The following is a 57671-nucleotide window of genomic DNA, read 5'->3' on the forward strand; positions in this document are numbered from 1 at the left end:
CCGGCGACGAGGTCACATTGGACCTGGCGTTGCCCGGCGGTGGCGGCCTGTTCGGCCTGGCCGCCGACTCGGTCACCGTCCCCGCCGGCGGGAAGGCGACCGTCGAGGTGCGCGTCACTCCCGCCGCGACCGACGCGACCGGGTTCCTCTCCACGCGCCTCGTCGCCACCGCCGAGGGCGTCACGATCACCACTCCCGTCCACCTCACCAAGGAGGTCGAGAGTTACGACCTCACCGTGCGGTTCCGGGACGGCCACGGTGAACCGGCCGAAGCCGACGTGATGCTGCTTCCGCTGGACGGCGACGCGCGGTCCGTGGGCGACTACGTGTCCGGTGAGTGGAGCCTGCGGTTGACCGCCGGCGACTACCACCTCACCGGGGTCGTGCTCACGCCGCGGTCGGACGGTGCGGACCCGGCCCTGTCGATGCACTCCGATCCGCGGTTGGAACTGACCGAGGACACCACGATCGTGATGGACGCGGCGCGCGCGGCACCGGTGTCGATGACGGCGCCGCGGAACGGTCTCACCCCGCAACTGACGAGCGTCATGACCGGGCGGCCCGGAGCGCGGTTCAGCACCCACGGCATGTGGGGTTCGGTCTTCGACGGGATGGCCACCGAGAATCTCGGCGACGGTACCGACCCCGGCGTGCTGACGACGGTCGCGGCGGGTTGGACCGGAGCCGCCGCCACCGACGCGACCTGGCAGGCGGTCGTCCCGGTGACCGGGCTCCCGACGGGGTACCGGCGCGATCTCCTCGACGCGGACTTCGCGAAGATCCGCAGCACGTACCGGGCGCAGGGCGTCGACGCCGAGGGGTACAAGTCCTGGATCGCGCAGACGGACCTGGGGTCGGACATCGTGTTCCACGTGCCGGTCGGCATGCCGTCGACCCGCAACGAGTTCGTGTTCGTCGCCGAGGAGGTGGAGTGGGGTGTCGAGTTCGGCCAGTTCTCCACCGGCACCGAGGAGGAGATCGAGTACAACGAGTTCGACTGGCACGCCGGTGACTACCGGCCCGGCGAGACGTACCGGGAGTCGTGGAACACCGCGATGTTCGGGCCGTCCACGCATCCCGACGCCACCCACACCGAGCGCGTCGGCGACGAGCTGATCGTCTTCACGTCGATGCTCAGTGGACACACCGCCCGGGACGGCAGCGACGCGATGCACACGAGCGGTTGGACGAGGCTGTTCCGGGACGACGCCCTGGTGTTCGAGGGCGACTACGCCGGTCACGTGCGTCTCGCCGGACTGCCCGCCGAGACGGCCGACTACCGCATGGTGACGAAGCTGTCCCGCGACGGCGGCGTGTCGCCCTTCTCCACGTCGATCCTGGCGGAGTGGGCCTTCACGTCGGCGGCGGACGCGGTCTCACCGCTGTTGTCGGTCCGGTTCGCGCCCAGGGGACTGGACATGTACAACCACGTGCCCGCGAACGACCGGGTGCGGGTGCCGCTGTCGGTGGTGGACTCCACCGGCGCGATCCGGGACGACGCCGTCGTCTCGGTGGAGGTCTCGTTCGACGGCGGCGCCACCTGGGAGACCGGGACGGTGCGTGACGGCCGTCTGATCCTGGACACGCCGGAGGGAACCGGGACGGTGTCGCTGCGCGCCACCGCCTCGACCGGCGACGGCTCGGTCACCCAGACGGTCATCGACGCCTTCGGTTACCGCTGAGACCCCGGCTTGGTTGGTCATACGACGGTGAGACGGCCGGTTTCCGGGCCGTCATCCCACGATGTGGGGTCGTATGGCCAACCAAGCCGTTGTGAGGGTCAGGTCAGGTGGGGTTGGAGTTCGCCGGCCTGTAGTCGCCGGCCGAGGTCGTCGCGTAGCCACCGCGCGTGCGCGGCGGACTCGGCGGGGAAGAACCACTCCCGGTGCCGTTGCCGGTAGTCGGAGTCGAGGTTGTAGACGACGACCCGCCGGTTCCGCCATCCCAGCAGTTCGAACAGTCCCGTCAACGGCATGGTGAGCAACGCCAGCAGCCAGCAGATCGCCAGCCAGACGGCGATCGGCAGTGCCAGGCCCACCGCGATGAGCCCCAGTTCGGGAGCGTCGCCCAGGTGCAGCAGCACCTTCAACAGGGTCGGGGTCCGGGGCCGCCACAGCGTGCGACGGCGACCGACCCGCCACCTGTCGCGGTTGCGCGCGGTCACCTTCACGGCCGGCCGGCCGTGGGGTTGTCGAGGGAGGGGTTCACCTGCATGTCGACCATGATGCCTCGCCGTCGCACGACCCCGCCGGGTCAGGGTTCGCGCAGGTAACCGGGCGGGACGGCGGCGGTGAGCCACACGCCGTTGTCGGTGTGGTGGAACACCGCGCCGGTGGCGGCGAGCCGCGCGGCCAGGACGGTGAGCACCACCGGCCGCCCCCGCCGGCCGCCGACCGTGCGGGCGGTCGCCCGGTCCGGTGACAGGTGGACGTGATGCCGGTTCCCCGGCAGGAGGCCCTGTTCCCGGATCGAGGGCAGGAACCGCCCGACGGTGCCGTGGAACAGCAGTTCGGGTGGTGACGCCGGTGCCAGGCCGAGGTCCACGGGCACGCTGTGTCCCTGCCGGGCGCGGATTCGGTCGCCGTCGAGGGCGAATCGCCGCTTGTCGTTGTCGCGGACCAGCCGTTCCAGTTCCGCCCGGCCGATCGGGCGGCCCTCGGCGGCGAGTCCGGCCAGGACGGCGTCCACGTCGGCCCAACCCGCCTCGTCGAGCTTCACGCCGGCGGACGCCGGATCGTGCCGCAGGATGTGGGCGAGTCGTCGGCTGACGGATTCGGAGCTTCGCATCGTGGGGTCCAGTATGGGCGGCGCGGTGGTGACGCGCCACCGGTTATCCTGCGGGCGGCCCGTTCCGGCTCTCGGCCGAGATGCCGCCCCGGACCGTGACGGTGGCCTCGATGGTGGCGGTCAGGAACTCGGTGATGACCGCGCGTTGTTCCGGGCTGAACCGGCTCCACACCCGGGCGTACTCCGCGGCGAGCGGCGCGAAGAAGTGCCTGCCGAGTTCCCGTGCCCGGTCGGGCATCGCCAGTTCGATCCGGCGCCGGTCGGTGGTGCTGCGGCCCCGGTTGACGTGCCCGATGGCCTCCAGGCGGTCGAGGAGCGCGGTGGTCGCCGAGGCGCTCAGGTGCAGGGAGCGGGCGAGCTGGGACGGGGAGATCGGCTGCCCCCTGCGTTCGGCGTCCATGATGACCACGAGCGCGTTGAGGTCGGTGCGGTGCATGTCGTGGGCCTCACCGAGCATCTCGGCGAAGCGGTCGGATTCCACGGTCAGTTGACGCACCAGGCGGATCAGTCGGCCGTCCGGTGACTCCGTCGGGGTCGGCTCGTCCACGCCAACCCTCCTTTCGATGTGAGTCCTCACGACCGACCCGCTACCCGGATTCGGCTCGTTGTCGCATGCGGCATTGAAGCAATATCAGCCATACGCCGCCCGATACCACCCCGGCGGTCGTATATTTCGAGCATCGAACTATATTGGCGCGGCGAAACGGATTCCGGGGGCGCCGGACCGGGCAACACCTTCCCGGGTGACCACGGCCTCGGGGGACAGGAGGAGCGGCATGACCGACACACCGACCCGTCGCCGACTGCGGTGGCTGCTGCCGGCGCTGGTGGTGCTGGCGTGGCTCGCCCTGGGAGCCTTCAGCGGGCCGTTCGCCGGGAAACTGAGTTCCGTCGTCATCACCGACGACGCCGCCTTCCTACCGGCCTCGGCCGAGGCGACCCGGGTCACCGAACTGCAACGCACCTTCTCGACCGAGGACGTGACCCCCGCGATCGTGATCGCCGCCCGCGACGGCGGACTGGAGACCGACGACCTCGCCTACCTGGAGGACGTCGCCGCCCAGGTCCGGGACCTCCCGCAACTCTCCGGTGACCCCTCACCGCCCATCCCCTCCGAGGACGGGGAGGCCGCCCAACTGATCGTCCCGCTCGACGCCGACGACGAACCCGACACCGGCGTGGAGAAGCTGCGCGAACTACTGGCCGAAGACGTCCCCGACGGCCTCACCGTCCTGGTGACCGGGCAGGCCGCGCAGGCCGCCGACCTTTCCGAGGCGTTCGCCGGAATCGACGGGATCCTGCTCCTGGTGGCGGCCGGAGTCGTGGCACTGATCCTCGTGCTGGTGTACCGGTCACCGATCCTCCCGGTCGCGGTGCTGCTGTCGGGCGTCTTCGCACTGGGGGTCGCCAGCCTCGCCGTGTACCTGCTGGCAGACGCCGGAACCCTCGACCTCAACGGCCAGAGCCAGGGGATCCTGTTCATCCTCGTCTTCGGCGCCGCCACCGACTACGCGCTGCTACTGGTGGCCCGGTTCCGGGAGGAACTACGCCGCACCGAGGACCGCTACCGCGCACTGGCCGCGGCGTGGCGCGGCACCGTCGAACCGATCCTGGCGTCGGCCGGGACCGTCGTCCTGGGCGTGCTGTGCCTGCTGTTCAGCGACCTCAACTCCAACCGGTCACTCGGGCCGGTCGCCGCGATCGGGATCGCGGCCTCCGTGCTGGCCTCCATCACCTTCCTGCCCGCCGTGCTCGCGCTGCTGGGCCGTGCGGCGTTCTGGCCGCGCCGCCCCAAGACCACCGAGGACTCGACCGCGCCGGGGCTGTGGGGGCGGGTCGCCCGCCTGGTCGGCAGGCGGCCACGCGCGGTGTGGGTGCTCACCACGCTGGCGCTCGCGGTCGGCGCGGCGTTCATGCCCCAGTTGAAGGCCGACGGGGTCGCGCCCTCCGACTTCTTTCTCACCCGGGTCGACTCCGTCGACGGAGCGGACCTGTTGGCGGAACACTTCCCGGCCGGCGCGGGAGCGCCCACCGTCGTCATCGCCGACGCGGACCACGCCGAGGAGGTCGTGGCCGCCGCCCGGGTCGACGGTGTCGAGGACGCCGGGGTCGCGCTGAACCGGCAGACCGGTGAACCCGTGATCGCCGACGGCCTCGCCAGGATCGACGTGGTGTTGACGGACCCGGTGGACTCCGAGGCCGCGTTGGAGACGGTGCAGCGGATCCGGGACGCCGTCCACGCCGTCCCCGGCGCGGACGCCCTGGTGGGCGGCCCCAGCGCCATCCAACTCGACACTCAGCTCACCTCGGAACGCGACCGCGACGTCATCATCCCGATCGTGCTGCTCGTGGTGTTCCTCGTGCTGGCGGTGCTGCTGCGGGCGATAGTCGCCCCACTGCTGTTGATCGCCACCGTGGTGCTGTCGTTCGCGGCGACGCTCGGCGTGTCGGCGCTGTTGTTCAACCACGTGTTCGGCTTCGTGGGAGCCGACCCGGTGGTCCCGCTGTTCGGGTTCGTCTTCCTGGTGGCGCTCGGCATCGACTACAACATCTTCCTCATGACCCGGGTCAGGGAGGAGGCCGCCACACTCGGCACCCGGGAGGGGACGCTCCGGGGCCTGACGGTGACCGGCGGAGTGATCACCTCGGCCGGGGTGGTGCTGGCGGCGACGTTCTCGGCCCTGGCGGTCATCCCGCTGCTGTTCCTGGCGCAGTTGGCGTTCATCGTGGCGTTCGGCGTGCTGCTGGACACGCTCGTCGTCCGGTCGCTGCTGGTGCCCGCGTTGACCCTCGACGTGGGCCGTAAGGTCTGGTGGCCCTCGCGCCTGGCGCGCCGTGCCGACTTAGCTCACGGCCGGCGACGGGGACTCCGAGAAGCAACCCGTCGCCAGCCGGGACCGCCAGCTCGGCCAGTCCTCGGGGCCGTACCGGGACGCCACCCGCAACGGGACCGCGTCGCGCGACACCATGCGCGCCCTGGTCACCCGGTATCCCAGACGTTCCGCGTCGGTACGGGGACGGGCGTCGGCCGTGGACTCGAACCGCATGTCCACACTCCACCTGACCCGGCCGGAACGGTTCTCGGTCCCGGTGTGCACCAACAGGTTCGTGAAGACCAACAGGTCACCGCGCCGCATCGGCAGCAACACCGCGGGGGAGAACCGCGCCCGGTCCGCCGCCGCCCGGTACACCCGCTCCGGATCGTCGTCGGGTCCCACCGGTCTCCCCGAGGCGTCGGAGTCGACCAGCCCCCAGCGGTGGGAGCCCGGCACCACCGCCATACAGCCGCCGTCCACGGGAGCGTCGGTCAACGGCAGCCACACCTGGACGAGGTTCCACAGCATCCCCTCGACACCGGGGCCGTAGAACTGGGCGTCCTGGTGCCACGGGAGCCGGTCGAGGTGCCGGGAGACGTACGGGCGCAGGTGCGAGTTCCCCTGGTATGTGATCTCGTCTCCCAGTAGCCGCCGCAACGGGGAGAGCAGCTCGGGAGAGGTGACGATCCGGTGGTACGCCTCGCAGCGCAGCCGGCGCCGCCACTCCCGTACCGGCGGCGCCTCGTCGCCGTACACCTCCGCGATCCGCCTGTCGAACGGCAGGTCTGCGAAGGTGCCCGGGATCCGGCCCGCGGCGTGTCGTTCGGCCGCCACCTCCGCCACCCGCCGCCCCAGTACGGCGATGAGCGGGTCGGTGACGTGGTCGGGGACGACGTCCCGCAACACCAGGTAGCCGTTCTCCCGGAATCCGTCGACGTCCATCGGGGCTCCTCGCGGTGTGTGTGCCTGCGTGACGTCCCACCGTGCCAGGCCGCGGCCTCTCCGTCCGTCGGTTATCCGACGGGAAGGCGGTCTGTCATGCTGGAGTGGCACGAATGTCCGTTCGAGACCCGGGGGTGGGGCGTGACGACGACAGCCGACGCGGTGGTGATCGGGGCCGGGCACAACGGTCTGGTCGCGGCGAACATGCTGGCGGACGCCGGATGGGACGTGGTGGTGCTGGAGGCCACGCCGTACGCCGGCGGCGCCGTCCGCACCGCCGAGGTGGCGGCCGAGGGCGTCCCCTCGGACCTGTGCAGTTCCTTCTACCCGTTCGGGGCCGCCTCGACCGTCCTCCAGTCGTTGGGACTGACCGACTACGGCCTCCGCTGGGTGTCCTCGCCCGCCGCCCTCGCGCACGTCATGCCCGATCGGCGGGTCGCGCTGTTGAGCCGTTCGCCGGAGGGCACCGCCGAATCGGTGGCCGAGTACGCCGATGCCGACGGTCAGGCGTGGCTCGACCTGTACGACCAGTGGCGGCGCGTGTCGCTGCCGTTGCGGAAGGCGTTGTTCCAGCCGTTCCCGCCGGTCCGCCCCGCCCTGAGCCTGCTCGCGCGGCTCGGCACGCCGGAGGCGCTGCGGCTGGTGCGGAGGTTGCTGCTTCCGGTCCGGGAACTGGGCGAGGAACTGTTCCGGGGCGAGGGCGCCCGGGTCCTGCTCACCGGGAACGCGCTCCACAGTGACGTGTCGCCCGAGGGGGCGGGTTCCGGCGTGTTCGGTTGGCTGTTGGCGATGATCGGGCAGGAGTTCGGTTTCCCGGCGGCGGCCGGTGGCGCGCAGTCGATCACCGACGCCCTGCTGCGCCGGCTGGCCGCCGGCGGTGGCCGGGTGGTGTTGGAGGCCCCGGTGGAGCGCGTAATCGTGGGCGGCGGCAAGGCCCTGGGGGTGAGGACGGCGGACGGCCGCGCGTGGCGTGCCCGCCGTGCGGTCCTGGCCGACGTGCCCGCCCTGACGCTGTACCGGGAACTGGTGGGCACGTCGCACCTGCCCGCCCGCATGGTGTCGGACCTGGCGGGATTCCGTTACGACCGTCCCATCCTGAAACTCGACTGGGCGTTGAACTCGCCGGTGCCGTGGAAGGACCACCGGCTCGGCCTCGCCAGCACCGTCCACATCGGTGGTGACACCGCCGGGTTGACCCGGTCGGCCGCCGCGCTCGCGGCCGGGGACGATCCCGCCGAACCGTTCGTGCTGTTCGGGCAGCCCGACGTGGCCGATCCCGGCCGGTCACGACCCGGGACGGAGGCGGCCTGGGCCTACACGCACCTGCCGCAGCGGTACGCCGAACTGTCGGCCGGGGACGAGCGGATAGCCGCCTATGTGGAACGGATCGAGGCGCGGCTGGCCGATCTGGCTCCCGGTTTCCGTTCCACGGTCATCGGCCGATACGTGCAGGGCCCCAAGGAGTTGTACGAGAAGAACCCCAGCATGGTGTGCGGTGCGCTGGGTGCGGGCACCTCGTCGCTGGGGCAGCAGTTGATCTTCCGTCCGGTGCCGGGGCTGGGCCGGGCGGACACCCCGGTCGAACGCCTGTACCTGGCGAGTGCCGCCGCGCACCCGGGCGGCGGTGTCCACGGCGTGCCGGGTGCCAACGCCGCGCGGTCAGCGTTGCACGCGGCCGGGCCGGTCACAGGGGCGTTGTACCGTGCGGCGATCCGGGGAGCGCACCGGTTGGTCTACTGAGGTCACGCCGGGTCGCGATGTCGGCGAGCCGGCGCAGTGACTCGTTGTGGCGGCGGTGCAGCAGCAGGTCGTTGACCACTGCCCTGGTGCCGCGCAACGGTTGGCGCTCGGGATGTTCGGTGAGTACGACCCGGGTGCCGCGGCCTTCTCGCGCCAGCAGCCGGAACTCGGTGTGGAGCCGTCCGAGTGGCCAGTGGGCCCGGATCGCCAGCAGGTGCCGTGCCTGGCAGCGCACCACCTCCAGCCACCGCGTCTTCAGCAACGGCCACTGGCCGGTGAGGACCCGCATGCGCGATCCCGGGTGCGGCCAGTGGCGGTCGACGTGACAGACGTGGGCGACGCCGACCATCCAGTCGCCGTAGGTCCAGCCGTCGGCCAGCACCGCGAAGACCCGGTCGGTGCCGGTGCCGATCACCGTGGTGTTCCGCGACATGTCGACTCCCTTCGGCCGGCACGACGATATCCGATGACCCCACGTGTCGGTCCGCGCCGTGCGGCGGCGGCGTCCGGGAACGCGGACGGGTGAAAGTTAGCTTCGATGGCTTTACATGTATTGAAGCTTTCTGTCAGGATGGCGGCACAGCCACGTGACCCGCCGGTAACCACCGGCCGCCCGGACCCACGGGCGAGGTGGCCCGGCGGACGGCGTGGCCGACAACGTCCCTGCGACGCCACCGAACAGGAGTACCGATGACGTCCCCAACCGGCATGTCCCGGCGAGCCGTCCTCGGCGGGCTCACCGGACTGGCGGCCGTGGCCACGATCCCGGCACTGGCCACCGCCGCCCACGCCGAACGCCCCCGAGCGGTCCCCCGGCCGACCTTCTACAGTTGCGCCGACTGGGGGGCGAGGCCCCCGAACGGCACACCCCAGTACATCGCCACCCCGCCGAACAAGATCGTCGTGCACCACACCGCCTTCCCCAACGTCGAGGACTACTCCCTGGAGTACGCGTTCCAGAACTCGCGCGACATCCAGGACCTCCACATGGACCAGAACGGCTGGATGGACTCCGGCCAGCACTTCACGAACAGTCGTGGCGGGTACCTCACCGAGGGCCGGCACGGTAGTCTCGACGCGCTGTCGGCCGGTGACGGCATGGTCCAGGGCGCGCACTGCGTCGGCCAGAACACCCAGGCGATCGGCATCGAGAACGACGGCAGCTACCACCTGGGTGACCCGGTGCCGCAGGCGCAGTGGGACAGCCTCATCGCCTTCTGCGCGTTCGTGTGCTCCCAGTACGGGATTCCGGCCCAGGAGATATACGGCCACCAGGACTTCAACTCCACGTTGTGCCCCGGTGGCATCCAGGACCGGTTGCCGGAGCTGCGCGACGCCGTACAGGCGGTGCTGAACGGATAGTCCACAACAGATCGACCGGGGCGTCCGTGCCTCGCGGGCGCGACGTCCCCTTTGGATTCGTCAGTGCGGATCCGAAGGGGCGTCGTGCCATTCGCGCTGTTCAGTGCCGTGTGGCGCGAACCTAAATTGTCGATTAAGTCCGGTGGCGGTCTTGCCCGGTCCACAATGGTTGCGCCATGATATCCCGTATCCGGCGCGTTCCAGGCGCCGGTGATCCGCGAACGGCCGGCCCGGGCCGAGCGGACGGACACCGGCACGCCGAACGGAGTGGGCACCGTGAGGCGGGTCCGGACGCCGTGACGCCCCGGCCGGCCCACCCCGCACCGATTGGAGTCCCCTCCATGAACCGTTCCCCGGAAACGCCCGGACGCCCCCGAGCCCCCCGGCTGCTCGTGGCCGTCGTCTCCGCCGTCGTGATGGCGGTCGGACTGCTGACCGCGACCTCCGCCCCCGCCCAGGCGGAACCGGCCACCAACGCCAACCCCGCCGGCATCGACGTCTCGCACTGGCAGGGAGCCATCAACTGGACGGCCGTGCGAAACGCCGGCATCGAGTTCGCCTGGATCAAGGCGACCGAGGGCACCAGCTACCGCGACCCGCAGTTCAACAACAACTACCCGAACTCCTACTACGCCGGTGTCATCCGCGGCGCCTACCACTTCGCGCGGCCCGGCGCGTCCAGCGGCGCGGTACAGGCCAACTTCTTCGCCTCCAACGGCGGCGCCTGGTCCGCCGACAACCGCACCCTCCCGGGAGCGCTCGATCTGGAGGCCGGATGCCACGGCCTCTCGCAGACGGCGATGCGCAACTGGATCCTCGACTTCTACAACACCTACAAGGCCCGCACCGGACGCGACGTCGTCATCTACACCACCGCGAGCTGGTGGTCGAGCTGCACCGGCAACTGGACCGGGATGGGATCGCGTTCACCGCTGTGGGTGGCGCACTGGGGAGTGTCCAGCCCGCGCATCCCCGCCGGGTTCCCGACCTGGACCGCCTGGCAGTACACCGACAACGGCAGGGTCAGCGGCATCTCCGGTGCCGTGGACCGCAACAACTTCAACGGTTCCCGGGCACGGCTGCTGGCCTTGGCCAACAACACGCCCTAGCCACCCGGTACTCCGGGCGACCATCCCGGCCCGGGGCGCGTGTGCCGACCCGTACACGCGCCCCGGCTCACATCCCGTGGGGTCGGCGACCGTCCGGCCTCACGGCACATACCCTGGCCACACGCGGGAACGGGTCCCCACGGGAACCCACCGACCAGGCCGACAGCTAGGGAGCGCGACATGACACCGCACGATCCGAACCGCCGCAGGCCGCGGCTGCGCCGGGCACTCGCCCTGGACGCGATCCTGCTGGCATTCGTCCTGTCCGCCACCGCGTGCGCCGCCGAACCCGCCGACCCGGTCGCCGACGAACCCTCACCCACCGACCCGTCGCGGGTGTGGGCGGAGCGGAAACTGGCGACCCTCACTCTCGCGCAGAAGGTCGGGCAACTCTTCATCACCCAGCCCTACGGCGCCGACGCCGACGCCGCCGACGACGGCAACCGCACCACCCACGGCGTGGACACGCCCGCCGAACTCGTGCGCCGCTACCACCTCGGCGGAGTCATCTACTTCGGCTGGTCGGGCAACATCACCGACCCCGCCCGCATCGCCGCCCTCTCCAACGGGCTACAGCAGGCCGCCCTCGACGACACCGGCATCCCGCTGCTGGTGTCCACCGACCAGGAACACGGCGCCGTGGTGAGGATCGGGCCACCGGTCACCCAGTTCCCCGGCAACCTGGCACTGGGCGCCACCGGCGACCCCGACCAGGCCCGGCGCAGCGCCGAGGTCATCGGCGCCGAACTGCGCGCCATGGGCCTCAACCAGAACTGGGCGCCGGTCGCCGACGTCAACGTCAACCCCGCCAACCCGGTCATCGGCAACCGCTCCTTCGGCGGCGACCCGGCACGGGTCGCCGAGTTCACCGCCGCCGCCGTCGCCGGATACCAGGACGGCCCGGCCGGAATCGCCGCCTCCGCCAAACACTTCCCGGGACACGGCGACACCGACGTCGACAGCCACACCGACCTGCCGGTCATCACCCACGACCTCGACGAATGGCGCCGGCTCGACGCGCCGCCGTTCAAGGCCGCCGTGGACGCCGGAATCGACGTCATCATGTCGGCCCACATCCGGTTCCCCGAGCTGGACGACTCCGGGACCCCGGCCACCCTGTCCAAACCCATCCTGACCGGGCTGCTCCGCGACGAACTGGGCTTCGACGGCGTCGTCGTCACCGACTCGCTGGCCATGGAGGGCGTCCGCATCGGCCACACCGACGCGGAGGTGCCGGTCAAGGCCCTCCAGGCGGGCGCCGACCTGCTGCTCATGCCGCCCGACATCGCGACGGCCGTCGACGGTGTCATGGCCGCCGTCGAATCGGGCGACCTCACCGAGGCACGCATCGACGAGTCGGTCCTCCGCATCCTGGAACTGAAACACCGGCGAGGGATCGTCGACGCCCCCATGACCGACCCGGACGCCGTGACCACCATCGGCGACACCGCCCACCGGCAGGTCGCCGCCGACGTGGCGGCCGCGTCGATCACGCTGCTGCGCGACGACTCCGGCGCCCTCCCGATCGGGAGGCGCGACACCGTCCTGGTCACCGGTTCCGGAGACCGGACCGTGGCGGGACTCGCCGAGGCGATCACCGCCAACGGCCCCACCACCCGCGCCCACGCCACCGGCGAGGATCCCGACGACGCACTCGTCGAGACCGTCACCGACGCGGCGAGAGGCGTGGACGCGGTCGTCGTCGTCACCCGCGACGTCGCCTCCCACCCGGGACAGGAACGACTGGTCGCGGCACTGGCCGAGACCGGGAGACCGGTGATCGCCGTGTCGGTCGCCGCGCCCTACGACGCCAACCGGCTGCCCGCCGACGTCGCCGTACTGGCGTCCTACTCACACCTGCCGGTGAGCCTGCGTGCCGCCGCGGCGGTCGTGTGCGGCACCGCCGAGGCCACCGGGCGACTGCCGGTGGAGATACCCGCCGCCGATCGACAAACCGTGCTGTACCCCATCGGGCATCACTGACCGGGTCCGGCGGACCGAGACGGGGAGGTTCCCGGACGGTCGCGACGGGATCCGGCCGACGCCCCCGACGAAGTGAGGAAACCATGCGTCGCAGGAACCTGCTCGCCGCCACCGCCGGACTGGCCGCCGTACCGCTGCTGGCACCCGGCACCGCCCACGCCGACCCCGACGGCCGCCGCCGGGTCCGCACCGGTTTCACCGCCCTCGCCGACGACGACTACGCGCTGCTCGCCGGGCAGCGCGTCGGCGTCATCGCCAACCCGACCGCCGTCACCCCCGACCTCCGGCACGAGGTCGACGTGATGGCCGAATCCGGTGCCGTCGACCTGGTGGCGGTGTTCGGACCCGAACACGGATTCCGGGGCACGTCCCAGGCGGGGGAGGGCGAGGACTACTTCATCGACCCCAAGACCGGCCTGCCCGTCTACAACGCCTACAACGACAAGGACAAGCTCGCCCGGTACTTCGGCGAGCTGGCGCTCGACACCGTCGTCTTCGACATCCAGGACGTCGGGTCACGGTTCTACACCTACATCTGGACGATGTACCTGGCGATGGAGGCCGCCGCCCGCAACGACATGTCCTTCGTCGTCCTGGACCGCCCCAACCCCGTCACCGGGCGCGACGCCGAGGGACCGATCCTGCACGAGGAGGTGGCGTCCTTCGTCGGGCTCAAGGCCATATCGCAACGGCACGGCATGACGGTCGGTGAACTGGCCCGCCTGTTCAACGCCGAGTTCCTGCCGGAGTCGGTCGGCCGCTCCGTCGACCTGACGGTGGTCCGTATGACCGGCTGGAAACGCCGGATGCGGTACGAGGAGACCGGCCTGCCGTGGGTGGCGCCCTCCCCGAACATGCCCACCACGACGACGGCGCGCCTCTACCCGGGCACCTGCCTGTTCGAGGCGACGCAGCTGTCGGAGGGACGCGGCACGACCCAGCCGTTCCAGGTGATCGGCGCCCCCGGCATCGACCACCGCTGGCAGGCCGCGCTCACCGCCGCCGACCTGCCCGGCGTCGAGTTCCGGGAGGCGTACTTCAAACCGGTGTTCTCCAAGTGGCAGGGCGCCACCTGCGGAGGCGTGGAGGTACAGATCACCGATCACGACGTCTTCGACCCGATCCGCACCGCCCTGGCGATGATCATCGTGCAGCGCAGGGAGTTCCCGCAGTACGGCTGGCGGGAGGGCGACACCGTCCCGTGGATCGACAAGCTGACCGGCTCCGATCAGGTCCGCACCGACATCGAGGCCGGAGCCGACGTCGACACCGTCATCGCCGGGTGGCGCGACGAGTTGGCCGATTTCCGCGACATACGGCGCGACCACCTGTTGTACCGCTAGCGACCGGCCGCGGGCACGGATCCGTCCGGCCGCCGGTGGTGCGAGAGTATCGCCACACCGGTGGCCGGGCGCTGGTGGAGACGTCTTAGACTCGACCGGGGTGGCTGTCTCACATGCGCTTTTCCGCCATGAATAATCCGATCTCAGCCCTCGCCAACAGCATCGCTAGACCAAGGAGTACGTCTGTGAAAAGCACCGTCGAGACCCTGAGCCCCACCAGGGTGCGACTGTCCGTCGAGGTGCCGTACGAAGAGTTCGCTCCGCACCTGACACAGGCGTATCAGCAGGTCGGGGCGCAGGTCAAGGTGCCCGGGTTCCGTCCCGGCAAGGCGCCGCGCGCCGTCATCGACCAGCGGGTCGGCAAGGACGCCATCCACGCCCAGGCCATCGACAACGCGCTGCCCCGCAAGATCGCCGAGGCGTACACCGACAACGACATCAAGGCGCTCGGGCGGCCCGAGGTCGACTTCGAGTCGAGCAACCTGGAGCAGGACCAGCCGTTCTCGTTCACCGTCGAGGTGGACGTGGCCCCCGAGATCGTCCTGCCGGAACTGTCCGAGCTGACCGTGACCGTCGACGGCACCGAGGTCACCGACGAGCAGGTCGACGACGAGATCGAGAACCTGCGCCTGCGGTTCGGCACCCTCAAGACCGTCGAGCGCGCCGTCCAGAACGGCGACTTCGTGACCATCGACCTGAAGGCCACCGTCGACGGTGAAGAGGTCGAGGGCGGCACCGCCGGCAACATGTCGCACGAGGTCGGCTCCGGTGACCTGCTCGAAGGGCTCGACGAGACGCTGGTCGGAATGACCGCCGAGGAGACCCGCGAGTTCACCAGCACCCTTGCGGGCGGCGACCACGCGGGCCGCGAGGCCACCGTCGAGGTCAAGGTCAACTCCGTCAAGGAACGTGAACTCCCCGAGCTGGACGACGACTTCGCCCAACTCGCCTCCGAACACGACACGCTCGAAGAACTGCGCGAGGCCAGCCGCAACCAGCTCGCCGCCCGCGCCGAGGCCACCCAGTTGCAGCAGGCCCGGGAGCGCACCGCCGAGGCACTGGTCGCGGCCGTCGACATCCCGGTCCCCGAGGGCGTCATCGACGACGAGGTCAAGCACCGCCGCTCCCACCTGGACGAGCAGCTCTCCGCCATGGGCGCCAACCTGGACACCTACCTGGCGTCGCAGGGTCAGACCGTCGAGGAGTTCGAGGCCGAGCTCAAGGAGACGGCCTCCAACGGCCTGCGCCGTCAGCTCATCCTCGACAAGGTCGCCGAGACCACCGAGGTGCAGGTGACGAGTGAACTGCTCACCTCGGAGATCATCCGCCGCGCGCAGCAGCAGGGCGTCCCGCAGGACCGTCTCCAGGAGTTCGCCAACACGCTCCAGCAGCGCGGCCTGATCCCCGGCATCGCCGCCGAGGTGCGGCAGGGCCTCGCCCTGGAGGAGGTCGTGCGGCTCGCCAAGATCGTGGACACCTCGGGTGCCGAGCTCGACAACGACACGCTGTTCCCCAACGCGGCCGGTGCCGCCGAGGAGTCCGACGAGGACGAGAACACCGACGAGACCGCCACCGAGGCGGCCGAGACGGCCAAATCGGAGTAACCGGGCACCGGTGCGGGGCGACCACGGCCCCGGCACCGCCCGGCCGCCGTGAGACGACGAGGGGACGGACCCGAGTCGCGGGTTGGACACGTGCCACCCGCGACACCACTCGGGACCGTCCCCTCACCGCTTACCGTCCGGGAGCGCCGTATTCCCGGTTCGCTTCCAGCTCCGCTGGACGGCTGGGCCTGCGGCCCGCCGTCGGCGCGCTGTATTCCTAGTTCGCTCTCCGCTCCGCTTCGAGCGAACATCGCCCCGTCATGCGGCGGATGGTCGTCGTGGGCGGCTAGGGTCGGGAGTTGCTAGAGAATCCCGTATCGAACAAGAGAGGGCGTTATGACACACCCGGTCACACCGTTCGCGCCCGTCGCCCGTCGCGGCGATGACAGCTCCTTCGCCGGTTTCGACGACATGGTCTACAACCGGTTGCTGAAGGACCGCATTATCTTCCTCGGCACCGAGGTCAACAGCCAGGTCGCCAACCGGATCTGCGCACAACTCCTGCTGCTGGCCGCCGAGGACCCCGAACGCGACATCAACCTGTACATCAACTCGCCCGGTGGTTCGGTGTACGACGGCATGGCGATCTACGACACCATGCAGTTCATCCAGAACGACGTGGCCACGATCGCGATGGGCATGGCGGCATCCATGGGGCAGCTGCTGTTGTGCGCCGGGACGGAGGGCAAGCGTTACGCCCTGCCGCACGCCCGGATCATGATGCACCAACCCTCCGGTGGCATCGGTGGAACGGCGTCCGATGTGGCCATCCTCGCCGAACAGATGCTCTACACGAAGAAGATGTTCCAGGAGCGGGTGTCCCAGCACACCGGGCGCAGCCTCGACGAGATCGAGGCGGACTCCGACCGGGACCGCTGGTTCACCGCCGCGGAGGCCAAGGACTACGGCTTCATCGACCAGGTCATCACCGCCGCCGGTCAGGTGCCCAGCGGCGCAGGCACCCGCAACTAGTAGGGGATGAGGAACCACATGACACACGAGATGCACGGCCGGTACATCATCCCGTCGTTCACCGAGAAGACCTCGTACGGGATCAAGGAGATGAACCCGTACAACAAGATGTTCGAGGACCGGATCATCTTCCTGGGCTCCCCGGTGGACGACACCTCGGCCAACGACATCATGTCCCAGCTGATCGTGCTGGAGGCCAACGACCCCGAGCGCGACATCGAGATCTACATCAACTCGCCCGGCGGCTCGCTGACCGCGTTGATGGCCATCTACGACACCATGCAGTACGTCCGTCCGGACATCCGGACGGTGTGCATGGGGCAGGCGGCCTCGGCCGCGGCGATCCTGCTGGCGGCCGGTACGCCCGGCAAGCGGGTCGCGCTGCCGAACTCGCGGGTGATCATCCACCAGCCCGCCACCGAGGGGACCTACGGCCAGGCGTCCGACATGGAGATCCAGGCCCGCGAGATCCTGCGGATGCGCGAGCAGATGGAGGCCATCCTCGCCCGGCACACGGGGCAGCCGGCCGACAAGGTCCGCAAGGACATCGAGCGGGACAAGATCTTCACCGCCGAGGAGGCCAAGGCGTACGGCATGGTCGACGCGGTGTTGACCTATCGGAAGAAGAACGCCGTCAAGGCGGTCTCCGCCTCCTGACCGCACGCCCGGGGGCCACGGTGAGCAAACCTTATGGCGCCGCGGCTCCCGGGCGGGTACGGTCGGTATGGTGCGGCATCGGCAGACGGCGATGCCGCGTGGCCCGAGCCGCCCAGGCTCGGTTCTACGGCGGGGACTCAAGGCGATCCGGGTGACCGGGCGAGTGATGCAGGGAGTGGGCAGGCGTGGCACCACGACTCAGCGACAGTGAGATGCTGAAATGTTCCTTCTGCGGCAAGTCGCAACGTCAGGTCAAGAAGCTGATCGCCGGGCACGGCGTCTACATATGTGACGAGTGCGTCGATCTCTGCAACGAGATCATCGAGGAGGAGGCCGCCGAGGAGGCGGCTTCGAACTGGCACGAACTGCCCAAGCCCAAGGAGATCTGCGAGTTCCTCGACGAGTACGTCGTCGGGCAGGTCGAGGCGAAGCGTTCGCTGGCGGTCGCCGTCTACAACCACTACAAGCGGGTGCAGGTCGACGCCGCCGGAGCGGTCCCGAGTAAGTCCGGCGAGCACGTCGAGCTCTCCAAGTCGAACATCCTCATGATCGGGCCGACCGGCAGCGGCAAGACACACCTGGCCCAGACGCTCGCGCGCATCCTCAACGTGCCGTTCGCCATCGCGGACGCCACCGCCCTCACCGAGGCCGGTTACGTCGGTGAGGACGTCGAGAACATCCTCCTGAAACTCATCGTCGCCGCCGAATACGACATCAAGCGCGCCGAGACGGGCATCATCTACATCGACGAGATCGACAAGGCCGGCCGGAAGGCCGAGAGCCCGTCGATCACGCGGGACGTCTCCGGTGAAGGCGTGCAGCAGGCGTTGCTGAAGATCCTGGAGGGCACGGTCGCCTCGGTGCCGCCCCAGGGTGGCCGCAAGCACCCCCATCAGGACTTCCTCCAGATCAACACCTCGAACATCCTGTTCATCTGCGGCGGCTCGTTCGCGGGCCTGGAGGACATCGTCGAGCAGCGGGTCGGCAAGCGGGGTCTGGGCTTCACCTCCACGATCCGCAGCAAGGCCGACCGGGACGCGGACGACCTGCTGTCGCAGGTGATGCCGGAGGACCTGCTCCAGTTCGGGTTGATCCCGGAGTTCATCGGCCGGGTGCCGGTGTTGACGACCGTGCGTCACCTGGACCGCAAGGCGCTCGTGAAGATCCTCACCGAGCCCCGCAACGCCCTCATCAAGCAGTACCAGCGCCTCATGGAGCTGGACGGCGTCGAACTGGTCTTCGAGGACGAGGCGGTCGAGCCGATCGCCGACCTGGCCCTGTTGCGGGGAACGGGGGCGCGGGGGCTCCGGGCCATCATGGAGGAGGTGCTGGAGCCGGTCATGTACGAGATCCCCAGCCACGCCGACAAGGTGGCGAGGGTCGTCATCACCGCCGACGTCGTCCGTGAGAACGTCAACCCCACTCTGATCCCGCGTACCAGCCAGATCCGGCAGACCCGGTCGTTGCGCCGCAAGAAGACCGCCTGACCCTCCACATCGGCGTCGATCCCGCCGGAACCGGTAAGCCGGTGAACCGGTAGGCGACCGCGTCCAGGTACGGCCGGAAGCCGACCCGTCGGTAGATTCCGGCGGCAGTCGGGTTCGCCCGGTCGACGTATAGGACGCAGGCGGTCAGGCCGGGAGTCGCCGTCAGGTCGCGGGCGGCCGTGCCGACGAGCGCCGCGGCGTAGCCGTTCCCACGTCGGGCCGGTGGAGTGTAGACGTTCTGTATCCGCACGACCCCGTTGACCGGCAGTGATTCGTACATCATGGACACCGGGATGCCCTCCACCTGCCACAACCGGTACACGACTCCGGCGGCACGCATCCGGTGGAAGGCGTCGGCGGCCTGTCGCAGTCCGATGCGTTCGCCGTCGTGCACCGACTCGGCGAACGCCCGGGTCCAGCCGACCACGGTGTCGGCGTCGTCGGCGGTGCCCGTCCGCATCCCGCCGGGCACGTCATCGGGCACCGAGGGCTCCGCCATGGCCAACAGGCCGGTCCGGCCGGTGACCTCGGCGGCGCGGCCGGTGCGCTCGCGCCAACGCGCGACGAAACGTTCCACCGCCGGGCGCGGCCCGTTGACGGACGACAGTCCGGGTCGCCACGCCGCCAGTTCCCGCGCGAGGGCGTCGACGGCGGAATCCGGCAGGCGGGGCAGTAGCAGTCCTCGGCCGGACTGGAGGGCGGCTCCGGTGACGCCGGTGGTGTCGTGGACGGTGAGCCAGAACTCGCCGTCCGCGCGGGGCGTCATCCCCAGGGCGCGGCCGTGGGCGACGGTCGCCAGGACGTTGGTGCCCACCGGGTCGCCGGTGAGCCAGTCCGCCACCGCGGCGACGAACTCGCCGGGAGTGTCGTGCCGGCGCACCGTCGTGGTGTCCTCCATCACCTCAGCGTGCCAGACGGGCCGGGCTGACGCCTCCGGGTTTACCGGCGGTTGCCGGGCGCCCGGGACGGCTGGCAGTATGCCGGGATATGCCGACCACATCGACGCCCGACACCGACCGTTACGACGTGGTGGTGGTCGGGTCGGGCTTCGGCGGTGCCGTGATGGCGTTGCGGTTGACCGAGAAGGGGTACCGGGTCGCGGTGCTGGAGGCGGGCCGCAGGTTCGACGATCCCGCCGAGTCGGACCCGGCGCGGCGGCATCGCGCGTTGCCGCGCACCTCGTGGCGGTTGCGGCGCTACCTGTGGGCGCCCTGGGCGGGGTGTACCGGGATCCAGCGCATCCACCTCATCGGGGGACGACGCCGCAGCAGGGTCCTGGTCCTGGCCGGAGCGGGTGTCGGCGGCGGCTCACTGGTCTACGCCGGAACGCTGTACCGGCCGCCACCGGAGTTCTACCGTGATCCACAGTGGTGCGACATCGCGGACTGGTACGCCGAACTGGCGCCGCACTACGACCAGGCCGCCCGGATGCTCGGTGTCGTGGCCAACCCCGTGACCACGCCCGCCGACCAGGCGGTGCGCCGCGTCGCGGTCCGGATGGGGGTGCCCGAGACGTTCCGGCCCACCGACGTCGGCGTGAACTTCTCCGGCGCCGCCGACCCCTACTTCGGCGGCAACGGTCCACGGCGGGCCGCCTGCACCGCCTGCGGCGCCTGCATGACCGGCTGCCGTGTCGGCGCCAAGAACATGTTGACCGAGAACTACCTGTACCTGGCCGAGCGGGCCGGGGCCGTCATCCGTCCGCTGACGACGGTGCGCCGCGTGACGCCGCTGCCCGGTGGCGGGTACCGGGTGACGACCACCAGGACCGGGCGCCCGGGTGGGCGCCGTGAGTTCACCGCCGACCAGGTGGTCGTCGCGGCCGGTACCCACGGGACGCAGACGCTGCTGCACCGGATGCGGTCCGGCGGAGAGCTGCCGCACCTGTCCGCCCGGCTGGGGGACCTGACCCGCACCAACTCCGAGGCGCTGCTCGGCGTCGAGCGGTTCCGGACGGCGGGACCCGACCACAGCCGGGGTCTGGCGATCACGTCGTCGTTCCACCCGGACCCGGACACCCACATCGAGCCGACACGTTACGGCGCCGGTTCCGGCGCGATGGGGCTGCTGCGGACCCTGCTGGTCGACGGCGGTCCACGGCCGCGATGGCGGGGCCTTCTCGCCGCGGTGGCCCGCGATCCGGTATCCGGCCTCAAGCTGGCGAAGCTGCGGCACTGGTCGCGACGGACCGTGATCGCGCTCGTCATGCAGAGCCGCGACAACTCGATCCGGGTGCGGCTGCGGCGTGGGCGGTTGCGCGCGGAACCCGGGCACGGTGAACCGAATCCCACCTGGATACCGGTGGCGCACCATGCCGTGAGACTGCTGGCCGAGGAACTGGACGCCTACCCCGGCGGCACCTGGCTGGACCTGTGGGACATCCCCACGACCGCGCACTTCCTGGGCGGCTGCGTGATCGGCGGCTCGCCGGACACCGGTGTCGTGGACGCGTACCACCGGGTGTACGGGCATCCGGGGCTGCACGTGGTGGACGGATCGGCGGTGCCGGCCAACCCCGGCGTGAACCCCTCCCTGACCATCACGGCCTTGGCGGAGCGGGCGGCGGCCGCGTGGCCGAACCGGGGCGACGTCGATCCCCGGCCGCCGCCGGGCGCGCCCTACCGGCGGGTGCCGGCGGTGCCGCCCGTCGCCCCGGCGGTGCCTCCCGGCGCGCCCGGCGCCCTGCGGTGACCGGCGTGACCTCCCGGAACACCGTGGTGGCGCCGATCCCGGCACGGCCGTCCATCATGGATCGGCCGTCGCGCCGGTGTCGGTGTGTGGCGGTTTCGAAGCGGTCACGGGGAATCATCGGCTTGGCAACGAAACGTCCTCACGGGGGTACTACCGGCCGGTTACCGGTGATCCTGGACAGCGGTTACCGGTGGCACGGGGGAGGGACGACGTTGTTCGGGGTGATCCTTCGCGGTATCCGTTTCCGGCCCGCGCGGTCGCTGGTGGTGTTCCTGCTCGCCGTGGCGACCACCGCCGCGGCGGTTCTCACCCCGGCGTACACCGACGCGGCGGGGCGGTCGCTGCTGGTGGACGAGCTGACCTCACAGGACGGGCGCGCCCTGCAACTTCAGGTGGTCGACGTCCGGGATCTCGACGCCGGCCCGGACGACCCGGCCGCCTCGATCGAGGCGGTGGCCGCGAAGGTCGCCGGGGCACCCGCCCTGGACGTGTACACCGACCCCGTGGGCTTCCTGCGCAGCGGCGGACTCGTCACCGGAGGGCGCTACGACGCGCGCGCCCTGCTCGCCTATCGGGAGAACGCCTGCGCCCACCTGTCGATGATCGACGGTGACTGTGTCGCCGGACCGGGAGAGGTCCTGATCTCGGAACGCTCGGCGGGTGAGCAGCAGGTCGGGGTCGGAGACACCGTCGCACTGTCCGGACTCCAGGCGGCGGAGTCCGAGCCGGTACCCCACACCGTCGCCGGCGTCTACCGGCCCCACGACCCCGAGGACCCGTACTGGGGACGCAGCGGATACTTCGGCCACGGCACCGACTCCGGCGGCGACCGCCACCTGGACGCGCTGCTGGTGACCGACCCGGCGGCGCTGTTGGCGCTTCCCCGTGGCGTCCGGGTCGGCGCGGACTACCGGCTGGACGTCGCCGCGTTGCGGTCCGCCGACGTGACGGCGGTACGGGAGGCGTTGGAAGGGCTGGAGACCCCGCCGGACGACCCCGCCGGCATCGCGTTGGCGGTGGACACGAACCTGCCCGGGGTGTTCGACGTGGTGGCGGACGGCCGGGCGGCGGTCGCGCGGACCGTTCCGCCGGTGGCCGTCCCGCTGCTGGTGTTGTGCTGGCTCGTGCTGTACCTCGTCACGACCCGGTTGATGCACGAACGCGGCGCGGAGATCGGGCTGGCGAAGCTGCGCGGGCTGCGCCGCCGCTCCGTCGTGGCCTTCGCGATGGGTGAGGCGCTGCTGTTGATCGCGGCGGGTTCACCCGTCGGCATGGGCCTGGGGCTGCTCGTGGTCGAGGTGACCGGTCGCCTGGTCCTCGCCGAGGGGGTCGGCGTCGCGGTCACCCCGGGGGCGTGGTGGTTCGCCGGTGTCGCGCTCGCCGGGTCCGGTGTCGCTCTCACGGCGGCCGCCTACCGGACCGTGCGCCGCCCGGTGCTGCGCCTGCTGCGCCGCGTGTCGGTGCGCCGACGGGTACCGGCGGGGATCTGGGAGGCCGTCGTGGTGGCCCTCGCGGTGGCCGCGACGGCACAGCTCCTCACCGGTGAGACCGGTGGGATGTCGATGCTGGCGCCCGCCCTGCTGGCGACGGTCGCGGGCGTGGTGGCGGCCAGGCTGCTCGGTGGGGTGTCGCGGCTGCGGCACCGGGTCGCCGCCCGGCGCGGTTCGGTGGCGGCGATGCTGGCCACCTGGCAGTTGGCCAGGCGCGGCGAGTTCCGCCGCATGGTCGCGCTGTTGACCGTCGCGATCACCCTGCTGACGTTCGGGTTCGCGGCGTGGGACATGTCGGCGCACAACCGGCGGCTCGCCGCCTCCGACCAGGTGGGCGCCGACCTGGTGTACCAGGTGGACGTCGCCGACCCCGACCGGCTCATGGAGGTCGTCTCCACTCTGGACCCGGACGGCGGGGGCCTGATGGGTGTCATGCGCACCACGGAGCGATACGGTTCCCGCAACTTCACGGTGATCGCCGCCCAGACCGACCGGATGGCCGAGGTCATGCGGTGGCGCGGCCACGACGCGACCACGCTGGCGGAACTGTCGGGGCGGCTCCACCCGGCGGCGCCCGATCCGGTGTCGGTGCGCGGTTCCATCGAGGTCACCGCGTCTGTGACGGTCGCGGAGGCGGAACGGCCCCTGCAGTTGACCGCCCGGATCCTGGAACCGGGTCGCAGCCCCCGCAACGTCCTGATGGGCGACCTGCGGACCGGCCGGCACGATTACCGGGTCTCGCTGTCCGGTTGCGACGACGGTTGCCGCCTGGTGGGCATCGGGGTGGCCAGGTACCCCGGTGACTTCGAGGACGTGTCCTTCGCGGTGGCGGTGGAGCGGGTCGCCGACGCCGACGGGGAGGCCGAGGGACTGTTGACCACCGTGGACGGTTGGCGGTCCAGCGGACTCACGCCCCGGAACGTGCCCTTCGAGGTCGCCGCCGACGGCGTCGGGTTGACGATGTCGGCGACCGGGGTGGATGTCCCGGACCTGATCGCCGAGTACGTGACGGCGCCGTCGCCGTTGCCGGCGGTGCTGGCCGGGGACGCCCCCGACGACGACCCCTCCGCCGCCCGGTTCTGGTTCCCCGCCCCGCACGGCGCCCCCCAGCACTACGCGACCGTCGCGACCGCCTCGGTGATCCCCAGGGGAGGTGACCGGGCGCTGCTGGTCGACCTCGAATACACCGACCGCATCGCTGACGCCTTCACGTCGCTGGGTGGGCAGACCGACATCGGATACGAGGTGTGGGCGACCGCGGAGGCCGGGGCGGGACTGCCCGCCCGGCTGGCGGCCGAAGGCGTCACGGTCACCCGGACGCTCGACCGCGCGGATCTGCTCGACCGGATGAGCCGCCAGCCGTCGGCGTTGGCGCTGCGGCTGTACCTGCTCGCCGGAGGCGCCGCGTTGGCGTTGGCGGTGGGCGCGGTCGCGTTGACGGCGGCGGCGGGTTCCCGGCCCCGGGGCTACGACGACGCGGCGCTGCGGGTCGCGGGGGTGCCCCCGGGCACGTTGCGGCGGGCGGCGCGGATCGAGCACGTGCACTGGGCGGGCTTGTCGATCGTGATGGGGACGGCGACCGGCCTGGCGGCGACCTGGCTGGTGGTGCCGTCGATCCGGCTGGTCGACGGCGTCGCCTCGGGCGCCCTCGTGGAGTACCACGTGCGGGCGTGGTGGGTGGCGGCGGCGGTCGCCGTGGCCGCCGCCGCGCTGACCGGCACCGCCGCGGCCGTCGATCGGTGGCGGGCCAGGCACGGCACGGTCCAACGGCTGCGGGAGGGTGAACGGTGAACCGTACGACGCGGACGGGAGCGAGGTGGCGATGCGGGTGACCGGCGTACCGGTGACCTGCCGGGGCCTGGTGTTCATCTACCGGCTCGACGGCTACGACGTGGTCGCGTTGTCGCGTGTGGACCTCGACATCGCGGCGGGGGAGGCGGTTGCGCTGGTGGGGCCGTCCGGTTCCGGCAAGTCCACCCTGCTGTCACTGATGGCGGGACTGCTGCGGCCTTCGGCGGGCAGCCTGCGGGTCGGCGACCACGACCTGTCGCGCGCCGGGGACGCCGAACTGCAACGGATGCGCGCCACCGAGCTGGGTGTCGTGCTCCAGGGCGACCGGAACCTGATCCCGTACCTGTCGGCGCTGGACAACGTCCGGTTCGCGCAACGGGGCGTGCCCCGGGCGCGCCGCGTCCCGGCGATGGACCTGTTGGAGACGGTCGGCATGTCCGGCGCCGCCGCCAGGACGCCGGGCGAGCTGACACCCGGTGGGCGGCAACGTCTCTCGGTCGCGGTGGGAGCGGCGGTCGGTGGCGGGCTGTTGCTGGCCGACGAGCCGACGTCCCAGCTCGACGCCGAGGCGCGGGAGTCGGTGGTGGCGGCGCTGTCGGCGGTGCGCGACCGGGGCAGCACGGTCGTGGTGGTGACCCACGATCCCGGCGTCGCCGCCCGGTTCGGTCGTTCGGTGACGATCCGCGACGGCCGGGTGGGAGCGGAGGGCCGCCGGGGCGAGGACTTCCTCGTGGTGGGGACCGACGGCGCCGTGCACCTGCCCGCGGAACTGCTCACCGACATGCCGCCGGGCACGTTGCTGCGGGTGCGCCGCGACTCCGGTTCGGGGGAACTGAGACTGTCGCCGGCCGAGACGGCGGAGGTGCGACCGACGTGATGACCGTGACCGGACTGTCGGTGTCCTATGGGGACCTCGTCGCGTTGCGTGACGTGTCGTTCCACGCGCCGGCGGGGAGTCTGCTCGCCGTCACCGGTGCCTCCGGCGCGGGCAAGACCAGCCTGCTGTGGGCGATGGCGGGGCTCGTGGCGCCGCGCGCGGGAACCGTCGCGCGGTCGCCGGAGGCGGCGACCGTCGCGTTGATCCCGCAGGGCAACGGCCTGGCCATGGTGCTGACCGCCCGCGAGAACCTGTTGGTGGCGCTGCTGGCGGCCGGAGTCGGCAGGCGGGACGCGGCGGCGCGGGCCGACGCGGCACTCGAACGGTTGGGCGTCGACGGGCAGTCCGGCCAACTCGTCGACGAACTGTCCGGCGGGCAGCGGCAGCGGGTCGCGATCGCGCGCGGCCTCGCCATGACCGCCGACGTCCTGCTGGCCGACGAGATCACCTCCGATCTGGACCCGCGCAACCGCGACGTGGCGATGGAGGTGCTGCGCGAGGAGGCCCGCCGCGGTGCCGCGGTCGTGTTCGCGACGCACGATCCGCGCGCGGCCGCCGACTGCGACGGGGAACTGCGGCTGGTCGACGGCGCGGCGGTGTCCGCCACCCGGCCCGCTTAGACGCCGTCCTCAAACCCGCTGTCCTGCCGTGCTCACCCGGTCGGCGCGTGGACGCCCTCTTACGTCGTTGTCGAAGGCAATGCCGCTGAAGATCGGTGCGACCACACCGGTACGTACGGACCTTCTAAGGCATTGCCTTCCCCGCCTTGCGAACGCACTCGACCGGACACCGCTCGCGACGGACGAGGACCGAAGACGGCGTCTGATCGACACGTCGAGATTCCTGGATTGATCTGTTGCCCGGCGGGACCCGTCGTGGCAGGATCCCTGCATGCCGAAACGACCCCATGCCCACATACTCGCCGCGGTCGCGGTCACGGCGATCGGACTCACCACCGCCACCGTGGTCTCGGCGGAGGAACCGGGCGATGCGCGCCTGACCGCCGCACTCGACGAGATCCTCGCCGACGACCGCCTCTACGGTTCGCAGGCCGGTCTCGTCGTCGCCGACGCCCAGACCGGCGACATCCTCTACGACCGGGGCGGCAACCAGCGACTCGTCCCCGCGTCCAACACGAAACTGCTCACCTCGGCCGCCGCCATGGAGATCCTGGGCGCCGACCACCGGTTCGTCACCGACGTGGCCCACGACGGCCGCATCCGGGGCAAGACCCTCCACGGTGACCTGTACCTGCGGGGCACCGGCGACCCGACCATGCTCGCCGAGGACTACGACGCACTCGCGGCCCGCATCGCCGAGGCCGGCGTGAAGACCGTCAAGGGAGACCTCGTCGCCGACGACACCGCCTACGACGCCGTGCGGCTGGGGCCGGAATGGGGCTGGGACGACCAGAGCTACTACTACTCCGCCCAGATATCGGCACTGACCGTCGCCCCCGACACCGACTACGACGCGGGGACCGTCATCGTCACGGTGGACGGCGGCGAGTCCGGTGACGCACCGGAGGTGTCGGTCGAGCCGGCCACCGACTACGTGGACTTCGACATCCGCGCCACCACCGTCGCCGCCGACGGTGAGACGGATCTGACGGTGGAGCGCGAACACGGCACCAACACGATCGTCGTGACCGGTGAGATCGCCGCCGGTGACTCCGTGGGCGAGTGGGTGACCGTGTGGGAGCCCACCGGTTACGCCGCCGACGTGTTCGCCTCGGCCCTGCGTGAACACGGCGTCCGTGTCAAGGGCGACGTCCGGCTCGGTGAGGCCACCCCCGCCGACGCCGAGGTGCTGGCGGACCACCGCTCGATGCCGCTGTCGGAACTGCTCGTGCCGTTCATGAAACTGTCCAACAACGGGCACGCGGAGACCCTCACCAAGGCGATCGGGCTGCACGTCTCCGGCGAGGGGAGCTGGCCGGCCGGCCTGGCCGCCGTCGAGGACTTCGTGGCCGGACTCGGCATGGACACCGACGCGCAACGCCAGTCCGACGGTTCCGGACTGTCGCGGTGGAACCTCATCCCGCCGCGCGAGTTCATCGACCTGCTCGTCTCCGCGCGCGGCGCCGACTGGTTCGACGCCTGGTACGCCTCGCTGCCCGTGGCGTGCGACTCCGAGCGGTTCGTCGGCGGCACGCTGCGGAGCCGCATGTGCGACACCCCCGCCGAGGGCAACGTCCGCGCCAAGACCGGTTCCCTCACCTCGGTGAGCGGCCTGTCGGGATACGTCACCGACGCCGACGGTCGCGAACTGGTGTTCAGCCTCATCAGCAACGACTACCTGGCGGGTTCGGTGAAGAACCTGGAGGACGCGGTCGCGATCACGCTGGCGTCCTTCAGCACCGAGGACACCGGCACGGCGTCGACGTACGACGCCATGGAATCCACACCGGACTCCGGTCGTGCCGACGTCGAGTGCTCCTGGACCAAGGACGGCTGCTGACAACGGGTACCGGGTCCGGGTCGCCCACGTTCTCCCGTGGGAGGCCCGGACCCGTCACCACGCCGGCGACCGGACGCGATGCGGGGGAAGGGGCGGCATGACGGGCATGTGGCCGGTACGTGACGACACCGAACGCCTACAGTGGTCGTTCACGCCGTACGTGGGCGTCGGACCGGTGCGTTTCGGGATGACGTCCACCCGGATCCGCGAGGTCGTCGGCGACGTGCTCACACCCCGGCGGCGCCACGGTGGGGACGCCTCCGTGGAACTCTGGGACGAGCGGCCTCCCCCGGCCACCGGCGTACCACGGACGCGACCAGCCACAGCGGTGATGACCACCTACCACGACGATTCCGGCCGCACGGCGGCGATCGCGGTCGACGCCCGGAACCGTCCACAGGTGACGCTCGACGGCCTCGCGCTCGTGGGGCGGGTGCCCTCGGTACTGGAGGACCGTTTCATCGACCGTCTGTCGGCGACCGGCGCAGACCTGCGCTACTCCCTGCAGGGTCACCCGTGGTCGTCGCGGCTCGGCCTGTTGCTGCGCGTGCAGCGGGCCGGCGACCACGTGCTGACCCGGCCGGTGATGGCCTGCGAGGCGTGGGCGGAGCGATTCGGCGACAGCCACGAGGGCCCACTCCCCGAAGTGGAATGGCGCACCTTCGAATGTTGAACGCGTCGACCCTGACGTAACCGGAGGCGATTAGGGATGCCCGCCCCGCCGAAGTGAGACGAAGATCCGAACCTCGGAAAACCGTTGCCGCCCAGTGGTCTCACGAACGGCGAACCCTTAGGGTTTCCGAGTCGGACCCCTCACTACACAGGAGACACACACATGGAACGTCCGCTCAACCGCCGCACCGTGCTCGGACTCGGCGTCGGGGCCGCAGCCGCCGCGGCGTCCGGGCTGATCGCCACCCCGGCGCAGGCCGAGGAGGCCGGTGCCGACGTCACCGCCGCCGAATCCGCCGTCGCCGCCTGCGACTCGATCGCATGGTCGTACCAGCGTCACAGCGGCCGCGCCGGCGGCAAGTGGAACGCCCACATCAGCACGGTCTCGCCCGACGGCACCCGCCACCTGGCGGTGAGCCACGGTTCGGACGAGGTGCTCCAGGCGCTCAGCGTCAACAAGGTGCCCGTCGCCGTCGCCGTGCTCGACAAGGTCGACAGGGGACTGATCTCACTGGACCAGCAGGTCGAGGTGAGCGCGGCGATCATCATCCCCGACGGGGACGGCATGTTCCGCCTCGACGGGGCGTACCCCAGCATGGTGACCGTGGGACACGCCCTGGCCGCGCTGCTGACGATCTCCGACGACACCGCGGTCCGGTTGTCCGGCCTGGTCGCCCCGGCCCTGGAGATCAACGAGATCCTGGTCGCCAAGGGCTTCCCGAACACGCAGGTGGAGCCGGTCGCCAACCCGAACCGGTTCTACCTGGGGACCAGTACACCACGCGAGATGCACGACCTGTTCAACGCGCTCGTCGCGGGTGAACTCCTGTCGGCCGGTTCCACCGAGTACCTGTTGAACCTGCTGCGGTCGCCGATCGCGTTCACCGACGGCGTCCGCCGCAACATGTCGTCCGACGAGCGGGCCCGGGTCGCCACCAAGGCGGGCTGGCTCAACGACGAACGCCACGAGGCGGGCATCATGTTCGACTCCGCCGGTGCCCCCGTGCTGACCTATTCGCTGTTCGCCAGCGGCCAGGGCCAGCCAGGTAACTACGGCGCCACCCACCCGGCGGTGGAGGCGCGGGCCAGGATGGGCCGCGACTTCTTCGACGGCATCGTGGAACTGCCCGGTGTCCGCGCCGAGACGTTCCCGATCCCGGAGTACGAACCCAGCAACGGCGGCTGAGCCGATGGCCGGAGCGCCGATCCCCACCGATCGGCGCTCCCGGCCGGGTGCGGGCCTGGGTTAAGCTCGGTGGCGTAGCGCCGGCCCGGTCGAGCCGTCCGGGCGGCGATCGCCGGAGCACTGTGAGGAGCCTTCGATGTCGATGACCATCCTTCCGGTCGGCAAGCCCCTGGGCGCATGTTTCGCGGCATCTGAGCCACCCTCGGAGGAGCCCGAGTTCTACGAGGTGCACGTCGGCAACGAGGTCGAGCAGCTGACGCCACTGGAATGGTTCGTCTACTGTGGCGCCTACGGTGACGCCGACCAGCACGCCGACCACCTGGTCGACCGCGACTGGTTGATAAAGCAACTGGCGTCGGAGGTGTCCGCGTCGAAGATCTCCGCCGAGATCGACGGCCTGCTCGGCAGGGGACTGCTGCTGGAGGCGAACCTGCGCGGCAACTCCGCGGTAGACGTCCTCACCGGCTACCGCATCGTCCCGACCGGCGTCGGCATCAGCAACTCCCCGCAGGATCCGGGCCTGCGGTGGATCGGCCAGCACGGCGAGGGCATGCTGGGGATACCGCAGCTGTCGTTCCTCGTGTGGGCGTTCTCGTACCGCACGAACTCCATGTGGGACTGCTGCACGATGTTCGCCCAGAACCCCGACGGCGTGGACGGCGCCACCGCGGAGGACATCGCCGCGCAGATCGCCGACTCACTGCCGTCGATCGTGTCGATGGAACTGGGCTACCTGGAGCCGGCCGACCGGTAGACCCGCCCGGCCGCACTCACCCGTCCCGCCTCCGACCGGCGGCGATGCCCGCAACCCGCTGCGCCCGCAATCCCGGACTGCCATGCTGTACCGGTGAGCGACGAGACCGACGACTGGCGTGATCACGCCCGGCGGCTGGCCCGTTTCCTGGTGGCCGAGGGGGTGCTCTCCGATCCGGAGTGGACGGCCCGGTTCGAGGCGGCGCCGCGGCACCGGTTCATCCCCGAGGGGATGGTCGACGTCGGGGGGCGACTGGCCGACACCCGCACGTGGGACCGGGAGACACTGCTCCGCCACGGCTACGCCGATCAGGTCGTGGTCACCCGCTTCCACAGCGCCCGGGGCAGGCGGATCGCCACCTCGTCGCTGTCCCAGCCCACCATCATGGCGATCATGCTCGAACTGACCCGCCTGGCGGACGGGCACCGTGTCCTGGAGATAGGAACCGGCCCCGGCTACAACGCCTACCTGCTGTGCGCCAGGGTCGGCGACCACCACGTCACCAGCCTGGACGTGCAGGCCGACCTGGTGCAGGAGGCCGCCGAACGGTTGGCGGCACTCGACATGTTCCCCGCGATCGTCGCCAGGGACGGCTGGCAGGGCCACCCCGACCGGGCGCCCTACGACCGGGTCCTGGCCACCTGCTCGCTCCCCGACATCCCCGTCGCGTGGCTCGACCAGCTCAACCCGGGCGCCCGGGTCGTGGCGCCCATGACCTTCGGAGGGGCGCTGGCCGTCCTCGACCGCACCGACGACGGCACACTGACCGGCGGGTTCGACACCGAGGCCGGGTTCTTCATGCCGATGCGGCACGTAGGGCAGCGCTGGCCCACCGAGGACCCCGAACCGCCCGGCGAGATCGTGGCCACCGACGGCGACGCACCGGGGGCCGCGTTGTTCGACCCCGACTTCCGGCTGTGGCTGGAGGTCGCGGTGCGGGCCACCGAGGTGGTGCCCTACCGGGTGCCGGGCGATCCCACGGCGGGCGTCCGCGTCGAACACGGCGACGACGTGGTGGACGTCGACCTCGGCTCCGGGGAGGTCCGCGGCGCGGCGCGGCTGTGGCGGCGGGTCGCCGCCGAGCACGCCGCATGGGAGGAGACCGGCAGGCCGCCGCGCGACCGGTTCGGCATGACGGTGACGCGGCACGGCCAGTGGGTGTGGCTCGACGGGACCGGGCTGCGGTGGCCCCTCGTCGAGACACCGGGCGGTCCACCGCCCCCGTTAAGCCGCGATGCGACCGGGGAGTGTGACGTGGTTGACCAGCCGGGATCGGCCACGGTGGCCCGACCGACTGAAACATCGTTAAGGTCGGCGGCCTAGGATTGCGGGGACAGCCCCGAGCGCAGTGGAGGGACGCACCGTGGACGCCAAAGACATCGCCGCCGGGCGGGAACGCTGGCAGCAGCGTTACGACAGTGCCCGTAAGCGGGACGCCGACTTCACGACCCTGTCCGGCCTTGAGGTCGACCCGGTGTACGGCCCGCCGGACGGCGAGTCGGACCCCCGCATGGACCGGATCGGCTGGCCGGGGGAGTTCCCGTTCACCCGCGGCCTGTACCCCACCGGTTACCGGGGCCGCGCCTGGACCATCCGGCAGTTCTCCGGCTTCGGCAACGCCGTACAGACCAACGAACGGTACAAGCTGCTGTTGCGTTCCGGCGGCGGCGGCCTGAGCGTCGCCTTCGACATGCCCACCCTCATGGGGCGCGACTCCGACGACCCCAAGTCGCTGGGCGAGGTCGGGCACTGCGGAGTCGCGATCGACTCCGCCGCCGACATGGACGTGCTGTTCGGCGGCATCCCGCTGGCCGACGTCACCACGTCCATGACGATCTCCGGCCCGGCCGTCCCCGCCTTCTGCATGTACCTGGTGGCGGCGGAACGCCAGGGCGCCGACCTGTCCAAACTCGACGGCACCCTGCAGACCGACATCTTCAAGGAGTACATCGCGCAGAAGGAGTGGCTGTTCCCACCGGAACCGCACCTGCGGTTGATCGGTGACCTGATGGCGTACTGCGCCGCCGAGATCCCCCGTTACAAGCCGCTGTCGGTGTCGGGCTACCACATCCGCGAGGCCGGCTCCACCGCCGCGCAGGAGCTCGCGTTCACCATCGCCGACGGCTTCGGCTACGTCGAACTCGGACTGTCCCGGGGCCTCGACGTGAACGTGTTCGCGCCCGGCCTGTCGTTCTTCTTCGACTCCCACATCGACTTCTTCGAGGAGATCGCCAAGTTCCGCGCCGCCCGCCGCATCTGGGCGAAGTGGCTGCGTGACGTCTACGGCGCGACCAGCGAGAAGGCGCAGTGGTTGCGGTTCCACACCCAGACGGCGGGCGTCTCCCTGACGGCCCAGCAGCCGGTCAACAACGTCGTACGGACCGGTGTCGAGGCGCTGGCCGCCGTGCTCGGCGGCACCAACTCCCTCCACACCAACGCCCTCGACGAGACGTTGGCGCTGCCCACCGACGAGACCGCCGAGATCGCCCTTCGCACCCAGGCCGTGATCATGGAGGAGACCGGGGTCACCAACGTCGCCGACCCGCTCGGCGGTTCCTGGTACGTGGAGGCGTTGACCGACAAGATCGAGGCGGAGGCCGAGGCGATCTTCCGACGGATCCTCGCACTCGGCGGCGAGACCGAGGGCGAGTCCGCCGGTGAGACCGCCCGCGCCGCGATGGCGGCGGGCAGGCACGCCATCGGCCCGGTCACCAGCGGCATCCTGCGGGGGATCGAGGACGGCTGGTTCACCGCCGAGATCGCCGAGGCCGCGTTCGTGTACCAGCAGCAGTTGGAGCGCGGACAGAAGAAGATCGTCGGCGTCAACAGCCACACCGAGACGGTCTCCAAGGACCTGGAGATCCTGCGCATCTCCGGTGACGTGGAACGCGACCAGGTGGCGGCGCTGGCCGAGCGCCGCGCGGGCCGCGACCAGCAGGCGGTGGAGTCGGCGTTGAAGCGGATGCTGGAGGTGGCCCGCACCGACGCCAACCTGATCCCGGCAATGCTGGACGCCGTCCGCGCCGAGGCGACCATGGGCGAGATCTGCGACGTCCTCCGCGAGGAGTGGGGCGAATACCGCGAACCCGCGAGGTTCTGACACCGCCTTCGCACGTGGGCGCCGCCTCCGGGCGGCGCCCACGTTCCGTGCGGTGACGGGACCGACGCGCGACACGATCACGCGTCGCGGTCCTCTCGCAGGAGGGCCGTCGCCTCGTCCGTCGGCAGGGTGCCGTCCGCCCGTGGTTGACACCCCGGGGCACAGTGGTGCCGGGCGCCCGCCGGGGTGCGCGAGGGAGGTGCCGTGACACGGCGGTGGGAGTACCTGTCCACCCCCAGAGACGACGACGAGTCGTGGCTGCCGGACTGGCGGCCCACCCGCTACGCCGGCGACGAGCCGCTGACGTGGGAGGACCTGCCCGAGGGCGAGATCATGTACCACCGGTTCCTCGTCGACACGCGACTGGTCGTCGACGGGTGCGAGATGTCGGCGATACACAACCCGCTGCTGGACTTCGCGCTCGCCTGGGTGTGGATCCCGCACGCGCTCCCCGACGTCGGCGGCCGGGTGGAGGCGGACCTGACCATGCAGGCGCACTCCTACTTCGTGGAGAACCTGGGGGACGAGGTCGCGATCACCTCGACGGAGAACACGCACCGTGCGGTGCTGCCCCACGACGACTTCCGCGAACTGGTCGACCACATGGTCACGTCGGCCTTCGAGCTGTTGTACTCGCGGCACCCGGTGCTGCGCGGCAACCACTTCCTGCGTGGCCTGCGGCGGCGGATGCGGAAGGCCGGGTACCTGTGACGCAGGACACGGCGTGCCCCGGGCGTCCACGACGACACCCGGGGCACGTCTTCCACGGAGCGGTTCCGGTCACGCGGGTGGGGCCGCTCCGCCGAGCCGTACGCGCGTCACTGCGGAGGGAAGAAGCTGAAGAACCCGAACGCCGCGGAGATCTCCGCGTTCCAGACCGACTCCTCGCCGTCGGCGAGCGACCGGCATTCCACCGTGTAGCCCTCGGGGTCGGTCAACACGTGCTCCTCCATGTCGCAGAAGACGTCCGTCACGTTCTCGTCGAACCGCAACGCGTCCTCCACGTACTCGCGCGCGACGACCCGCTCGGACGCCTCGTACTCGTAGTTGGCCATGATCCCGCTGCCCGACACGGTGGTCAGGTAGTCGTAGGAGAGCCCGAAGTACGTCACCGTGCAGGTGTACTCGCCGTTGTCGCCGAAGTCGAACGCCGGGCACTCGACGGCCGCCTCGGGGTCCACGACCTTGGTGTACTCGACGGCGTCGAGGAGCAGTTCGTACGCCACCTGCTCGGACAGCGTCGCCGTGTCGGCCGGCTCCTCGGGAAGACCGGGGTCGTCCTGCCAGGCGTCCTTGGGATCGGACTCCGGTACCGGACCGTTGCGGAAGTCGACGCCCGAGGACTCCTGCGTCTCCTCCGTCGCGGTGGGCTCGGGCGCGTCGCCGGAATCCGTCGGGGTGGCCTCGCCGCCGCAACCGCTCAACACCGCCGCCGCGAGGGCCGCCGAGGCGAGCAGGACCGGCCGGAGGACGCGACGGCCTGGAGATTTCGACTTCATGATGTTCCCTTCGAGTTCGCCGGAGGCGGAGACGGCCGCCCGGCCGTGCGCTCCGCCGGCGGCAACGGTATGAAGAGTTCCTTGCGCGGATCTGCCGGAACCGGCCGCGGTGGAGATCATGGGATCACGCTGCGTACGGACGACGCTCGGTCGGAAGGTGAGGTGCCGGGATGTTGATCCGGCTGTTGGGAACCGTGGAGATCGCAGACGGAGCCGGCTGGCGACACGCCGGTTCCGGAAAACAGAGCGTCGTACTGGCGTGCCTGGCCCTCGCGCCGGGCAAGGTGGTGGCGACCGACACCCTCGTCAACCGGATGTGGGGGACCGCTCCGCCGGCCTCGGCCCGTGGCGTCGTCTACGGCCACATCACCCGGTTGCGCGGTCTCTTCCGGCAGCACCCACAGGTGGGGCTGGACCGGGCGAGCGTGGGGGGCTACCGCCTCGATCTGCCCCCCGAGGAGATCGACGTGTTCGAGATGCGGCGCCTGGCGTCGCTTGCCCGGGAGGCCGACTCGCGGTCGGACGCCGACACGGCGGTCCGGTACTGGCGTGAGGCGTGCGCGTTGTGGCGCGGGCCGGCGCTGCGCGGACTGGACGGCGGCTGGGCGATACGGACCCGTGCGGCCCTGGAGATGGAGCGACTGACACTCGACCTGTCCCGGTTCGACGCGGAACTGGCGGTAGGCCGCCACGAGGAGGTGCTCGCCGACCTGGAGGAACTGGCCGTCCGTCACCCCGACTCCGAACCGGTCGCGATGCGGCTGCTCACCGCGCTGTACCGGGCCGACCGGCAACCCGAGGCGCTCGCCCGGTACCGGCGCATCCGCGCGTTCCTGCGGGAACGGCAGGGCATGGAGCCCGGTGAACGCCTCGCCGAACTGCACCGCCGCATCCTGCGCCGGGACGAGGAACTGGCCTGGACCGGTCCCCCCACGCCCGGTCCCCGGCCTCCCCGGCAACTACCCGCCGTCACGGGCACCTTCGTGGGCCGGGACGGCGCGCTCGCGGAGGTCTCCGAGGCGATCGAGGCGGGACTCGCCGGCAACGGCGGCGTCACCAGGATCGCCGTGGACGGCATGGCGGGCGTCGGGAAGACCACCTTCGCGCTGCGGGTGGCCGCCGACCTCGCCCACCGGTTCCCCGACGGCCAGTTGTTCGTGGACCTGCGGGGTTTCGCGGGCGACCTGGCCCCCCGGGAGCCGGCGGAGGTGCTGGAGGAGATGCTGCGGGCCCTGCACGTGGCCGCGGTCCCGGCCGAACCGGCGGCCCGGGCGGCGGCACTGCGCAGCGCGTTGACCGGGCGCCGAGTCCTCATGGTCCTCGACGACGCCGCTTCGGCCGACCAGGTGGCGCCGTTGTTGCCGGGCGTGTCGGACAGCGTCGTGCTGATCACCAGCCGCCGGATGCTCGGCGGCCTCGACGACGTCGTCTCGGTGTCCCTCGACCGCCTGCCGCCGGAGGACGGGGTCGCCCTGTTCCGCCGCGCCGTCGGCCGGGACGAGGACCCGGACGCGGTGGCGGAGCTGGTCGCGCTGTGCGACGGTCTGCCGCTGGCGATCCGGATCGCGGCCGGGCGGTTGCGCAGCCGCCCGTCGTGGCGTGCCGCCGACCTGCGCGACCGGCTGGCCACCGAGACCACCCGGTTGACGAACCTGCGGATCGGTGACCGCAGTGTCAGCCGTGTCTTCGACGTGACGGTGCGGGAGTTGGCCGCGCCGGTGCGCGAACTGTTCGCCCTGCTGGCGGTGGTGCCGCCCGGCGACTTCGGGATACGGGCGGTCGCGGCCACCGCCGCCACCACGGTCGGTGAGGTGCAGTGGATGCTGGACGAACTGGCGGACGTCCACCTCCTCGTGGCGCCCGCCGGTGACCGGTACCGGATGCACGACCTGGTGCGGCTGTTCAGCGCCCACCTCTCCGAGACGCTTCTCCCGCCGGAGGACGTGACGTCGGCGGTGGCCCGGCTGTCGGACTGGTACCTGGCGACCGTGGCCCACGCGACCGAGGTGGCGGCCATGCCGACCGCCAACTTCGTTCCGCCGATGGTGCCGGGGCCGTACCGGATGCTGTTCGAGACCGCCGGGGAGGCACTGGCCTGGTTGGACGCCGAACGCGACAACCTGACGGCGGTGGTCGCGCAGGCGGTGGCGCACGGCCACTACGAACCGGCCTGGCGGATCGTGGACGCGGTGTCCAACTACCTGCTCAGTCGGAGTGCCGCCGACACCCTGGAGCGGCTGACCGATCTCGGGCTCACCGCCGCCGACACGCTCGGCGACCTGACCGGGCGGGTCCGGATGCGGGTGCGGCGCGGCAACCTGGCGCATCTGCGCGGCGAGTACGAGTCGTTGCGTCAGGTGAGCCTTGAGGGTCTGGCCCTGATGGCCGGCACCGACCACAAGGATCTGGAGGCCTCGTTGCGGTCCCAGTTGGCTGTCGCCTTCCGGATGACCGGTGACCTGCCGGGAGCCGAGGAACACATCACCTGGGCGGTGGACTACCACCGCAGCACCGGATCTGACCGGCTGGCGGCCAGCCTCATCAATGCCGGGGTCGTCGCGCACGACCTGGGGGATCTCGGCCGCGCCGTGGATCTGTTCGAGGAGGCGTTGGGGCCGTTCCGGCGCCGGGACCGGTTGAACCTGCCGATCCTGCTCAGCAACATGGCGGAGATCCACTGCCGGTTGGGGAATCTCGACCGGGCCGAGGAGTTGCTGAACGAGGCGTTCGAGTTGGAACACGGGGTCGGTGTCCTGGTGAGCCGGAGCCGTAGCCTGACGGTGATGGGTTCGATCCTGGTGATCCGGGGGCGGATCACGCAGGCTCGCGAAGTGCTGGCGGAGGCCTTGGCGGCCGCTGCGAACGACGAGAGCCTCGAATGGCACACCCAGACTCTCGCGGCTGTGACGTACGCGTGGCTGGATGAGCCGAAGCAGGCCGAGGAGTACGCGAGGGAGGGCCTGCGGCTGGTGGACGAGGGGCACGCCTCGCCCGCCGTCCAATTCACGTTGTGGGCGGGGTTGGCGAGTGCGCTGCGTTGCGCCGGACGTACCGGGGAGGCCGTGGAGATCGCCCGGCGGGCGACCCTCCCGTCAGAGCAGCCGCTCCCCGTCGGAGCCGGTGCGGTTCCCCTCTGCGTCCTGGCGGAGGCGCTGGTGGCCGACGGTCGCCCGGCCGAGGCCGTCGCCCCCGCCCGGTCCGCGGTGGAGTCGCAGTCCCGGCTCGACCTGCGAGTGGAGCTCGTCCGTTCACACCGGGCCCTGGCGGCGGCCCTGACGCGGACCGGTGAGACGGTTCCGGGACGGGAGCACGCCGAGACGGCGGCGCGGCTGGCCGCCGAGATCGGCGCCGATCCGACGGTGTACCGCAGCCCGGACGCCTGAGCTACCCGAGTACGGGCTGCGCGGAAGTGCGTGGTCAGGCCGCGACCCGCCCGGTCGCGGCGCGGATCCACTCGTCCTCGGCCGACGCGGAGGTCCGGCGGCGGTGGTATTCGCGGGTGAGGAGGACCAGCAACGGCGGCCAACCCCACAGCGGCAGATAGCAGGCGACGAGGATCGCGGTCCCCTGGCCGGTCAACATGTCGGTTCCCAGGCCGAGGAGCGGGGCGAGCGTCCCCCAGACCACTATCAGGCCGACGAGTCCGGCTCCGGTGTAGGCGGTGACCACGGCCGCGAGTGGACGCACCGGCCGGCCACCGAGGCCGGGGATCCACCGTGGCGCGACCTCACCCCACGGCCGGACCAGGCCGATGCTCATGAGCGCGGTGGCCTCCGCGACCACGGTCAGGCCGATCATGTAGACGGCGTCGCCCGTGGTGACGGCGCCGGAGCCCATCGGCCCGTCGGGGGAGAAACCGACCGGGACACCGAGGACCACCGCGATGCGCCACAGGCCGGAGGGCAGCACCAGGAGCGGGATGAGGTGGGCGACACGGACGGCCCATCGGGCGGGCGGGATGCGGTTGGTCGTCATGTCCCCAGGATCGGCGCGTCGCGCGGTCCCGGCATCCCGCCGTGGAGTGGCGGGAGTCCCCCGGCCGGGGGACTCCCGGGTGGAGGGAGTCGATCGCGGCGATTCGTCCCGATCCGCCCACACCCGCGGCGGATCGGGTCACAATGGAGCGGTCTGTGTGGGGACCGCGGGGTCGGGTCGACTCGTGGCCGCGGCGCGTCCGGGGGAGGGTGGTGTCAGCGCACGTCGCGGAACGGTGGGCCGTTAGTCGTCGTCGCATCCGTTGCGGGGACGGAGGACCGGGCGTACCTCCCCGTGCGACGTCCGGTGCCGGTTCGGCACGAATCAGCGAATAACCGGACAGTTCAGATGCTTGCCGACCATTGCGACGCATTGGTGTATATCGATACGGTGAGCCGTCAGCGAGGCGATCGTCACGCCCGGTCGTGGACGACCGCCCTACCGGCCGCGAAGACACAGGAGTACGTTGATGTTCAATGCCCGAATCAGGCGCGTGCTGACCACACTGGTCGCCACCGCCATGGCCCTCGTGGGTCTCCAGCTCGCCACCGTCGCCACCGCGTCCGCGGAGCCGGAAATCCAGGCGAGGACGGTCTACTACACCGCCTACGGATACCAGTCGCAGTCGGCGCAGGCCGCCGCGATCTGGAACAACGCCGTACCCAACCTCAACATGGTGTCGTCCTCCAACGGCAGCATCCGCATCTACGCCACCACCGGTGGAGGCAGCCGCGCCTACCCCTGTGGACTGGGCTGCGCCACGATCTACATCGACAGCCGCGACGTCGCCGCGGGCCACAACGCCCTGCGCATCGTCTCCCACGAGATCGGTCACGGCCATCGCCTGCCCGACAACTACAACGGCAACTGCGCGATCCTGATGTCGGGCGGCAGCGCCGGCACCTCGTGCACCAACCCGTACCCCAGCTCGGGCGAGGCGGCCACCGTCAACTCGTACTACTCGGGTTGGATGGCGGCGTCCGAACCGTTGACGCCCAGCGTCTACGACCCGTCACTGGTGACCGTCACCGGCTAGCACGACCGACGTCCACAGTAGGCCGTTCCGGTCCGTTCCGGCGGCCCCGCCCCGCTCACGGGACGGGGCCGTCGGCGTGTCCGGTGGACCGCATCCACCGATCGGTTGACGCCACGGATCCACCGTCCGCGCACCGGCTGAGCGATGCCGGCGGCCCCGGATCCGGCGATTCTCGATGTGTTCCCCCCACACGCCGAGGAGAGACAATGGCCATCATCGAGGTCGACTCGATCGTCAAACGCTACGAGGACCACACCGCCGTCGACGGGGTCTCGCTGCACGTCGAACCCGGGGAGATATTCGGGATCCTCGGACCCAACGGCGCCGGCAAGACCACCACGGTGGAGTCCATCGCCGGGCTGCGGGTCCCCGACGAGGGCCGCATCTCCGTCGCCGGACTCGACCCGGTCCGGCAACGCCGGGAACTGCGGAGGATCCTGGGGGTGCAACTCCAGGAGAGCAAGCTGCCCGAGCGACTGCGCGTCGCCGAGGCGATGGAACTGTACGGCTCCTTCTACCCCGAACCGGCCGACTGGCGCGAACTGCTGGACATGCTGAACCTGTCCGCCAAGGCCAAGACCGCGTACGGCAAACTCTCCGGCGGCCAACAGCAGCGACTCTCCATCGCCCTCGCCCTGGTGGGCAGGCCCCGGATCGCGATCCTGGACGAGTTGACCACCGGCCTCGACCCGCAGGCCCGCCGCGACACCTGGGACCTCGTCGAACGGGTCCGCGACACCGGCGTCACGATCGTGCTGGTCACCCACTTCATGGACGAGGCCGAACGGCTGTGCGACCGGATCGCCGTCATCGACTCCGGCAAGGTCGTCGCGATCGACACCCCCGGCGGCCTCACGGCGCGGGTCGACGGCGGGCAGCGCGTCCGGTTCCGGCCGTCCGCGCCGATCGACGACGCCGAACTCCTGCGGCTTCCCGAGGTCACCGACGTGACCCACCACGGGACCCAGATCGTCGTCTCCGGTGACGGGGAACTGCTCCACGCCGTCACCTCGCTGCTGGCCCGTCACCGGATCGTCGCCGCGGACCTGCGGATCGAACAGGCCGACCTCGACGACGCCTTCGTCGCCCTGACCGGCCGGTCACTGCGCGACTGACACCGCCCCGCCCCGCCGACCCCACATCCCGAGGAGTACCCGTGTCCACCTTCCTGAAGATCACGGCCGTGGAGGCCCGACTGTTCTGCCGCGACCGCGCGGCCCTCATCCTGTCCCTGGTCCTGCCCGTGGCGATCCTGGTGGTCCTGGGCGCCATTCCGATGTTGCGCACCCCGGACGAGAACTTCGGCGGCATGCGCTTCATCGACTACTTCGTACCGTCCCTGCTGGTCATCTCGATCGCCATGCTCGGCCTGTCGACGCTGCCCTCCATCATCACCACCTACCGGGAACGCGGCGTGCTGCGCCGGATGTCGGCGACACCGGTCCACCCCGCGATGCTGCTGGGCGCGCAGTTGGTCGTCAACATCGCCGCCGCCCTCGCCTCCGCCCTGCTCCTGATGGGCGTCGGCGCGATCGGGTTCGACATCGCCATGCCGCGTCACATCGGCGGGTTCGTCCTGACGTTCCTGCTCGGCATCACGGCGGTCTTCGCGATCGGTCTCATCGTGGCGGCCACCGCCAAGACCACCCGCTCCGCCAACGGGCTGTCCAGCGTCCTGTTCATGGTGACCATGTTCCTCAGCGGCGTGTACCTGCCCCGGTTCATGCTCCCCGACGCCGTGAACCGGATCGGCGACTTCACCCCGCCCGGCGTGCAGGGGCTGCTCGACACCTGGAACGGCCAGGCCCCCGAACCGCTGCCGCTCGTCGTCATGGCGGTCGTGGCGCTCGGCGCCCTGGCCCTGTCGGCCAGGTTGTTCCGCTGGGAGTGACGCCGCCACCACGGCTATCGTTCGAATCCTCCGCCGCCGGCGTCCACGCCGGCGGCTCAACCCCCACCCCCGGGAGCCACGTCATGTCGGTAGCGCCGTCACCGCCGGACCACGCCAGGCTCTACGAACGGTACGACCGGTACCTGGCGGTCCTGCCCTACGTCCTCCTGGGCCTCTCACTGGTGTTGAGCCAGGTCGTCGACGACCCGGCCCCGCAGCGGCGGTGGCAGGCCGTGGCCCTGAGCGTCGTCGCCGCGATCTGGGTGTTCGTCACGTTCACCCTCCCCCGTCGCCGCGGCACCGCCTCGGCGAACCGGATGACGCTGTACTTCGCCGGCCTGGTCGTGTTGTGGCTGTTCATGATGCCGATCCACGGGGTGTTCTTCGTATTCGTCATCACGGGCTTCTTCCACGCGCACCTGCTGGAACGCGGCGTCGTGACGCTGGCCGGGGTGACGGTGACCTCGCTGATCGTCAACCAGGGGATCGTGAGCGGGCCGGACCCGACCGGTACCGACATCACCGTGTACGTCGTGGTCGTCCTCGTGCAGGCGGGGGCGATCGGCGGCGGGATGGTGGTGGCGCAGCGGGTGGAGTACATGGACCGGGAACGCCTCCGGACGATGCGGGAACTCGAGGCCGCGCTCGCCGAGAACGCCGGACTGCACCGGCAGCTCCTCACCCAGGCCAGGGAGGCCGGCGCGCTCGACGAACGGCAGCGGATGGCCCGCGAGATCCACGACACCGTGGCGCAGGGCCTCACCGGGATCATCGCGCAGTTGCAGGCCGCCGACAACCTCGCCGACGACCCGCAGGCGCGGCGGCGGCACCTCGACACCGCCGCGGAACTGGCCCGGAGCAGCCTGACGGAGGCCCGCCGGTCGGTACAGGCGATCGGGCCGCCGGTACTGGAGGAGACCCGGCTGCCGGAGGCCGTCCGGGACGTCGCGACTCGCTGGTCGAACGTCACCAACACCGCCGTCGTGGTGACGGTGACCGGCGACGACCGGCCGATGCATCCCGAGATAGAGGTGACCCTGCTGCGCACCGTCCAGGAGGGCCTGGCCAACGTCGGCAAACACGCCCGCGCGGGCAGGGTCGGCATCACCTTGACGTACATGGAGGACGTGGTGACCCTCGACATCCGCGACGACGGTGTCGGTTTCACCCCGGGCGCGGCGCCCCGCGAGGACGGCGGCTACGGGCTGACCGCCATGCGGCAGCGCATCACGCGACTGGCCGGGGAGCTGTCCGTAGAATCCGAACCCGGAGCGGGCACCGCCATCTCCGCGAACCTTCCCGCCATCCCGCAGGTGACGACGCCATGACCGAGACCCCGACCACCCTCCTCATCGCCGACGACCACCCGGTGGTGCGCGACGGCCTGCGCGGCATGCTGACCGGGGCGGGTGGATTCGACGTCGTCGGTGAGGCCGCCGACGGCCGGGAGGCCGTCGACAAGGCCGGGGTGTTGCGTCCCGACGTGATCCTGATGGACCTGCGGATGCCGGTCATGGACGGCGTCGCGGCGATCCGCAGGCTCACCGAGCTGGGAATACCCTCCAAGGTCCTGGTCCTCACCACCTACGACACCGACGGCGAGGTACTGCCCGCCATCGAGGCCGGCGCCACAGGCTACCTGCTCAAGGACGCCTCACCGGAGGAACTGCGCCGCGCCATCCGCACCGCCGCGCGCGGTGAGGCGGTGCTGTCGCCCAGCGTCGCCGCCCGCCTCATGGGCAGGATCCGCACCCCCGTCGCCGAGACCGGCCCGCTCAGCCCGCGCGAGGTCGAGGTGCTGTCGCTGATCGCCCGCGGCCACACCAACAAGGAGGCCGCGCGGGAACTGTTCATCAGCGAGGCGACCATCAAGACGCACCTGCTGCACATCTACGCCAAGCTGGAGGTCAAGGACCGGGCCTCGGCGGTCGCCGCCGGTTACGAACGCGGCCTGTTGACCGGCCGGGGTTGAGCACTCAGCCCGGCCGCCACGGGTAGTAGGCGTCCCGGTTGGCGTAGTACCCGGTGACGAGCAGCCCGACCGCCGGACCGAGCCGGGGGAACCGCGTGTCGCTGAGCCAGCCCGGCGGTCCGGCGTCCGGCTCGAAACCACCCGCCAGGCCCGGCATCAGGTTCTCCCCGGTGTCGGGCAGCGCGTTGGGGGAGGCGTCCAGTTCCGGCGGATCGTGACGGTCTATCCGCAACAGTGGATTGTGGATGCTCTTCAACTGGTTCACCATGACACCGGCGAGTGCCGCCACCAGCAGCGGCAACAACAGCGCCACCGCCGCGGCGGGGGAGTCGGTCGGCGCGGTCAGCAGGAAACGGAACACGATCAGCCCGATGCCGGCCATCGCCAGCGCCGACACCGTCCAGCCGACACCCTGCTCGACCCACTGCCGCAACCGCGGCAGGTTCCCCTCCGCCGGGTCCTCGCCGGGACCGTCGACGGCGGCCTGCCACGCCTCGCACTGTTCCACGATCAGCCGCGCCCGCGGTGCCCGGGAGGTGACGTGCGCCCGTCCCGCCTGCCGTCTCGCCCGCTCCAGCAGTTCGGGGTCGCCGCTGACCCGGTACCGGCACAGCAGCCATTCCGCGTGCACCTCCATGAGGTCGGCCGCCACGAGGGGTTTGCGGTCCCCGGTCTGCGCCTCGATGGTCTCGGTGAGCAGGCGTTCCATGTCGGACGTCTGCGCCGACGGCCGTTCCCGCTGACGCCAGCGCGGCCACCGGCGGGCCGGTGCCGCCTGCGCGATACGCCGCCACCGCAGGATGTCGGCCATCACTCGGCCACGCACCGCCACCGGGTGATGCGGTGACTCCGAAAGCACCGAGGCGAAACAGTCCTCGGCGAGTCCGGCGTGTTCTCCACCGGGGTAGCGGATGGCCGCCTGGAGGTGGACGGTGCCCAGCATCGCGCGGATGCCGGGGGAACCGGGGTTGCGGGCCAGGCCGGCGGTCAACACGTCCTGTGCCCGGTCCAGTTCCCCGAGCGAGGTCAACACCAGGCCCAGCGCCGTGTACGGCCCCTGCGCCGGGTGGACCCGGATCGCGGCGCTCAGGTGCTCCCTCGCCCGGTGGAGGTCGCCCAGGTGGAACTCGACGTAACCGGCGAGCGTCAGGCTCCGTTCGGACCTCTCGTGGCTCAACAGCTCCCGCACCTGCTCGCGGGCGTTCACGAGGTAGGTGCGGCGCAGTCCCGGACCCGCCGTCGACTGCTCCACCTCGCGCAGGCCGCACACGACGAGGCCGTACAGCGCCTCGGTGCAGGCCAGTCCGAACCCCATCGCCTCGGTGAAGTGGTGCCTGGCGGTGTCGGGGGAACCGTCCCGCAACGCCAGCCAGCCACGTCCACAGTGGGCCAGCATCCGGGCGTTGACGTCGGCGCTCTCGATCAACTCGTCGAACTGCTCACCTCCGCCGGTGCCCAGCCTGATTCTCGCCCAGGCCAGGTCGGTCAACAGCCCGGCGTCGTGCGGCAGATGCCGCAACGCCCACGACAGCACCGCCTCCGCCTTCTCGTAGTTCCCGTCGAGACGGTGCAGGAACGCCGTCTGCGCCACCACCGCCGGGTTCACCGGCAGCTCCCGCACCACATCGGACAACTCCCGCAGCGCCTCGGTCCGCCGGTGCACGTCCTCGAGACTGCCCGCCAACGCCAGCCGCGCCCGCCCGCTCGCCGGGTAGTCGCGCCGCAACCGCCACGCCAGTTCCAGGGCGCGGTCGATCCGGCCCGTCGCCCGGATCGCCCGCAGGCGCAGGATACGGCCCCGGATCGACAGGTCCTCCTCCTCGATGTGACGCAGCAGCGACAACGCCCCGTGGGGATCCCCAGTCGCGACGAGGTGTTCGCCCAGCAGCACGCGCAGCCGCGTGGACGTCGGCCGCCGCGCGATCTCGGTCCGCAGCAGCCGGATCGCCTCCTCACCGTCGCCCTGGATCATGAGGAGGTGCGCGCGGCGCTTGATGAGCGTGCGCGAATGTGGCAACTGGTCGGCGCACCGCCGCAGATGCGCCGCCACCTGGTCGAAGTCGCCCCTCACCGCGGCGATCTCGGCCAGCTCGCTCCACAGCCGGGGATCCGATCGGTTGCCGGCCGCCATGCAGCGCCGCACCACCGCCTCGGCGGTGGCGAGCTGGAGGTTCGCCCGGTACAACGCGGCGGCGGTCCGTACCGCCTCCGGTTTGTCGGTGTGCGCGGCCAACCGGTCGGCCAACCCCCTGGCGTCACGGTCCCACCGTCCGGCGCGCGCGTACACGGTCGCGGCCTGCACCGCCGTCACGACGTCGGTGATCGGCGCCGCCGCCGTCTCCCGGACCCGCTCGACGGCCTCGTCGGGTTCACCCCGCTTCAACAACGCGTGAGACAGCGCGTCACGGACCTCCGGGTTCTCGGGCCGCCGGTGCCACGCCCGCTCCGCGGCGGTCACCGCCTCGGCGTGACGGCCCGCCTTGGTCAGGTAACGCGCCCGCCAGGCCAGCGCGTGCGGATTGCCCGGTTCGATCGCCAGCGCGGTGTCGAGCGCGGTCAACGCCTCCTCATACCGGTGCTGCTCGCCGTGCAGCCACGCGTGTTCACAGCGGATCGTCACGTCACGCGGTAGCTCCCGCTGCGCGGCCGACGCCTCCTGATGCGCCTGCCGGTACCGCTTCAACATGCGGAGCGCGTGGATACGGCCACGGGTGGCCCCGGGATGCCGGGGCGACCTGGCCAACGCCCGGTCGAACTCACGCAGCGCGGCGCCGGGCCGGTACTGGTCGACCAGGAGCCAACCGTGCTCCTCGGCCAGCTCCGGCGAATCCGGGAAGCGTTCACGCGCGGTGAGCACCGCCGCCTCGGCCTCCCGCAGCCGCAACTGCCAGCGCAGCGCCGTGACCTGCCACTGCAACACCGTCGCCAGGGTCTCGGACCGCATCGGGATGCCCGCCTCCCGTTGCCGCAGGAACGTGCGTTCCGCCTCGGCGAACAACCGCGCCGCACCCTGGTAGTTCAGTTGGTCGCCCTCGACCATGCCCAACGCCAGCAGGATCCTCACCCGTGGCACCGGGGAGGCGCCCGGATCGGTCGCCAACGCCCGCTCCCGGTCCGCCAGCTCCTCCTCGATCCGCGCGACCGTGTCGAACCGGCGCGCCCACGACCAGCAGCGGATCAGTCCCGCCCAGACGATGCCGTGGGAGGGGTTCGCGGCGATGGCCTGCCGGAACAACCGGTCGGCCTCGGTGTAGAAGCCCCGCTGTGCCAGGCCCTCACCGGCCAGGCACAGCACGATCGGGTCCTCCGGAAGCCGCTCCCGCAGGTCGTCGGCCGCGGCGGTCACCTCGGCCGGGTCGGCCGGGGAATGCCGGTCGGCGCACAGCAGGATCCGGGCCAACAGCGCCTCACGCTGAAAGGGATCGGTCGCCAACACACCGGCCACGACGGAGAGCGCGGCGGCACGCCTTCCCCGGTCGACGAGATACTGGCCGTACTCGACCGTCAGGTCGGCGGTGGCGTCGCGTTCCTCGGCGAGCCGCCGCAGCTCCGCACCGGCGCCGGACGCCCGCAACACCTGCGCCCGGGTCACCAGGGACTCGGTGAATCCGCCGGAGAGGGCATCGCAGCGGTCGAGCAGCCGCAGCGCCTCCGGCCCCCAGTCGTGGCGCGCGGCGTACCTTCCCCGGCCCAGCTGGCGGGCACGTTCCAGCAGGATCACCGGATGCTCCGACATCGGACGCCTGGGGCCGTCCGGGCCGGCGGGAAGGGAGAACTTCGCCGGGTCCTCCGTGTCGGCCAGCAGCCGCCGCGACTCGGCGACGTCGCTGCGGTGGTGATGCAACCGGGCGAGCCACCGCCACGGGTTCGCCAACCAGATCCCGTGCGTGGAGGCGACGTCCCGGGCCACGTCCATCGCCCGGTGAAGGCTCTCCACCGCACCGGGAAGGTCGCCGATGCGTTCCTGGATGCGACCGGCACTGGTCAGCCACCGCACCTCGGCCTGGCCGGCGGCGAATCCCGAACCGGAGTCGGAGCGGGTGAAACCCTGGCCGATCTCGCCCCGGATGTCGCGGTGGCGGCCCAGCCGCAGCAGCAGAATCAGCCGCAGTGTGAAGACGGTGACGCTGCCGGTCTCCTCGCCCAGCACGCGCAGCCCGCGGTTCACCTCGCCGCGCGACGCGTGCCAGCGCGCGATCGCCACCCGCAGATAGCGCAGGCCGTCGTCACCGTGGTAGCGGCCGTCGGCGATGTCCCGCTCGGCGCCGGCGACCAGTGCGCCGGTCTCGGTGTGGCGGCGCAGCCGGCAGCCCGCGGCGATGCGTTCGGCGAGTAGGGCCGGCCGGGGGTCGGCCCATTCCTCGCACTGCCGGATGACGGCCTCCGCGTCGCCCAGGTCCCGCAGGATGCGCAGGTGGAGCAGCCGCGGCTCCGGGTCGTCCGGCCGTTCCCGGATCAGTTCGGTCGTCATCCGAGACGCCTCGCCGAACAGCCACAGGTGCCGCAGCCGGTCGGCGGTGATGAGGGAGTGCGACATCGGCCCACCGCCTTATCGATGACTTTCGATAATTATGGCGTGGTCCCGCCACCCCACCCCGCCTCCGTGACCCGCCCCGCCCCCTACCTCTGCCGCCCCGCCCCCCGCTTCCTCTGCCGCCCACGACCCGCTTGGTCCCCGCCATGTCGCGCTTGGTCCCCGCCCGATCGGCACGGTGGTCCGCTTGGTCCCCGCCATGTCGCGCTTGGTCCCCGCCCGATCGGCACGGTGGTCCGCTTGGTCCCCGCCGTTGTGCGCTTGGTCCTCGCAAGATTGGGATATTCAGGCATGAAAGGTGCGTTTCGGGCCCCATTTCGGATTAGACGGCAACCGGGCGGGGACCAAGTGGTCTGGAAGGGTCACCGGGCGGGGACCAAGCGGTTCAGAAGGGTCGCCGGGCGGGGACCAAGTGGCCAGAGCCGGGTGAAGGGTGAGGGCCGGGCGCGGGGGGCGGGTCAGCCGAGGTCTTCGAGGCGGGCGTCGGCGGCCGCGATGAATCCGCGCGTGTCGATGATCTCGCGCCGGAACCCGGTGAGCTGTCGCAGTGTCCGGGCGGCGGTCACCAGTCCCTCGCGCGCCTGCCTCGCCTGTTCCTCGGAGGTGTCGGGGTCCGCCAGCACCGCGCGCAGTGTCGCCACCGCCTCGTGGATGCGGTCCTCCGATGCGACCAGTACCCGGAGTACGCCGGTGATGTCCTGTTCGGCGCGCATCAGCAGTTCACGGCGACGGCTAATGTCCAATGACATCGGTCGGGTCCTCCCACCGGATGCGGCTGATGATCCAGCTTAACCCCGCGATCCGGCGCCCACGGGGGTTCACGGACCCGGATTCCCGCCCCGGTCACACCCGAACGCGGCGCCGCCCGCCACCCCGGTGACCTCGCGGCCACTCTGATGTAAGACTTGTCGCATGAACTCGTCCGACCCTCGTCAGGCACCCCAGCGTCTGCTGGCCGGTGCGGTGGATCTGTCTTCACTCGCGTCCCCACGTCCGGCTCCGGCCGCTCCTCCTCCGGGAGGTGGCGCACCGGCGGCCGGGTCCGGTGTCGCCGTCATCGACGTCACCGAGGCCACGTTCCAGTCGGAGGTGCTGGAACGGTCGTTGCAGACCCCGGTGGTCATCGACTTCTGGGCGGAGTGGTGCGGCCCGTGCAAGCAGTTGTCGCCGGTCCTGGAGAAGCTGGCTCAGGAGGGTGGCGGCTCCTGGGTGCTGGCCAAGATCGACGTGGACGCGAACCCGCAGTTGGCGGGGGCGTTCCAGGTGCAGAGCATCCCGATGGTGGTGGCGGTCGTGGGTGGCCGTCCCGTCGACGCCTTCCAGGGCGTCCAGCCGGAGAGCACGTTGCGGCAGTGGATCGGGCAGCTGATCCAGGCCGCCGGCGGCGAGCCGCCGGAGGTGCCCACCGATCCGCAGTTGGTGGCCGCGGAAACGGCCCTGGAGTCGGGGGACCTGGACGGCGCCGAGACGGCGTTCTCCCGGTACCTGGCCGACAACCCGGGTGACGACGCGGCCCGCTCCGGTCTCGCGCAGGTGAAGTTGTTGCGCCGCATCGGTGACGCCGACATCGAGGCGGCCATGGCGAAGTCCGCCGCCGACCCCGACGACGTGCCCTCGGCGCTGCTGGCCGCCGACGCGCTGGTGGTCTCCGGTCAGGCCGACGTCGCCTACGAGCGGTTGATCGCCCTGATCGCGCGCAGCGCCGGTGATCAACGTGACACCGTGCGGAAACACTTGCTGGAACTGTTCTCCATAGCGTCCCCTGAGGACCCGGTCGTCAACAAGGCCCGCAGGAGACTCTCGGCCGTGCTTTTCTGACCTGTATGTGGTTACCTTGGTGCGGTGAGACGCCTCGCCATCCTGGACGCTCCCTCGAATCTGGGGTTGCGTCCACCCACCCCCACTACGGTGCCGGGTTGCGCGAAGGCGCCCGGGGCGTTGCGGGATCACGGGTTGGTGGCGAGGCTTTCGGCGCGCGACGCGGGATGCCTGACGCCGCCCAGGTTCGACACCGGCGACTGGCAGCCGGGGGACGGCGTGTCGCAGGCGGCCGAGATCGCCGGGTACTCCCGTCGGCTGGCCGACCGGATCGACGCGATCGTCGACGCGGGGGAGTGGCCGTTGGTGCTGGGCGGTGACTGTTCGATCCTGCTGGGTGCCGGTCTGGCGATGCGGCGCCGTGCGGTGGCGAGGCAGGTGTCGTACGGGCTGGTGTTCATGGACGGCCACTCCGACTTCCGCCATCCCGGGAACGCGCCGTACGTGGGCGCGGCGGCGGGGGAGGACCTGGCGTTGGTCACCGGTCGCGGCCAACCGGACCTCACCGACATCGACGGGCACCGGCCCTATTTCGAGTCGGCGCAGGTCGCGGTGTTGGGCATCCGGGAGTCCGACGCCCACCGCATCGAGCTGTCCGCCACGGGGATCGCCCACCGCACGGTGCCGCAGCTCCGCACGGCGGGCGCGATCCGCAGCGCGGAGTGGGCGGTGGAGCAGTTGGGGGACGTCGCCGGTTTCTGGCTCCACGTGGACGTCGACGTGCTGGACGCCTCCGTCATGCCCGCTGTGGACAGTCCCGATCCGGGCGGGATCGCCTACGGGGAACTGCAGCAGCTCATCGAGGTGTTCGCCTCGTACGAGGAGTGCATGGGGATGGAGCTGACCGTGTTCGATCCCGACTACGACCCCGACGGGGAGTACGCGGCGGCTCTGGTGGACATCCTGGTGCGCGCGCTCACCTAGCGCGAATCCACACTGGAGGCTTCTTCTCGCGGGGGCCGGGAATGGCACCGAGTGTCCGATATATGCTCGATCGCCTGAATGCCCGCCGGCCGGTCACGACACCGACCTCGGGTTTCACGGGTTGCGGTGTGACGTGCCACCCGGCGAGGATGGGGTGTGTGATCTTCGCCGGACGCACGTAGTCTCTTTCATAGCGCGGTGCTCACACTGGCGTGGGCACGGAATCATTTGGGAGCTGGCGACACAGTGTTGGCGATAGTGGCAGATGACGACGAACGGGAATTCGACGACGAGCTGCCCAACCGGGAACGACTCATCTCGGAGGCGGCGGATCTGGCCGGGGACGATCGGCGGCTCGCCGATCTGGTGCGACTGTACTGGCGGTTCGTTCCCGACGAGGACCTGGCGGGCCGCGAGCCCGCCGACCTGTTCAAGACCGTGGCCGACCATCGCGAACTCGCCGCCCAGCGGCTCCCCGGTGAACTGAAACTCCGGGTCACCACTCCGCCGCCGCGGGAGTCGGCGGGCGGCAACGCCGTCCCGGCGCCCACCCACATCGACGTCGTCACCGACGACATGCCCTTCCTGGTCGACTCCGTCACCGGCGCCCTGACCAGCCGCAAACACGACATCAACCTGCTGGTCCACCCGCAGGTGCGGGTCCGTCGCGAGGTGATGGGCAAGCTCGTCACCGCCCCGGTCGACGGCGAGGACGACACCGAGGGCACCGACGTGGTCCAGGAGAGCTGGATGCACATCGAGATCGACCGGCTGCGTGACGGCGCCGCCGAGGACGAGGTCCACAACGAGGTCACCGGCGTCCTCACCGACGTCCGCGAGTGCGTCGAGGACTGGCCGAAGATGCGTGAGGCGGCACTGGGGCTCGCCGCCGAGTTCACCGAGGACGGCGACCGCCTCCCGGTGCCGAAGAAGGACCTCTCCGACGCCGTCGATCTGTTGCGGTGGCTGGTCAACGACCAGTTCATCTTCCTCGGATACCGGGAGTACCGGCTGGTCGACTCCGAGGACGGCCTGGCGCTGGAGTCGGTGATGGGGTCCGGCCTGGGGCTGCTGCGCACCGACTCCGGTCACGTCAAACCGCTGTCGGCCATGACCCCCGAGGCACGGGAACGCGCCCTGGAGAAGCGGCTGCTCATCGTCACCAAGGCGAACTCGCGGGCGACGGTCCACCGCAACGCCTACATGGACTACATCGGTTTCAAGACCTTTGACGCGGACGGGAACGTGATCGGGGAACGCCGGTTCCTCGGCCTGTTCACGTCGTCGGCGTACCTGTCGTCGGTGAAGGACCTCCCGGTCGTCAGCCGCAAGGTCTACGAGGTCATGGAGCGTTCCGGCCTGCCGCCGACCAGCCACTCGGGCAAGGATCTGATGACGATCCTGGAGACCTACCCGCGTGACGAGCTGTTCCAGATCCGCACCGACGACCTGTACCGCACGGCAATGGCGGTGCTGCGGCTCGCCGGCCGCCGCCGGCTGCGGCTGTTCACCCGCCGCGACACCTACGGCAGGTTCATCTCCTGCCTGGTCTACCTGCCCCGGGACCGGTTCAACACCGACAACCGGTTGAAGATCCAGAACATCCTGTTGGAGCGGCTGCACGGCGTCGGCGTCGACTTCGCCACGCACGTGTCCGACTCGGTGCTCGCGCGGATCCACCTCACGGTGCGCACCGACCCGGCCGACCCGCCGGGCGACATCGACACCGAGTCGATACAGCAGGAACTCATCGACGCCACCCGTTCCTGGGACGCCGACTTCGAGATGCTGTTGGACAGGAAGCTCGGCACCGAGCAGTCCAACGAACTGGTCGAACGGTACGGCCGCGCCTTCTCCAACACCTACAAGGACTGGCATTCGCCGTTCGAGGCCGCCAAGGACATCGCGAAGCTCGAACTGGTCGACGAGCCCGGTGAGCTGGCCCTGCACCTGTACCGCCGCCGCAAGAGCGACGACGACGTCCGGTTCAAGGTGTTCCGGTTCGGTGAGCCGATGATGCTGTCGGCGGTGCTGCCGGTGCTGCACTCGCTGGGCGTGCAGGTCGTCGACGAGCGGCCCTACGAGGTAAAACGCGACGACGGTTCGATCTTCCTGCACGACTTCGGCCTGCGACTGTCCGACCCCGACATCCACGTACCGCAGGTGCGGTCCATCGTGGAGAACGCGTTCTCCGCGTCGTGGCGGGGCGAGGCCGAGACCGACGAGTTCAACGAACTGGTCCTCAAGGCCGGCCTCACCTGGCGGCAGGTCGTCATCCTGCGCGCCTACAGCCGTTACCTGCGGCAGACCGGCAGCATCCACACGCCGTCGTTCATGGCGGTCACGCTGGGCGCCAACCCCACGCTGGCCGCGCAACTGGTGACCCTGTTCGAGACCAGGTTCGACCCGGAACTCCAGCTCACCTCGCAGGCCCGCAAGGACCAGGCCGAGGCGCTGATCGCGGAGTTCGAGGCCGGTCTCGAGGAGGTCCCCAGTCTCGACGCCGACAGGATCCTGCGGTCGTTCCTGGCGCTGATCCAGGCGACCCTGCGCACCTCGTACTTCCAGCGCGGCTCCAGCGGGCGCCCCAAGTCGTACATCGCGTTCAAGCTGGACCCGACGTCGATCCCGGACCTGCCCGCGCCGCGGCCCGCCTTCGAGATCTTCGTGTACTCGCCCCGGTTCGAGGGCGTCCACCTGCGGTTCGGCAAGGTCGCCCGCGGTGGCCTGCGGTGGTCCGACCGGCAGGAGGACTTCCGCACCGAGATCCTGGGACTCGTCAAGGCGCAGATGGTCAAGAACGCCGTCATCGTGCCAGTCGGCGCCAAGGGCGGCTTCGTCCTCAAGGACCCGCCGTCGGATCGCGAGTCGCTGCAGACCGAGGGCGTCGCCTGCTACCGGTCGTTCATCTCGGCACTTCTGGACGTCACCGACAACATCGACCCGTCCGGGAAGGTGGTGCCCCCGCCGGACGTCGTCCGGCACGACGGCGACGACACCTACCTGGTGGTCGCCGCCGACAAGGGCACCGCGACGTTCTCCGACCTGGCCAACGAGGTCGCCGCCAAGTACCACTTCTGGCTCGGTGACGCCTTCGCGTCCGGCGGCTCGGCCGGCTACGACCACAAGAAGATGGGCATCACCGCGCGCGGCGCCTGGGAGTCGGTCAAACGGCACTTCCGGCTGCTGGGAATCGACACCCAGACGCAGGACCACACCGCCGTCGGCATCGGCGACATGGCCGGCGACGTGTTCGGGAACGGCCTGTTGTGCTCCCCGCACACCCGCCTGATCGCGGCGTTCAACCACATGCACGTCTTCATCGACCCGGACCCCGACACCGCCGCGGCCTTCGAGGAGCGGCGGAGGCTGTTCGCGCTGCCCCGGTCCACCTGGGCCGACTACGACGCCGACCTCATCAGTGAGGGCGGCGGCGTGTGGCCGCGCTCGGCCAAGTCGATCCCGGTGTCGCCGCAGGTGCGTGAGGTGCTGGGCCTGGACGACGACGTCACCAGCATGCCCCCGAACGCCCTGATCCGGGCGATCCTCACCGCCGACGTCGACCTGTTGTGGAACGGCGGCATCGGCACCTACGTCAAGGGTGGTGGGGAGAGCCACGCCGAGGTCGGCGACAAGGCGAACGACGCGCTGCGCGTCAACGGCGCGGACCTGCGCTGCACGGTCGTCGGTGAGGGCGGGAACCTCGGCTTCACCCAGCGGGGCCGTATCGAGTTCGCCGACAAGGGCGGCAGCATCGCCACCGACTTCATCGACAACTCCGCCGGAGTGGACTGCTCCGACCACGAGGTCAACATCAAGGTACTGCTGTCGCGGGCGATCACCGCCGGTGAACTGCCCGCCGACGCGCGCGACGAACTGCTCGCCGACATGACCGACGAGGTCGCCGCGCTGGTGCTGCGCGACAACTACGACCAGAACCTCGCGCTGGCCAACGCCGACGCGCAGGCTCCCAAACTGCTGTCGGTCCACCGGCGGCTGATCGACCACCTGGCGACCACCGCCGGGCTCGACCGGGAACTGGAGGCGCTGCCGGGCGACAAGCAGCTCAACACCCGGATCGCGGCCGGGAACGGCCTCACCGAACCGGAACTGGCGGTCCTGCTGTCCTATGTGAAGCTGGGCCTGTCCGACCAGATCCTCGCCTCCGACCTCCCGGACGAGAGCTGGACCGGCGACATCCTCACCGGGTACTTCCCGACCCCGCTGCGGGAGCGGTTCGCCCGGCTGATGCCGGAGCACCCGTTGCGGCGGGAGATCGTCACGACCGCGATCGTCAACGAGGTCGTCAACCGCGGCGGGACGTCCTACGTGTTCCGGGTCGCGGAGGAGACCAGTTGCGACGCCGCGGACGTCCTGCGCGCCTACGTCATCGTGCGTGACGTGTTCGGGCTGGCCGACATCTGGGCCGAGATCGAGTCCCTCGACAACGAGGTGCCCGCGACCGGCCAGGTGGCGGCGATGCTGGTGGTCCGGCGGCTGCTCGACCGGGGCGCCCGCTGGCTGGTCCAGAACCGCAGCGTCCCGCTCGACGTGCCGGGCGAGATCGCCCGGATGCGGCCGGGCGTGTCCACACTGCTTCCCCGCATCGGTGAACTGCTGCGCGGCGGCGAACGCGACGGGATGCGCGTCTACTCCGCCCGCCTCGTCGAGAAGGGAGTCCCGGAGGGTCTCGCCGACCGGGTCGTCGGGCTGATGTACGGCTTCGGCCTGGTGGACGTCGTGGACATCGCCGACACCGTCGGCCAGGACCTGGAGACAGTCGCGGACGTCTACTACACCGTCACCGAACGGTTCCGCGGCGACGAGGTGCTGGACAAGATCTCGGCGCTGTCCCGCGAGGACCGGTGGCAGACCCTCGCCCGGATGGCGTTGCGGTACGACCTCTACGCCGCGATGGCGGCGTTGACGTCGCAGGTCATGCAGACCACCGACGCCGACGGGTCACCCGCCGAGCGGGTGGAGCAGTGGGAGCACGACAACGCCACCGCCCTCGGGCGGGTGAACGGCGCGATCGAGGAGTTCGCGACCTCCGACGCCGACCTGGCGGCCCTGTCGGTCCTGCTGCGGCAGGTCCGCACGCTCGCCCAGGCGTCCGCCGCCCGCAACTCGCGGGCCTGACCCGGTCACTTCCGCGAAGGCCGGCCCGTCACCGGGCCGGCCTTCGTCGTTCCGCCGTCCGGGCGCGCCGATCATGGTTCCGGTGTGGACCCGCGAAGCCGGGCGGGCACCTACGGTCGCGGTCGGCAGCATGCCGATGACCTGCCGTGACGGTCGCACAATTTGTACATATTCGCCGTCCTTCGGTCTTCCCCGGGACTCGAGTGGCGTGGTAGGAACACATTCCGGCCTCACCGGGCCGGACGCTCCACCCTCTGCCCCTCTGCCCCCATGGGAGCCGTGTCCATGTCTGAAAGCCCCCGGGTCTCCCGCCGCTCCGCGCTCCGTGGAGCGGTGGTGTTGGGTGTCGGTGCCGCCGCAGGTGGCGGCGCGGTCCTCACGCCGACCGCCGCCCAGGCCGCCGTGCCCCGCCCCACCATCGCCAGCACGTCCGACTGGGGTGCCCGCCGCCCGGGCAGCCTCACCCAGTTGTCGAACGACCCCGACAAGATCGTCATCCACCACACCGCCTCGGCGAACTCCAACGACTTCTCGCTCCAGCACGCCTACGACCTGGCCTACACGATCCAGGGTTGGCACATGAACGAGAACAACTGGTCCGACTCGGGTCAGCACTTCACCATCAGCCGTGGTGGTCACATCATGGAGGGCCGTCACACCAGCCTGCGGCACCTGCTCGACGGTGACGGCATGGTGCAGGGCGCCCACGCCCCGGGCGCCAACACCAGCGGCATCGGGATCGAGAACGAGGGCCTGTACACCTCGGTGCTGCCGACGACGCAGTTGTGGAACAGCATGGTGACGTTCTGCGCCTACATCTGCCAGCAGTACGGCATCCGGTCGTCGCAGATCTTCGGGCACCGCGACTTCTCCGCGACCGCCTGCCCCGGCAACGCCCTGTACGCCCGGCTTCCGCAGTTGCGCAGCGAGGTCCAGGCGAAGCTGGACGGCGGCGGCGGCGACCCGCCGGACTTCCAGGTCGTGGTGGACAACGGCGGTTCCGGATTCGGCGCCAGTGACAACTGGGGGACGTCCACGTACTCCAGTCAACGACACGGTG

The 57671-nt window shown here is 70.8% G+C and carries 40 protein-coding genes and 2 pseudogenes (2 of these 42 cut by a window edge); 32 read left to right on the plus strand and 10 right to left on the minus strand.

Features of this window, described 5'->3' with window-relative positions:
- On the plus strand, positions 1-1682 hold the 3' portion of the coding sequence (locus tag LX16_RS01355; protein ID WP_147131867.1) for a S8 family serine peptidase. The gene continues 1603 nt to the left of window position 1, outside the view; 1682 of the gene's 3285 nt are visible here — the last part of the coding sequence; its start codon lies off the left edge, out of view; its stop codon occupies positions 1680-1682.
- 98 nt (positions 1683-1780) lie between these two features.
- Here LX16_RS01355 and LX16_RS01360 read toward each other — a convergent pair whose 3' ends face one another.
- The 3 genes from LX16_RS01360 to LX16_RS01370 all read right to left on the minus strand — a co-directional run bounded on the left by LX16_RS01360 (position 1781) and on the right by LX16_RS01370 (position 3334).
- Positions 1781-2164 (minus strand): hypothetical protein, encoded by a 384-nt coding sequence (locus LX16_RS01360; protein WP_147131870.1) that lies wholly within the window; start codon positions 2162-2164, stop codon positions 1781-1783.
- Positions 2165-2253: 89 nt separating this feature from the next.
- Entirely contained in the window at positions 2254-2787 is a 534-nt protein-coding gene (locus LX16_RS01365; protein WP_147131872.1) for an RNA 2'-phosphotransferase, read from the minus strand.
- Between the two features lie 43 nt (positions 2788-2830).
- Positions 2831-3334, minus strand: a complete 504-nt coding sequence (locus tag LX16_RS01370) for a MarR family winged helix-turn-helix transcriptional regulator (protein ID WP_211354224.1) — start codon at positions 3332-3334, stop codon at positions 2831-2833.
- A gap of 229 nt (positions 3335-3563) precedes the next feature.
- Here LX16_RS01370 and LX16_RS01375 point away from each other — a divergent pair.
- A pseudogene (locus LX16_RS01375) lies at positions 3564-5621 on the plus strand (MMPL family transporter); the annotation flags it as partial.
- A gap of 9 nt (positions 5622-5630) precedes the next feature.
- Here LX16_RS01375 and LX16_RS28135 read toward each other — a convergent pair.
- The gene (locus LX16_RS28135; protein ID WP_147136820.1) at positions 5631-6545 is read right to left on the minus strand and encodes a phytanoyl-CoA dioxygenase family protein; all 915 of its coding nucleotides are present in this window, start codon (positions 6543-6545) and stop codon (positions 5631-5633) included.
- A 96-nt stretch (positions 6546-6641) separates the two neighbouring features.
- Between LX16_RS28135 and LX16_RS01385 the strand changes: the two genes are divergently transcribed.
- Entirely contained in the window at positions 6642-8285 is a 1644-nt protein-coding gene (locus LX16_RS01385) for a phytoene desaturase family protein (protein ID WP_147131875.1), read from the plus strand.
- Here LX16_RS01385 and LX16_RS01390 read toward each other — a convergent pair.
- A complete protein-coding gene (locus LX16_RS01390; protein ID WP_211354227.1) occupies positions 8230-8718 on the minus strand; it encodes an SRPBCC family protein in 489 nt (162 codons plus the stop codon). The genes LX16_RS01385 and LX16_RS01390 overlap by 56 nt on opposite strands.
- 257 nt (positions 8719-8975) lie before the next feature.
- Between LX16_RS01390 and LX16_RS01395 the strand changes: the two genes are divergently transcribed.
- From LX16_RS01395 to clpX, 8 genes are all read left to right on the plus strand, one after another.
- Entirely contained in the window at positions 8976-9647 is a 672-nt protein-coding gene (locus tag LX16_RS01395) for a peptidoglycan recognition protein family protein (RefSeq protein ID WP_147131878.1), read from the plus strand.
- A gap of 341 nt (positions 9648-9988) precedes the next feature.
- Positions 9989-10756, plus strand: a complete 768-nt coding sequence (locus LX16_RS01400) for a GH25 family lysozyme (protein WP_147131881.1) — start codon at positions 9989-9991, stop codon at positions 10754-10756.
- Between the two features lie 180 nt (positions 10757-10936).
- A complete protein-coding gene (locus LX16_RS01405; RefSeq protein ID WP_147131886.1) occupies positions 10937-12739 on the plus strand; it encodes a glycoside hydrolase family 3 protein in 1803 nt (600 codons plus the stop codon).
- 83 nt (positions 12740-12822) lie between these two features.
- The gene (locus tag LX16_RS01410) at positions 12823-14082 is read left to right on the plus strand and encodes an exo-beta-N-acetylmuramidase NamZ family protein (protein ID WP_147131889.1); all 1260 of its coding nucleotides are present in this window, start codon (positions 12823-12825) and stop codon (positions 14080-14082) included.
- Between the two features lie 185 nt (positions 14083-14267).
- On the plus strand, positions 14268-15686 hold the full coding sequence (gene tig, locus LX16_RS01415; protein ID WP_147131892.1) for a trigger factor: 1419 nt from the start codon (positions 14268-14270) through the stop codon (positions 15684-15686).
- Between the two features lie 336 nt (positions 15687-16022).
- On the plus strand, positions 16023-16658 hold the full coding sequence (locus tag LX16_RS01420; protein ID WP_147131895.1) for an ATP-dependent Clp protease proteolytic subunit: 636 nt from the start codon (positions 16023-16025) through the stop codon (positions 16656-16658).
- An 18-nt stretch (positions 16659-16676) separates the two neighbouring features.
- On the plus strand, positions 16677-17315 hold the full coding sequence (locus LX16_RS01425) for an ATP-dependent Clp protease proteolytic subunit (RefSeq protein WP_244615631.1): 639 nt from the start codon (positions 16677-16679) through the stop codon (positions 17313-17315).
- A gap of 212 nt (positions 17316-17527) precedes the next feature.
- Positions 17528-18802 carry an ATP-dependent Clp protease ATP-binding subunit ClpX gene (clpX, locus tag LX16_RS01430; RefSeq protein ID WP_147136823.1) on the plus strand — a complete coding sequence of 425 codons (1275 nt, stop codon included), beginning with the start codon at positions 17528-17530 and terminating at the stop codon, positions 18800-18802.
- Here the strand turns inward: clpX and LX16_RS01435 are convergent.
- Positions 18729-19700 (minus strand): GNAT family N-acetyltransferase, encoded by a 972-nt coding sequence (locus LX16_RS01435; RefSeq protein ID WP_147131902.1) that lies wholly within the window; start codon positions 19698-19700, stop codon positions 18729-18731. The two genes, clpX and LX16_RS01435, sit on opposite strands and share 74 nt — an antisense overlap.
- Before the next feature lie 89 nt (positions 19701-19789).
- Here LX16_RS01435 and LX16_RS01440 point away from each other — a divergent pair, with 89 nt between their 5' ends.
- The 11 genes from LX16_RS01440 (at position 19790) to LX16_RS01490 (ending at position 34534) form a co-directional block, all read left to right on the plus strand.
- Positions 19790-21493, plus strand: coding sequence for an FAD-dependent oxidoreductase (locus LX16_RS01440; protein ID WP_147131905.1), 1704 nt, complete (start codon positions 19790-19792; stop codon positions 21491-21493).
- Positions 21494-21660: 167 nt separating this feature from the next.
- Positions 21661-24774 carry an ABC transporter permease gene (locus LX16_RS01445; protein WP_158645447.1) on the plus strand — a complete coding sequence of 1038 codons (3114 nt, stop codon included), beginning with the start codon at positions 21661-21663 and terminating at the stop codon, positions 24772-24774.
- Entirely contained in the window at positions 24764-25651 is an 888-nt protein-coding gene (locus LX16_RS01450; RefSeq protein ID WP_244615632.1) for an ABC transporter ATP-binding protein, read from the plus strand. The genes LX16_RS01445 and LX16_RS01450 overlap by 11 nt, the downstream gene beginning before the upstream one ends.
- Positions 25651-26271 carry an ABC transporter ATP-binding protein gene (locus LX16_RS01455; protein WP_147131911.1) on the plus strand — a complete coding sequence of 207 codons (621 nt, stop codon included), beginning with the start codon at positions 25651-25653 and terminating at the stop codon, positions 26269-26271. Before LX16_RS01450 ends, LX16_RS01455 begins: the two co-directional genes overlap by 1 nt.
- A gap of 271 nt (positions 26272-26542) precedes the next feature.
- Complete coding sequence (dacB, locus tag LX16_RS01460) at positions 26543-28111, plus strand: D-alanyl-D-alanine carboxypeptidase/D-alanyl-D-alanine endopeptidase (RefSeq protein ID WP_147131914.1); 1569 nt, start codon at positions 26543-26545, stop codon at positions 28109-28111.
- A 97-nt stretch (positions 28112-28208) separates the two neighbouring features.
- Positions 28209-28784, plus strand: a complete 576-nt coding sequence (locus LX16_RS26980; RefSeq protein ID WP_211354228.1) for a hypothetical protein — start codon at positions 28209-28211, stop codon at positions 28782-28784.
- 162 nt (positions 28785-28946) lie between these two features.
- A complete protein-coding gene (locus LX16_RS01470) occupies positions 28947-29969 on the plus strand; it encodes a serine hydrolase (protein WP_147131917.1) in 1023 nt (340 codons plus the stop codon).
- 136 nt (positions 29970-30105) lie between these two features.
- Positions 30106-30723: a hypothetical protein gene (locus LX16_RS01475; protein WP_147131920.1), complete on the plus strand. Its 618-nt coding sequence runs from the start codon at positions 30106-30108 to the stop codon at positions 30721-30723.
- 93 nt (positions 30724-30816) lie between these two features.
- Complete coding sequence (locus LX16_RS01480) at positions 30817-32046, plus strand: methyltransferase domain-containing protein (RefSeq protein ID WP_147131924.1); 1230 nt, start codon at positions 30817-30819, stop codon at positions 32044-32046.
- Between the two features lie 40 nt (positions 32047-32086).
- The gene (gene icmA, locus LX16_RS01485; RefSeq protein WP_147131927.1) at positions 32087-33823 is read left to right on the plus strand and encodes a coenzyme B12-dependent isobutyryl-CoA mutase large subunit; all 1737 of its coding nucleotides are present in this window, start codon (positions 32087-32089) and stop codon (positions 33821-33823) included.
- Positions 33824-34027: 204 nt separating this feature from the next.
- On the plus strand, positions 34028-34534 hold the full coding sequence (locus tag LX16_RS01490; protein ID WP_147131931.1) for a hypothetical protein: 507 nt from the start codon (positions 34028-34030) through the stop codon (positions 34532-34534).
- A gap of 107 nt (positions 34535-34641) precedes the next feature.
- Here the strand turns inward: LX16_RS01490 and LX16_RS01495 are convergent, their stop codons facing one another.
- Positions 34642-35322, minus strand: a complete 681-nt coding sequence (locus tag LX16_RS01495; RefSeq protein ID WP_147131935.1) for a hypothetical protein — start codon at positions 35320-35322, stop codon at positions 34642-34644.
- A 170-nt stretch (positions 35323-35492) separates the two neighbouring features.
- Here LX16_RS01495 and LX16_RS01500 point away from each other — a divergent pair, with 170 nt between their 5' ends.
- On the plus strand, positions 35493-38705 hold the full coding sequence (locus tag LX16_RS01500; protein ID WP_147131938.1) for an AfsR/SARP family transcriptional regulator: 3213 nt from the start codon (positions 35493-35495) through the stop codon (positions 38703-38705).
- A gap of 34 nt (positions 38706-38739) precedes the next feature.
- Here LX16_RS01500 and LX16_RS01505 read toward each other — a convergent pair whose 3' ends face one another.
- Positions 38740-39297, minus strand: a complete 558-nt coding sequence (locus LX16_RS01505; protein ID WP_147131942.1) for a hypothetical protein — start codon at positions 39295-39297, stop codon at positions 38740-38742.
- A gap of 469 nt (positions 39298-39766) precedes the next feature.
- Here LX16_RS01505 and LX16_RS01510 point away from each other — a divergent pair, with 469 nt between their 5' ends.
- The 5 genes from LX16_RS01510 (at position 39767) to LX16_RS01530 (ending at position 44196) form a co-directional block, all read left to right on the plus strand.
- Positions 39767-40333 carry a snapalysin family zinc-dependent metalloprotease gene (locus tag LX16_RS01510; protein ID WP_147131945.1) on the plus strand — a complete coding sequence of 189 codons (567 nt, stop codon included), beginning with the start codon at positions 39767-39769 and terminating at the stop codon, positions 40331-40333.
- 206 nt (positions 40334-40539) lie between these two features.
- The gene (locus LX16_RS01515) at positions 40540-41448 is read left to right on the plus strand and encodes an ABC transporter ATP-binding protein (protein ID WP_147131949.1); all 909 of its coding nucleotides are present in this window, start codon (positions 40540-40542) and stop codon (positions 41446-41448) included.
- Between the two features lie 41 nt (positions 41449-41489).
- Complete coding sequence (locus LX16_RS01520; RefSeq protein WP_147131952.1) at positions 41490-42224, plus strand: ABC transporter permease; 735 nt, start codon at positions 41490-41492, stop codon at positions 42222-42224.
- Between the two features lie 83 nt (positions 42225-42307).
- Positions 42308-43552: a sensor histidine kinase gene (locus LX16_RS01525; protein WP_147131956.1), complete on the plus strand. Its 1245-nt coding sequence runs from the start codon at positions 42308-42310 to the stop codon at positions 43550-43552.
- Entirely contained in the window at positions 43549-44196 is a 648-nt protein-coding gene (locus LX16_RS01530) for a response regulator (RefSeq protein WP_147131959.1), read from the plus strand. Before LX16_RS01525 ends, LX16_RS01530 begins: the two co-directional genes overlap by 4 nt.
- Before the next feature lie 4 nt (positions 44197-44200).
- Here the strand turns inward: LX16_RS01530 and LX16_RS01535 are convergent, their stop codons facing one another.
- Both LX16_RS01535 and LX16_RS01540 read right to left on the minus strand, forming a co-directional pair.
- Complete coding sequence (locus LX16_RS01535; RefSeq protein ID WP_147131962.1) at positions 44201-48733, minus strand: tetratricopeptide repeat protein; 4533 nt, start codon at positions 48731-48733, stop codon at positions 44201-44203.
- 455 nt (positions 48734-49188) lie between these two features.
- Positions 49189-49479 (minus strand): hypothetical protein, encoded by a 291-nt coding sequence (locus LX16_RS01540; protein ID WP_147131965.1) that lies wholly within the window; start codon positions 49477-49479, stop codon positions 49189-49191.
- Between the two features lie 163 nt (positions 49480-49642).
- Between LX16_RS01540 and trxA the strand changes: the two genes are divergently transcribed.
- The 4 genes and pseudogenes from trxA to LX16_RS01560 all read left to right on the plus strand — a co-directional run.
- Positions 49643-50548 (plus strand): thioredoxin, encoded by a 906-nt coding sequence (gene trxA, locus LX16_RS01545; RefSeq protein ID WP_147131968.1) that lies wholly within the window; start codon positions 49643-49645, stop codon positions 50546-50548.
- Positions 50549-50572: 24 nt separating this feature from the next.
- A pseudogene (locus LX16_RS01550) lies at positions 50573-51466 on the plus strand (arginase family protein); the annotation flags it as partial.
- 213 nt (positions 51467-51679) lie between these two features.
- The gene (locus tag LX16_RS01555) at positions 51680-56611 is read left to right on the plus strand and encodes an NAD-glutamate dehydrogenase (protein ID WP_345740712.1); all 4932 of its coding nucleotides are present in this window, start codon (positions 51680-51682) and stop codon (positions 56609-56611) included.
- 285 nt (positions 56612-56896) lie between these two features.
- Positions 56897-57671, plus strand: the 5' portion of a protein-coding gene (locus tag LX16_RS01560) for a golvesin C-terminal-like domain-containing protein (protein WP_147131975.1). 317 nt of this gene lie beyond the right edge of the window; the window shows 775 of its 1092 coding nt (coding positions 1-775); its start codon is at positions 56897-56899; the stop codon falls past the right edge of the window.

It is taken from the genome of Stackebrandtia albiflava (genome assembly GCF_007994225.1).
In the GTDB taxonomy this organism is placed as follows: Bacteria; Actinomycetota; Actinomycetes; order Mycobacteriales; family Micromonosporaceae; genus Stackebrandtia; species Stackebrandtia albiflava.

Excerpts from the sequence above, each read along its gene's own strand:
- LX16_RS01410 (WP_147131889.1), top strand. The coding sequence starts at position 12,823 with ATGCGTCGCAGGAACCTGCTCGCCGCCACCGCCGGACTGGCCGCCGTA.
- LX16_RS01390 (WP_211354227.1), bottom strand. The coding sequence starts at position 8,718 with ATGTCGCGGAACACCACGGTGATCGGCACCGGCACCGACCGGGTCTTC.
- dacB (WP_147131914.1), top strand. The coding sequence starts at position 26,543 with ATGCCGAAACGACCCCATGCCCACATACTCGCCGCGGTCGCGGTCACG.
- LX16_RS01395 (WP_147131878.1), top strand. The coding sequence starts at position 8,976 with ATGACGTCCCCAACCGGCATGTCCCGGCGAGCCGTCCTCGGCGGGCTC.
- LX16_RS01535 (WP_147131962.1), bottom strand. The coding sequence starts at position 48,733 with ATGTCGCACTCCCTCATCACCGCCGACCGGCTGCGGCACCTGTGGCTG.
- LX16_RS01420 (WP_147131895.1), top strand. The coding sequence starts at position 16,023 with ATGACACACCCGGTCACACCGTTCGCGCCCGTCGCCCGTCGCGGCGAT.
- clpX (WP_147136823.1), top strand. The coding sequence starts at position 17,528 with ATGCTGAAATGTTCCTTCTGCGGCAAGTCGCAACGTCAGGTCAAGAAG.
- LX16_RS01455 (WP_147131911.1), top strand. The coding sequence starts at position 25,651 with ATGACCGTGACCGGACTGTCGGTGTCCTATGGGGACCTCGTCGCGTTG.
- LX16_RS01510 (WP_147131945.1), top strand. The coding sequence starts at position 39,767 with ATGTTCAATGCCCGAATCAGGCGCGTGCTGACCACACTGGTCGCCACC.
- LX16_RS01365 (WP_147131872.1), bottom strand. The coding sequence starts at position 2,787 with ATGCGAAGCTCCGAATCCGTCAGCCGACGACTCGCCCACATCCTGCGG.
- LX16_RS01495 (WP_147131935.1), bottom strand. The coding sequence starts at position 35,322 with ATGAAGTCGAAATCTCCAGGCCGTCGCGTCCTCCGGCCGGTCCTGCTC.
- LX16_RS01435 (WP_147131902.1), bottom strand. The coding sequence starts at position 19,700 with ATGGAGGACACCACGACGGTGCGCCGGCACGACACTCCCGGCGAGTTC.
- LX16_RS01525 (WP_147131956.1), top strand. The coding sequence starts at position 42,308 with ATGTCGGTAGCGCCGTCACCGCCGGACCACGCCAGGCTCTACGAACGG.
- LX16_RS01530 (WP_147131959.1), top strand. The coding sequence starts at position 43,549 with ATGACCGAGACCCCGACCACCCTCCTCATCGCCGACGACCACCCGGTG.
- LX16_RS01405 (WP_147131886.1), top strand. The coding sequence starts at position 10,937 with ATGACACCGCACGATCCGAACCGCCGCAGGCCGCGGCTGCGCCGGGCA.
- LX16_RS01425 (WP_244615631.1), top strand. The coding sequence starts at position 16,677 with ATGACACACGAGATGCACGGCCGGTACATCATCCCGTCGTTCACCGAG.
- LX16_RS01515 (WP_147131949.1), top strand. The coding sequence starts at position 40,540 with ATGGCCATCATCGAGGTCGACTCGATCGTCAAACGCTACGAGGACCAC.
- LX16_RS01540 (WP_147131965.1), bottom strand. The coding sequence starts at position 49,479 with ATGTCATTGGACATTAGCCGTCGCCGTGAACTGCTGATGCGCGCCGAA.
- LX16_RS01440 (WP_147131905.1), top strand. The coding sequence starts at position 19,790 with ATGCCGACCACATCGACGCCCGACACCGACCGTTACGACGTGGTGGTG.
- LX16_RS01475 (WP_147131920.1), top strand. The coding sequence starts at position 30,106 with ATGTCGATGACCATCCTTCCGGTCGGCAAGCCCCTGGGCGCATGTTTC.
- LX16_RS01385 (WP_147131875.1), top strand. The coding sequence starts at position 6,642 with ATGCTGGAGTGGCACGAATGTCCGTTCGAGACCCGGGGGTGGGGCGTG.
- LX16_RS01505 (WP_147131942.1), bottom strand. The coding sequence starts at position 39,297 with ATGACGACCAACCGCATCCCGCCCGCCCGATGGGCCGTCCGTGTCGCC.
- LX16_RS01470 (WP_147131917.1), top strand. The coding sequence starts at position 28,947 with ATGGAACGTCCGCTCAACCGCCGCACCGTGCTCGGACTCGGCGTCGGG.
- LX16_RS01400 (WP_147131881.1), top strand. The coding sequence starts at position 9,989 with ATGAACCGTTCCCCGGAAACGCCCGGACGCCCCCGAGCCCCCCGGCTG.
- LX16_RS28135 (WP_147136820.1), bottom strand. The coding sequence starts at position 6,545 with ATGGACGTCGACGGATTCCGGGAGAACGGCTACCTGGTGTTGCGGGAC.
- trxA (WP_147131968.1), top strand. The coding sequence starts at position 49,643 with ATGAACTCGTCCGACCCTCGTCAGGCACCCCAGCGTCTGCTGGCCGGT.
- LX16_RS26980 (WP_211354228.1), top strand. The coding sequence starts at position 28,209 with ATGACGGGCATGTGGCCGGTACGTGACGACACCGAACGCCTACAGTGG.
- LX16_RS01500 (WP_147131938.1), top strand. The coding sequence starts at position 35,493 with ATGTTGATCCGGCTGTTGGGAACCGTGGAGATCGCAGACGGAGCCGGC.